Origin of the sequence: Enterococcus sp. AZ080, assembly GCF_051714945.1 — a bacterium.
GTDB lineage: Bacteria > Bacillota > Bacilli > Lactobacillales > Enterococcaceae > Enterococcus_B > Enterococcus_B pernyi.
In genome coordinates, this window is record NZ_JBIOSV010000001.1 from 2587371 (window position 1) to 2642500 (window position 55130).

A 55130-nucleotide genomic window follows, 5' to 3' on the forward strand; every position below is an offset into this window, starting at 1 on the left:
TTACTTGTTCTAACTTACCTGATCCACCTTGGTAGTCTTCTACAAACAAGCGAGGATCACAACAAATTTGACGTAAACGTGTCAGTCCTGCCAAGATGCCGATCCGATTCTTTTTGAACGACTCTGAATCCATAGCTGATACTTCTTCACGCATTTGTCTTAAATAAGCAAGGTACACTGTTTTTTGTTCTTCCGTCAACGCAGAATAAAGATTCATTTCAGTTTTTTCTGGTAAATCTTTGAGAACTGTTTGCTTATCTCGTCTTAAAACAAAAGGTCGGATCATTTGCGCGATTTCATCTGTCGTCAATTCTCTAAAACGTGTCCGATTCGGAAAGAATCCCGGCATGATCGTAGCAAATAGTGACCATAGTTCTTCAAGGCTATTTTCGATTGGTGTCCCACTTAAAGCAAAGCGCTGTGGAATATGCAACTCTCGTAAAGCTTGAGCAGTCTTTGTGCTGCTATTTTTCACCATTTGCGCTTCATCTAAGACTAAATAATTAATCGTCGATGATTGATATTCAGAAAGATCCTGACGTAAGCTCGCATAAGAAGTAACACGAATATCTACTTTTTCAGCTAACAAAGTTTCTCGCTCTTTCTTATTGCCATTGATCACTTGGACACTCAATGAGGGTGCAAACTTTTTCACTTCGGCTTGCCAGTTATAGATCAAACTCGCCGGTGCTACGATCAAGGCGTCCAACGCACCTTTTTCTTCTTTCTCCGAAAGCAGAAAAGCAATAGTCTGCAACGTTTTCCCTAGACCCATTTCATCAGCTAAAATGCCACCAAATTGATAATGACCTAACATTTTCAACCATTGGAAGCCTTGCTTCTGATAGTCTCTAAGCTCTGCTTGCAAATTCTTTGGTAAAGTGGCTTTGTAATTCGTAGGATCGATCAAGTCTTGAGTCATTTGTTGGAAAGAATCGCCAAAACTAGCATTACTTCCTGTAAATTGTTCTTTGATCATCAATCCTTGATTTTTTGGCACTTGGATAACGCCATCGTCTGAACGGATCGTATCTCTGAATTGTTGTAGGATTTTGCTTGTTTGTTGGAATTCTTCTGAATCAAACGATAATACCTGTCCACTTTCTAAGGTATAAAATGAATCATTTCTTAACAAACTCTGCAAAACATTGTCGATTTCATGCTCGTCGATTCCTGTCACATCAAAGCGGATATCTAGCCATGATCCTGTTTCTTCTACTTCGATCTGTGGTTGGTGTTTTTGTGCATCTAGATATAATTCCCGTAATTTTTTTCCTATACGGACTTCTCCAAATTGACGAAAAACAGCTAATTCTGTCCGGAAAAACTGATACAAAGCTTCACCTTCAGGTAATGGACGTTCGTAGCCCGTTTTATTTTTCCGGTAACGGTACATACGAAACAAATCAAGGACCCGCTGTTCTTGCGCCGTATCTCTCAATATTTCGGTAGTTTGCTCAGCAAGCGTTTCATGTCGTTCATCTGTGGAGAACACAACATCTCCATATACAAAATCGATCCTTGCTTGAATTTGCCCTTTCATTTTTTTAAAAACAAAGACAAACTCTACTGGAATATCTGCGACTTCTGCTGTCACTTCATCATCAATAGCAACGGTTCCTATCTGATCTAAAAGCGGTAAAATTTCTTTAAATAAAGAAGACAATTCTTTCTTATGAAAGGCAACTTCTGGCTCTTCAAAACGTTTCATCAGTTGTTTCCAAGTCAAATAGATCGTCTGTTGCTGTTTAGTCAAATGATAGATAGTACCTTGTCTGATCCCCCACTGATAGTGAGACAAGAACAAATCAAAGTCACTTACGGCAGTCAATTGATACTGTGTTTCTCTCTTCTTGACTTGAAAACTTAGCGGTTTCGTATCATCTGAAAACTGGATGCCATGATAAGTTTGATCATTGATCTGTAGTTTCAAACGTGTCGATTGATTCATACGCTCTAACAAAGATTTCGATTGATCGATTGGCAAAAGTAAGTAACGCTTGTCTAATTTCCCTTTTACCAAGACACCGTTTGCGCCTAATAATGTTTGTGTCTGTGCAATACCTGCGAATAGCTCCATTAGTTGTTGATCTTCTTGTTGGAAAACTCGGTGCTCTAAACGGAATTGATACTGTTTATTGACCGTATAGTTTTCTTCTTCTGTATACGCCTGTAGAAATTCATAAATATTTTTTACGATGTATGTCTTCTTAGGTGTTTCTAGAAAGCCCACACGTAGATAAACCGCCAAAATAGAAAGTTCTGGATGGTATTGATTGGTTTCGATCTGTTCGACATGATAATCGATCACTAAGGGTTGCAAGGATTTAGTAGAAGTCTTCCCTTTTAATCGGGCAAATCCTTTTGTCAATAGTTCTCCTTCACTGGTCTTTTTCGTTGGTTCGATCATTTTTTGATCTTTCTGCATGATACGAGAAAGTTGTTTCGATCGTAAATAAAGTTCTACTGCAACAGTGTGCTTGCAATAATGATGTTCTTCCCAGTATGGGCATTGACAGTAGTCGATTTCTTTTGCTGTACCATCTAAATCAACTAAATACAGCTCGCTACCTAAAACCTCTGCATGCCACACATTATCTTCTTGATCTGGGACAACCGATAACACACGGTCTTCTTGCAAATATTGACGCCCTCTTGCAATGACTTTTTCCGGAATACTCCATTTCATTGTTATCAATCTCCCTTCTTAACCAAAATGGTAGTGTATTTCACTCTGTCCACTACCTTTTGTATCAATTCGTATTTGTTGCAAGACACGTTCTTTCAACTCACGTACATGGCTGATGATCCCGATCATCCTGCCTTCGCTTTCAACTGTTTCTAATGCTTCCATCGCCATTTCCAAGGCTTCTTCATCCAGTGAACCAAACCCTTCGTCAATAAACAATGCTTCGATCGTGATTCCACCAGCTTGCGCTTGAATCACTTCTGCCAAGGCTAAAGCTAATGATAATGCAGCAATAAAGCTTTCGCCTCCGGATAAAGTATGCGATCCTCTGGTCGTTCCTGCTTCATCATCGTACACGTTGATCTCCAGGCCAGTCTTTCCGCGGTAGCTACCAACTTCTTCATCTAATTCAAACTGATAGCGGCTTTTTGTCAATCGTATCAGATGTTCATTAGCGACTTGCAAGACTTCTTGTAAATAAACTTGCAAGACATAACGTTCAATACTTGTTTTTTTAGGATTTTCGCCATTCATTGTCTGTGATAATTGTTGCAACTGGATCAATTCATCTAGTTGTTCCTGACTATTTTGATAACTTGTAGTAAATTCCATGATCACTTTCTGATTGGTTTTATACTCTTGTTGTAAGTGATAGATCAATTGTTGTTGCTCTTCAATGTGTTGTTTGATTTTTTCGATTCGTTCACTCAACACTGTCAAATCTTGGGATTTTTCATCATAAGTGACATGTGCCAATTGTTCTAAGCGAGTGGAAAGAACCAACTGTTTCGTTTGATAATCCTTGATCGTTGTTTTTCTATTTTCGTATGTGACTGTTTCTTTTAACAACGCTGCTATTGCTTCTTGCGAAGAAAAATCAGTGTGTTGCTCTAAGAAACTAGAGATTTTCCGTTGTTCTTTTTCATATTGAGCAATTGTCTTTTCGATTTGTTCAGTCAACGCTTCGATTTTAGTCGTCAAAACAGCTGATTCTTGCTGGAGTTTCTCACCTTGGGCCATTTGCTCTTCCAATTCTTGCTTGCTCTTGCTCGACTGTTCGGCTAATTGATCAGCTTCTTTTACTAAAGTATCAAGGTCTTCTGCTCCTAATTGTTGACTCAATCCTGCCATCTCACCTTGGAGTCGTTGGATTTTTTCATTATGGAGCATTTGTTGAGCTTTGATCTGTTCACTTTGTTCTTTGTTGCTGGCTAGTTCTTCCATGACCCTTACTTGTGCTTCTTCTGCTTTTTTGATTTCCTTTAAACGAGCATTGAGGGTTTTCTCTATTTCCGCCAACCCTTGAACAATATCTTCTTGGACATCTATTTGGAAGGTGGCTTTTAACTCTGTGTTCAAATAAATTGCTTGTTGATCCAACTGTTGACTCATTTCCACTTGTTGCTGGCTTAAACGAGCAAGCTGTTGGTTGATTTCTTCGATTTCTGCTTCTTTTCGACCAATTTCTTGATGCGTTTTTTCGATCGATTGTTCTGCTTGGACCATTTTTTCTTCAAGCACAGCTAAGTTTTCCTGCACTGATTCACGATTATCCGGTGTCAATGGATGCTCCGTTGCACCACATACTGGGCAAGGTTCACCAGGTATCAATAGGGTTTGTAAATAAGTAATTTGTTGCTTTGCCCAGTCGCTTTTACATTGATTGAACTCGTGTGTTTGTTGTTCAAGTAATCGTTGTTTTTCTACCAATTGCTCTGTTGTTTGTTCAAAGTACTGATGATTTTTTACTAGTTCTTTGTCAAGGTGATCAAGGTGTTGCTGTTGTTCACAGTAACGTTCCCCTTCTAAACGTAAACGTTCATAAACCAACTGTTTTTCTTGTAGTTCCCCTTGGGTTGCTAAAACGGTTTGACTCGTTTGTTGTCTTTCTTGAAGGATCAATTGCTGATCTGCCAGTTGTTGGATTTCTTGCTGTAACTCACTGACTTTTTTTTCCATTACGGAAAGTTCCGATTGTTTTTCTCTGAAAGTATCGGCCACTGGGATCAATCGTTGCTTTTCTTGGAGCGTTTGACTCATTTTTGCTATTTTTTGTTCGAGATTTTCTCGTACGTCCGCCTGTTCTTGCCATTTCTGTAAATCACTTGTCACCTTATTGCACGCAATAATTAGTTGCTGTTTCTCACTTTCCTGTGTGGTAAGTGATTCTTGATATTCTTGGCTACGTTCAAGCGGTGTGCGCAATTGCTGAGCAACTTCATAATGGGAAATCCATCTTTGGTGCTCCTCGATCACTTGTTGTTGCTCATTGAGCACTTGTTGTTCTGCTAATAATTGTTGCTTTTCTTCATAAGCAGATTTTTGATTTTTCCCGTGGTAGTAATCCGTCTCGCTGATTTTTTGTTCTTCTTTCAGTTGCTCTAATACTTCTTGCTCTGAGGCGAGCCTTGTTGAAACTTGATCTTGATACTCTTTCCACTCATTGATCACTGTCTCAAAAGATTGTAGACCAGCCGGTTGCTTCTCCTCATAGGAACTAAATTGCCTTTGCAATAAGACTAATTCTTGCTCTAAATGATCCAGTTCTTTTTGCTTGTTCTTGGCTTTTTCTTTCAATTGTTCGGTGAATCGTTGAAAGAATTGTGTGCCGAATAAGTTACGTAAAACTGTTTCTTTTTCACTACTAGAGGAAATCAAGAAATTCCGAAATTCTCCTTGCGGCAGTAAGACGATCTGTGAAAATTGTTTCGCATCTAAATTCAATAGTTCTTTGATTTCTTGATCGACTTCACTACGTTTTGTTAATTGTCGAATTTCTTTTCCTTTTTCATCAAAGATCGTTAAACTGACTTTTGCCGCCTGTTTTCTCATGCCCTCACCCTTGCGTTTAGCTAACAATTGTTCAGGCTTACGTTCGACTTCATAACGCAACTGTTGATGTTCAAACGAAAAAAAGACACTCGTTTCGTCTTCTGGTGTCGCAAATAATGACCGCATCTCTTTGCCAGACCGCAACCTTCCAGATGTTTCTCCAAAAAGCGCATAAGTCATGCCATCAAAAATCGTTGTTTTGCCAGCCCCTGTTTTTCCTGTAATCAAAAACAAGGCCGCTTGGGTCAATTTTGAGAAATCAATCGTTTCATCAATAAATGGGCCAAAATTTTTCAATCGTAACGTCTGTGGTTTCATACTTGATCATTCCGTTTCTGTGAGTTCTTGCAACGTTTCTTCTAACCAGCTCATTTGTTGTTCTGTCATCGGTTCATCCACCATTTCGGTAAAGAATGTTTCCGCGAGTTTCTTTGGTTGCTTGATTTCAAGTGTCTGTCGTTTGCTTGTGGAACGATGCCGTCCATTGACACGTTCGACACCAAGTATTCGAGGATAGATTGCTCGTAGTTGGTTCATCATGTTAGGAATAACTGCGCGATCTTTTAAATAAATCTGCAAATAATTTTCTCGGTTGATCGTATGGTAAAAACTTGGGTCTAATAATTCTTTAAAACTAGCAGTTACTTCAGCGATATCATACAAAGGTGTGATTTCTTGAAAATCCAACACCAAGGTGTCAGTTAGATCAACGATCCAAACACCTGTTTTCTGATTGATCTCTGAAAGTGAGAATTTAAGTGGCGAACCACTGTATCTAGCATTTTCTTGTTGCAAGGCTGCTTGATTATGAAGATGTCCTAAAGCGACATAATCAAATGGCTCCAATAAACTACCTGGAATCGCATCTAGTCCGCCCACTTCGATTTTTGTTTCTGAATCTGATTTCTTACTACCCGTCACAAAAAAGTGGCTGACCAGCACCTGTTTTTTTTCAGGATCAAAAGCGAGTTGCATCTGGTCAACTACTTTTTCCATTGCTTGTTGGACCGTGCGGATCGTATCATCTTCAAAATAACTTCTAGCAGAGATTGGTTCAAAATAAGGCAATAAGAAAAATTGAGTATTTTGATAGTCGATAGGTTGGAAAGCTTCAGCAAATCGGGTGTGTAAAAAGAATTTTGTTTGGCTGAACCATTCAGTTCCAGCAGATAATCGAACACTGCTATCATGGTTTCCTGAGATAGCGAAAATCGGGAATTTTTCGTTCAGGTTCCAGTCGATCATCAATCGATTGAATATCTCTACGGCTTCTACGGCCGGAATACTTCGATCATAGAGATCACCTGCAATAACGATCGCATCCACTTTTTCCTTTTTCGCAATCGTTAAAATCTCAGATAGTACATGTTCTTGCTCTTTAAGTAAATCGTAGCCCTGCAATTTTTTCCCTATATGCCAATCAGCTGTATGTAAAAAACGCATCTCATCACCTCAAAAAAATATCCTTCTTACTATTATAACACTTCCATCAAGGACATGACAGCTAGAATCAATTACAAAAAGGGGATTTTATAACAAAAAAAGCGATAAAGAAGCGGTGTCTTAGACAATCCGTTTCTTTTATCGCTCATCGAATAAAGAACAATTATTCTGTTTCATTCTTTTTTATGATCTCATATTTAAAATCAGGATTTACTTCCTTGTCTAGTTTATCAAATGCGGCTTGTGTGCGTCGCTCGATTTCTGCCATTCCTTCCTTGTCAGTTTTTTTGATATCTGACAAGTCGATCGGTTCACCAAAGCGAACAATCACTCGTTTGCGTTTGAATAGATCACCTAACGTGAGAGGTCCTTGATACACAGCTGGAACGATTTTTACTTTGGCCATTTTGGCAATTAACGCCATTCCACCTTTCAACTCAGTCGCATGTCTTGTCCCACTTGGAAACATGATCAATCCTAGATCGGTTGATTTTAGAATCTTGACAGGTGTCTTGATCACACTTGGTCCCGGATTGTCTCTTTTGACTGGAAAAGCATTCGAGCGTGTTAAGATAAATCGTAAAACAGGGTTTTTGAACAATTCTTCTTTCGCCATAAAACTAAACGATTTAGGTGATGCAGCAACAGCGAGATACAACGGGTCCCACCAAGTGCGGTGTGGTGCAACAAGTATGTAATTCTCGTCTTTTGGTAAGACTTCTTTATTTTCATAACGGGCATTGCCATTGATGACAGCTAAAATCACTTTAACGAGCCCGCGCATAAATCGATAGAACATATCCTCTTCCTTTCTTTACTTCTCGTTCCTATAGTATGCCTAAAAAAGACCGATTTGACAAGTTCTCTTGGTTCTTTTGAACAAAAATAGTATACTACATACGATTAGTTTTTTCATTTGGAGGGAATTAGATGCTTCACGAACATGAACGTATTGACCAATTATATGCAAAAGATATTAAGATTATCCAAAGTTCCCAAGTTTTTTCCTTTTCTTTAGATGCTGTATTGCTTGCTCATTTTGCTCGTGCGCCAAAAACCGGTCAAATCGTTGACCTTTGTTCAGGGAATGGTGCTGTCGGACTATTTTTAAGCAAACAAACACAGGCAAAGATCGATGCAATCGAACTACAGCCACGCTTAGCTGACATGGCTCGACGGAGCATTTCCTTGAATCATTTAGAACAACAAATGACCGTGCATACGATTGACTTAAAAGAAAGTTTATCGGTTGTCAGACACAACTCTTGTGACTTAGTCGTCTGTAACCCCCCTTACTTTAAAGGCTTACCTACAAACAAAAAAAATCCAAATGAGCATCTAGCAATTGCCCGACATGAGATCCATACAACGTTGGAAGAAGTGATCCAAATCTCCGGCAAGTTATTAAAAACAAATGGTCGCTTAGCTCTTGTACATCGCCCAGAACGTTTCTTAGAGATTTTGACCCTTATGCAAACCTATCAGATTGCACCGAAACGTGTTCAGTTTGTTTATCCTAAAGTAGGCAAAGAAGCAAATATTTTATTGATTGAAGGAATCAAGCAAGGAAAAGCCGATGGTTTCAAAGTGTCTCCACCTTTGTTCACCTACGATACGCAAGGTGAGTATACCCCTGAACTCCGTGAGATGCTTTATGGAGAATAACCATTACTTTTATGTGTTGCACTGCCAAGATAATACGTTCTATGGAGGATATACCACCGATTTGGCTCGTCGTTTACAAGAACATAATAATGGCACAGGTGCGAAATACACACGTTTGCAAAAAAGACGTCCTGTAAAAATGATCCATGCAGAAGGATACGCTACAAGAAGTGAAGCCACAAAAGCCGAAGCCGCGTTCAAAAAACAAACACGTCGGCAAAAAGAAACCTATTTGAAGACACACCCTTCTCTTTCTTTACCTGATCAAACGGAGTAAAAAAATTTTAGAGAAAAAGAATGCCTCAACGAAAGATCGGAGAACGATTTTCGTTGAGGCACTTTTTTATAAGAGTTATCCTACTGCTCAGGTCAAAACATTGCTGTCACAACCCCAGTTTTTATTCACTTACTTGAGTACTATCAGATAGAGTGTCGCTCGTACTAGTCGAAGCAGTCTCACTCGTTTTACTTGTCTCTGATTCTTTTGTTCCACCTAATAGTGCTTCACTGACTAGATGGATATAATTCAACATACCATCTGGATTTGGATGGACTTGATCGTCATAGAACCATTCACTGTGACCGTTACTATAACCGTACCAATCAATCACTGTCATGTTATCATATTTCTTTTCCATTTCTGTGAGCATGGCGTTGACTTCATTTTGCCAGCGCTTCGTTGGTACGCGAACATTGACCCAGTAAACTTTGCGATCCCCGATCGCGTTCATCAAGCTATCAAATTGCGCCTCAGAAAAAGAGCCATTTGTTCCTAACCCAATTAATACCGTATCTTTCAATAGATCCCTATTTTTCAATTCTTCGATATAAGGAAGGCTTGTGTAGAGTTGACGACCGACATCGCCATCTACGACTACTTGCGGATATAGTTCTTTTAAATCTGCCGCAGCATCTAACATGACTGAATCACCAAATGCAGTCAGCTCTAGTTGTTGGGCTTTTTCCCCTTGCGCTTTGGTCAAATCATATTTATCCAAAATCGCTTGGTCAATAGGTGCTACATTATTGCCTTGATTATTCTGACTTTTTTCAGCTAGTTTTTTACTTTCAGCAATATTCTTTTGTAATTGCTCTTGGTCCGCTGTCACAGCATTTTTAGGTGCAGTGACGAACCCGACTAAGGCAATCGCTACGACTAAGGTTCCAGGGACCACCCATGGCTTTTTCCAACTGAAAATAGGTTTGGTGAACCAGCCTTTGACGACGCGAAACGTTTGGCTATAATCAAAGCGTGCCAATGGACGTTCGATAAAGCGGTACGACAGTTCACTGATCAATAAAATCAATGTGATTTCAATGACCGTGTGTAACAACACATGATCAGCGATACCTGATACTTTCGCTTCGTAAAAAATCATTACCGGAAATTGGTACAAGTAGATCCCATAACTTCGTTTACCGATCCAACTAAAGACCGGATTCGTCAACCAGCGATTCAAGCTCGCACCGGGATGAGCTGTGACTGCCACAAGAACCATACATAAAAGACTGACTAAAAAGAACCCGCCATAATAGATAAAGCTCAAATGGTCATCTAAGAAAAAGAAAAAGAGGATCAAAATGATCAACGAACTAAAACCCGCTAAATTCAATACTTTCTTTGCTTGTTTAGGGATATTTTTCTTCAATCGCGTACTTGGCCAAACAAAAGCCAATGCACTCCCCATCCAAATCGAGAACAAGCGAGTATCTGTCCCATAATACACACGGGTAGGATCGCCATTTGGCGAGTACAACACCATCATCAAAATCGCTGAAGCAATGGCTGTGCCCATAATGACATAAAAAATATTTTTTTTCTTACGGACAAATACCATGAGTAATACAAAAATGATCGGCCAGATCAGATAGTTCTGCGCCTCTACTGCTAAGGACCAAATATGGGTAAATGGCGACTCATTTGCAAAACGATCAAAATAGGATAATCCATTATTGATCTGCCACCAGTTATTGACATAGAATAAACTGCTGAGTACAACGCCCCGAAGATTATTCAACAATCCTCGCTGGAATAGCGTAATATATGCTGATGCAGTAATAAGCAAGAAAACGAGCCCAGGATACAGTCGTTTCATTCGCCGAACGTAAAATTGCCAAATATTGATTTTTCCATTTTGTTCCCACTCTTGTCGTAAGAGATCGGTAATAAGATAACCTGAAACGACAAAAAATATCGGAACTCCGAGGTAACCACCCTTCATACTTGTTGGCAACAAGTGGTATAAAATAACCCCGATGACCGCTAATGAACGAATCCCATCGAAGCCCGTGATATACCGGCTATTTTTTAATCTTTTTTGTTTTTCCATTCAATATTCCAACTTTTCATAAACTTTTTTCATTCGTAATATACGTGCATTACCAAAAAATAGCAAGCAAAAACTTCATAAAAGTTGCCACTTTATACTATAATCCCATAGTTCATCAAAAAAGAACACATTTTTAAGTAACTTTAACAAAATTTCAAATATAACAAGTTGGCTAATTGTTGCTTGGATAGGGTTTCATTATTTTCTATTATTTTTCGTTGATGGGCGAGAAATAATTGAATGATATCTACTCTTAACAAGGATAAACATCTATACTCCTTGGTTGCAAGCACTCTGTCACTCCTTTTCTATGATCACTTTAATAACTCATTCCTAATTATTACAAAAAAACATCACCTGTCCTTTAGCAGACAGATGATCGTTCTCTTTCGTATCATATATTTAATTTTTGAACCAAAGCTTCAGACATTGTTTTTGAAAAATTTATCCCTTCATTTGTTGCGCGCACATTTAACCAATGAGGAATTTTTATTGTCTTTTTATCTAGTTGGACATCTTTTAAGTAATCATTTAGATCCACAGAAATCAAAGTAGCAAATTCACGCTCAGAATCAATCGAAAGATCATTGATATTAGTTGGCTTTGGCAAAGGTTTATTATTCTCAACTAAATCACCGAGCATGATCCCTAAAGCATCCGATGCAACTTCTAACCCCTCGATAATATCTTTTGATTGTGTCACTGCTCCTTCGATATCAGGAAAATAAATTCCATATCCAACAGGATCCTTTTCAAAAATAGCTGGATAAACTTTTTTCATTCATCTCCCCTTCTTTCGTAACAGCACAGCGGGCTTAAATGCCCACTGCTTTTCGAACAGAATCTTCTACTCTTCTAGATAACTCTTTTGAATGGCTAGTAAGGATAACAGGTCTAGGATGATCCTTTTTAGTGAATTTCCTATGTGAGCCCTTCCCACCTTTCACTTCAACAAAGCCAGCATCTTTCAGTAGCTTTTCTGCTTCTCTGATTGTCATGGGCATTGCACATACCTCTTGACTATTATATAATAATACGTGCTGGGCGTACTGTAAAGTTGCAAACTATAGCTTCAACGAAAATAAAAATTCTCTTAAATTATTTTTAAAGTGAGCACATCCTATTATGTAATACTAGTCAATATCTATAATTTCAACTTGTTATTTCCCATGTCGTCTTCTTCAAAGTTACGAAAAACGCCAGAAATTTTTTTAATAATAATTCTTATGACATTCTGCATTCCTAATCGCAGCACACGAATAAAAATACTTTGTGTTTAATTGTATATTTAAAATAAGTGGGGAGGGAGAATCAGCAACGTTAAAATGAAAAATAAACTAGATTGCATAGTAGTTTGTTTATGCACTATTCATATCAGCAGATCGAATCACATTTTTTTGGTTTCCAATTAATATGAAAGGCTAGTTATTCATTGAAATTAATGTTATTTATGATATAATTTAGCTACAAAGAAGAATTCTCATAGCTATAATCAAAAACCACTAGCGTGCAGGCTAGTGGTTTTCTTTTACGTTTCTATACGAATTAACGGGTAGGCTTACTGCCTTTTTTGGCAATTTTACAATCAAGCCATTGACAGAAGTAGTGTGCAGCTACCTCTGCTATGATTGCAAAAGTAAAATCAAGAAGAAACTTCATAGCTATAACCTCCTCCCCTTGCCAGAATAGGCCGGGGTAGCAGACAGCACAATTATTATACCATAACTGAAAATACAAATTTTAGTGTTGCCACTGATAGTTTTAGTGTCATTATTCTACAAGTGGCTACCGAAGTAAGAGAAAAAAACTACACTTTTTAACTTTTTTCAAAATAAGTGTTGCCATTTCAATTTTATGAACTCCAGGTTGTAGCATTTCCTCTGAAAATCCATCCCTTTCAAATGTAGTACCGTCTTTTGATTAAAAGGCTAGAGAAATTAATTCGAAGATATCCTCTTTAATGATTTGATCAATTTCCAAGTATTTAATAAGTATCTCTCCTTGTTTTGGAGGTTCGTTCGCCGGCTTCAAAACAATTCAATTGCACAGACAGATTGCTAACGGAACTGTCGTTAGATGCGCCGATTCTATTATTATGTGTTGAGACAAAAACAGGAATACGTTTAGAAATATCTTGTAGGACAGTATTTATTCTGTTGTTTAAAAACATATTATCAAAAGAAGACTCAGGCTCATCAATAAGAAGTAGATCCTATTTGAGTGAATCTTCTATTTTTCTGTGAAAATTATATTCTGCTCGTTGCTCCCCAGAAACGGGATTCAGCTCTTTGTTTAATATGTCAATTTGCATTTTAACAAAGTATTTTACAAAGTCAGCATGCTCTAAAATATCTTTATTTTTTAAGCTTGTAGGTAGTCAAATAGTTGATCATAAAATTTAAAGACTTCAATAAAGGAAGTTCGCTTTTTGATTTTTTAATTGTAAAATCGTAAACTTCGGTTTCGTTCAATATCTTATCTTTTTGTAGTTCTTTGGTTATGTTATTGCACTCATTTATCATTTTTGTATCAATCAATTATTGTCACTTGTTTTAAGATATCTTCTTGCATATGTTTAGCAACCAAGCTAGGAGGAATTTTTTCTAACCCGTCTTGAACAGGTACATAGTCAAGGAAATTACCAATCGTCGTTAGGCCTACATCATCACTAGCCAATTCTACTAATCCAATTTGAATTGCATTGTGGCTATCTAAGATCAGGTAAGTGCTTCATATGATCATACTTCATAAATCTTATGAAAGAAGACGCCTTTTGTCTGTTGAAATATCGATAGCATAAATGATTATTTTCAATTCCTTAATCGCAACAATCATTTCTGGTATTCTAGCGACAAGAAGATCAAAAAAACACAGCGATAACCATTCAGTTATCCACTGTGTTTTATCTAACTAGTTTACTAAAATCTAAATCCCATCTTCATAAAAACGTCCGAGAATTTGAACATTTTCCGCAATACTGACAAATGCTTGCGGGTCAGAAGATTTCATTGCTTCACGTAACAAAGGAAGCTCATAGCGAGTAACGATCGTCATTAAGACTGTTTGTTTATCGTGCTTGTACGCACCTTCTGCTTCATTGATGATCGTGATCCCACGACGCATACATTTTTGGATGGCTTCGATCACTGCTTCAGGATGTTTAGTCACGATCATGACTTGCATCTTTTTTTGTTTCGTATAGACGACATCCGTCACTTTACCACTCACAAAAATCGACAAAGCACTATAAAACATATACTGCCAGCCGAAGAGCAAGCCCGCTACGAAAACAATCAGTGCATTGAAATAAATGGAAATCGAACCGATGGATCGACCTGTTTTTTTACGGATCGTAATACTCACGATATCTAATCCGCCAGAAGACAAACCATTTTTTAATGCTAAACCAATACCAACCCCATTGACGGCACCACCGAATATCGCACAAATGATCGGATCAGTCGAAAGAATCGTTTGTGGCAAAAGATGGATACTAAGCGAGGTTAATGTCACAGTGATAAATGTAAAAATCGTAAATTTCTTTCCAAGTTTAAACCAAGCTAAAAAAAATAACGGGATATTCAATAAATATAATGTGGTTGAAACAGGGATTTCAAAACCAATCACTGATTTAGAAAGGGTCGTTAAGATTTGTGCAAGACCGGTTATCCCACTTGAATAGATGTTTCCTGGTTGATAAAAAAAGTTCAATGCAACTGAAGCAATCAGAGCATAGACGATCGACACCGAAAGTTTGGTCGTATAATCATGATACGCCCAATTTTCGAAAGTTTTTTTCATGAAAAAAGCCTCGCTTTATCTGGTATGCCCTTATTATATGATCTTTTAGAATATAATCAAGAGACTTCTTTGAAAAAAAGATTGGAAATTCCAATATAAGAGAAAAAAAGGTTGCTCCAGTGTCACTAGCACGAATCAATCGCGACTTATCAGTGACTCCTTCACAACCTTGGTATTCCTATGAAAATAACTTCTCTTTCTTATTTGTTATTCAACATCTGTAACATTGATGTTCAATTCAAATAATTGAAGATCAGAAACAGTACTTGGCGCATCACTCATGACATCAGCTGCTTTACCATTTTTAGGGAAAGCAATCACTTCACGAATGTTTTCTTCACCTGCAAGCAACATCACAAAGCGATCAAGTCCCAAGGCAATTCCTCCATGTGGTGGGAAGCCATAGTCTAATGCACTTAATAAGAAACCAAATTGCTCTTCCATTTCTTCTTCAGAAAAGCCTAGTGTTTTTAATACTTTTTCTTGTAATTCTCTTGTATGGATACGTAACGATCCCCCACCTAATTCATAGCCGTTCAAGACGATGTCATACGCTTCTGCGTAGACTTTTGCCGGATCAGTTTCCAATAACTCGACATCGGATGCTTTAGGCATCGTAAACGGATGATGCGCGGAAACATAGCGGCCTTCTTCTGCTGAATATTCAAATTGTGGCCATTCTGTCACCCATAAGAAATTGAATTTTGATTCGTCGATCAAGTCTAATTCTTTTCCTAAGCGAGAACGAATCGCTCCAAGAGTGGCTGCAACGATTTCTTCTTTGTCTGCACCAAACAATAAAATATCTCCAACTTCAGCGTTTGTTGCTTGGATCAATGCTTCAGATGCCTCGCCCATAAATTTCGCAATAGGCCCTTTCAAGCCATCTTCTTCTACTTTTAACCAAGCTAGTCCTTTTGCGCCAAACTGAGTGGCATATTGTCCAAGATTATCTAAATCTTTACGTGAATACTTGCTTGCTGCATTTTTCGCATTCAGCGCTTTGACCACTCCGCCATTTTCAAGTGCCATTTGGAAGACTTTAAATTCAACGTCTTTCACAACCGTGCTCAAGTCGATCAATTCCATGTCAAAACGTGTATCAGGTTTGTCACTTCCATAACGGCTCATTGCTTCATCATATGTCATACGAGGGAATGGTAAAGTGACTTCGATACCACGTACCTCTTTCATCACTTTAGCAATCAATCCTTCTGTATAGGTTTGGATTTCTTCAGCGGTCAAGAAAGTCGTTTCAATATCGACTTGTGTAAATTCTGGTTGACGGTCGCCACGTAAATCTTCATCACGGAAACAACGAACGATTTGATAGTAACGATCAAATCCAGCATTCATCAATAATTGTTTGAACAACTGTGGTGACTGTGGTAAAGCATAGAAATGCCCTGCATGGATACGAGAAGGTACTAAGTAATCTCTCGCGCCTTCTGGTGTTGATTTGCCCAAATAAGGTGTTTCAATATCCAAGAAATCATGGTCATCCAAGTAATGACGGATTGCTTTCGTTGTGTCGTTGCGCAATTTGATATTGTTCGTCATTTTTGGACGACGTAAATCAAGATAACGATACTTCAAACGAATCTCATCACTGATCGTTTGTTCATCCTCAATCAAGAAAGGTGGTGTTTTGGCTTGATTCAAGATAATGATTTCATCCGCGATGATCTCAAATTCACCCGTTGCCATTTTAGGATTGATTGCCAATTCATCCCGATTTTTTACTGTACCTGTCACTTCAATGACATATTCACTACGGCATTTATCTGCGATTTCCCATGCTTCTTTATTGATTTCTGGATTAAAGACAAGTTGAACGATCCCTTCACGATCACGTAAATCGATAAAGATCACGCCACCTAAGTCACGTCTTTTTTGTACCCAACCTTTTAATGTAACTGTTTGTCCTAACTGCTTTTCTGAAACCAGTCCACAGTAAACTGTTCGTTGTGCCATCATTTTTCCTCCTGTTCAGTAGATAATGTCATTTCATCATAGACTTTATCAAAGTGTTCATAAATATCTTCTAGTGCAAAGCTTTTCTCTGTACGATTAGCCATTGATTTGACGTTGATCGTTTGATTTGCTAGTTCATCCGCACCAATCACCAAGACCAACTTCGCATCGGCTTTGTCTGCTGTCTTAAATTGTGCTTTGGCTTTACGTCCCATAAAATCACGATCTGCGGAAAAACCAAAATCACGGATTGCTTGAACGATTTTCAACGCTTCGATATTTGTTTCTTCGCCTAGTGCCACCACATAGGCATCTAATGTATTCATTACAGGGACAGCTACTTCTTCTGCCTCCATCGTTAATAAAATACGTTCGATCCCCATCGCAAAACCAAATCCTGGTGTCGCTGGTCCGCCTAGTTCTTTGACCAAGTTGTCATAACGGCCACCCGCACAAATCGTTGCTTGTGCGCCCATTTTAGGTGCGTCACTCATCACTTCAAAAATCGTATGCGTATAATAATCTAACCCACGAACCATATTGCTGTCGATTTCATAAGGTACATCTAACGCATCCAACATGGCAATCACTGTATCAAAATGTGCTTTTGCTGTTTCACTTAAATAATCTAAGATTGAAGGCGCTTCTGCTACGAATTTTTGATCACGTTTGTCTTTACTATCCAATACACGCAATGGATTTTCATGTAAACGACGTTGTGAATCTTCGCTTAATTCTGCTTCAAACGGTACAAGGTAATCGATCAACGCTTGACGATACGCTTGTCGCGTTTCTTGATCGCCTAAAGAGTTGATCACTAAACGGATTTGACTGATTCCTAATTGTTCGAAGAAGTCTAATGCCATCACCATGCTTTCAACATCCGTCGCAGGATTGTCTGAGCCAAATGCTTCGACACCGATTTGATGGAATTGACGTAAACGACCTTTTTGCGGGCGCTCATAACGAAACATTGGTCCCATATAAAATGTTTTGTAAGGTTTTGTATATTCTGGTCCAAATAATTTATTCTCAACAAATGAACGAACGATTGGTGCAGTTCCTTCTGGACGAAGCGTAACATGACGCTCGCCTTTGTCATAAAAATCATACATTTCTTTTGAAACGATATCAGTCGTATCCCCTACACTACGAGCAATCACTTCATAATGCTCAAAAATCGGCGTGCGGATCTCATTATATTGATAATCTTTAAATAATAAACGGGCAGTTTCTTCAACAAATTGCCATTTTTCAGATTCTCCAGGTAAAATATCATTTGTTCCTTTTGGTCTTTGGAAGCTCATCTTTTTCTCTCCTTTTCTTCACGCTATGTAATCAATGCAAACAAAAAACACCCTTGTTCGCCATGAACAAGGGTGAATGATTATTTCATACACGGTACCACCTATATTTGAAAGATTGCTCTTTCCTCTCACGATTAACGCTCGTTTACGGGACGGCTTTGCACGCGTCCATCTCCAGAGTGTCTTTCAGAAACTACTTGTTTTAGATCGCTCTCAGCCACGACGATCCTCTCTTATAAAGCATTTAGTTACTTACTCGCTCTTTCATCGATATTTAGATATTAATTATAACCTACTAAAAACACAGCGCAAAGTCAAGTAGATTCTTATTGATTTCTTTTTTAAAGTCATTTTGATTTAGCTTTTTTTCTTTTTGATTTAGACTAAATAAAAAAGGAGGTAAAAAAATGTCAGAAGTAAAAATTGGTCATTCTCAAGTATATGCCGAAGCAATCGGCTTAGGTGCAAATGCCGTCGGAGGGCACAATCTTTTTTCAGGATTAGCGGATGAAACTGGAAAAGAAGTCGTCAGAGCTGCCTTAGATAATGGCTTGAACCTTATTGATACTGCTTATATTTATGGCGAAGGTCGTTCGGAACAATTGATTGGAGAAGTCTTGCAAGAACCGGCTTATGATCGTTCCCGTATTATTATTGCCACCAAAGCAGCACATCTTCCAGATCAACCGAAAAAATTTGATAACTCTCCTGAATTTTTGAAGAAATCAGTCGATGAAGCGTTAGAACGTCTGCAAACAGATTATATCGATATTTTTTATATCCATTTTCCAGATGAAGCAACACCTAAAAATGAAGCAGTTGCCGCTTTACACGAACTAAAAGAAGCAGGGAAGATCCGTGCTATCGGTGTGTCTAATTTCACTTTAGAGCAATTGAAAGAAGCCAACCAAGACGGCTATGTCGATATCGTACAAGATCAATTCAGTTTGATCCATCGCACAGCGGAAAAAGAATTATTCCCTTACCTCGAAGCTAACGAGATTGGTTTTGTGCCTTATTTCCCACTTGCTTCAGGTTTATTGACTGGCAAGTATGATCTAGAAAGTCCAAAACATTTTTCTGAAGATGATCCTAGAAAGAACAAACCAAACTTTCAAGGTGAACGATATGAACAAATCATCACAGCGGTCGATCAACTCAAACCGCTTGCTGAAAAGTACCAAGCAACTACTGCTCAATTAGTCTTAGCTTGGTATATCGCGCACCCGCGGATTTCATTTGTCATTCCTGGCGCAAAGAAACCCGAACAAGTCGCAGACAATGCCAAAGCTTTGGATATTCATTTATCTTTAGAAGATGCCCAAACAATCGATCAGTTATTCCGAGAGTTTAAATAATACTCAAAAACAGCCACATCAAGAAAATGATGTAGCTGTTTTTTTATAAATGATACAGTAAGCCTCGACTATTTGAATAGGGCTAAAATTGGTTGAAAGAAGTTAATTTTTGGTTGAATAACTTCCATTCAAATTAATCAAATCTATACATAAAACACTATTTATAGATGTCATTTCGATGACCAATTTGTACGATCAAAATCGTTATCACTTCATCATCTATATCTGCAATGATCCGATAATTCCCCACTCTATAACGCCATTCGCCACTCCTATTCGCTACTAACCCTTTACCATATTGTCTGGGGTTATCTGTATTGATAAGATTTTTTTCTATCCATGATAGTATCAAAGAAGCTTGAAATTTATCCATTTTTTTCAATGCTTTTTGTGCACCTTTTTCATAACGGACAAGATATTGCTTCCTCATAATCCTAGTTCTCTTTTCATTTCTTCATGCGAGATACTTTCATCAAGACTCTTATGATCTTTCATCGCTTTATTATAGATATCCATATCAATCTGATCTTCTAGCGTTTCTAATAAAGTTGTCCTTGCCAATTCTGAAACGGTCATTCCATTCAAATCAGCCATTGCTAACATAAATGCTTTTTCTTCGTCTGATACACGAAACGTAATATTACTCATACCTTGACACCTCCTGTATACATTTGTATTACATATCTATATCGTAATACAAATGTATACAACTGTCAATAAAATACTGTATTGCCCCCACGTTACTCTTTATATAACAATCCTCGACTATTTGGATAAGTCGGAAATTGATTGAATGGAATCGTCCAGTCTTGTTCTGGCACAGAAAAGGCAAAACGATTCACTAATTGATCGGAAAAAACGCGTAAACTATGCAACGTGATCCATTCACCTGCGCATCGGTGCATTTTTCGGAAGTCACCGCCACCTTGTGCAATCATCTCATACTCTTCTTCATAAGAGATTTTTTTCGCTTTACCAATATACCGTTTGATCAAAAATGCCTCTGGTGAATCCACTGTCCGTTCATCATGATTTGTTCCATACAAATCTAAGATCACCCAACTGTCTTTAGGGATGCGATAGCCGTCTACTTCTACATCTTGCAAAGCAAAGGCGGGTAACATTGGGAAAAATGGGTAATACCGACGCATCTCCTGAATAAAAGGATCTTGCAGTTCCTTAAAATCGTTTTTTAGTTGTTGATAGAGATCTGGTCGGCTGAAAAGAGCATGCCCCATCAACGCCGCCCATACGGTCAATGCCACGGTCGGCCGAATGATATTCAATAATTCTACCGACGCAATATCCAAAGGCAAAAGATTACCTTTAAGGTCAGTCGCATTCGCAAAAGCATAAAGCGCTACATTTTCTTTTCCGGCTACTGGATTTTCTCGTGCTTCTTCCAACAACTCTTGTGCCCATTTTTCTGATTTTTTCCGATTTTCTACACCTTTAAAATGATCGAGTGGCGAAGTGACTGTCCCACTGATCATAGAGATCTGATAATCTGCCAGTTGGTTGATCTCTTCTTCTGAATAATCCGCTAAGTTGATTCCTGACCATTCACAGATGGCGGTAAAAAGTACTTTTTTACTCAGGTCAAATAACTCAAAAGTACCATGTTGTTGTTCCAATTCATGTGCCAATACTCGATCCAATATTTGATGATAGTCTTCCATTCGCTCTGGTGTCATCAAATCCATAAAAATTGCTTTACGGTGATGATGCTCCGCGCCATCTAAAGACTGCACACCGTCCTTTCCAAATAATGTTTTTTGGACCATTTTAGGCATTGCGCCTTCTCGTTTGAAATTTCTTGGATCATAAAAATGTTTCGCTGCCTCTTCTCCATAGATGATCACAGCTTCCTTATTGAATATCTTTGCTTTCACAACAGGTGATTGGGCTTCTTCTCTTAGCTTTCCAAGCATTTTGTAGCCCTCGTTATAGTATTTTTTGATTTCGGTCATTTTGATATCGACCACGGGAATTTCTTGCATATTTTTTGCTCCTCCTAATAAATAACTTTAGATATTATTAGGATACTCCTTGTACAATAAAACTGACAAAAGAAGTGTTTGAGACAAAGCCATACCATTTATTTCTCTTGAGCTGCCTAACCTCGAATAAAAGGCTTCCTCATCACTAATAAGATTTCATTATAACGTTCTGTGACTCTGTCATTCACCTCATTCCTTCGTCTAGCTTTGTAGTCAACTCGTGAAATGCCTCTTTGAACCGCACGTCTTTTCTAGCATGTTTGTAAAAAGACAAAACATAGACATCATAAAATAAATTATAGCTTCTAAAGGAATATTTTACTTGCAACTAAAAGATATAATGGCATTCTAAAGTAGTGAAAGGGACTTCTTTGATCAATTTTTTGTCTGGTATTGCCCAGTAATCAAAGCCATTATCATAGCGGTGGGAAAGTATCTCGTCTATCGTTGTCTGATTTCTCTCATCTCAGTAATACTAACGAACAAAAAATAAAAATGGCTGCCAAAATGAGGGAGAATAAAAAAAGTCTGATTTTGAGAAACTTCATCAAAATCAGACTGATCTTTTTTATTCATTTATCATTTATTTTGAGAATCAATAATGATCGTCACTGGGCCATCATTCACAAGAGAAACCGCCATATCTGCACCAAATTCTCCTGTTTCAACTGTGATTCCTCGTTGTCTTAGCCCTTCGTTAAATGCTTCATATAAAGGAATCGCTGTTTCCGGACGTGCTGCTGCGATAAAACTTGGTCGATTGCCTTTTTTTGTGTCTGCAAAAAGAGTGAATTGAGAAATACTCAACAGCGCTCCTTTGACATCTTCAATACTTAAATTCATTTTTCCTTGTTCATCTTCAAAGATACGCATCTGGGCAATTTTTTTGATCAAATAATCGACGTCTTTTTGCGTATCTGTATCATGAACACCTAGCAAAATCAACAAGCCATGATCGATACGCCCCACTTCTCGTTCGTTGATCGACACAGCTGCTTGACTCACTCGTTGGATCACTGCGCGCAAAGTACTACCTCCTAGCCATTCATCCGGCGTACGCTATATACATCCGGTACAGTCTTGATTTTATCGACAATACTTTTCAAGTGTGACAAGTTACGTATCCCTACTGTCAAATGGATCGTCGCCATTTTGTCTTTATTCGTTCGTGCTTCGACACTGTTTAGATTTTTAGTCATCGCATTCACTGTCTGCAAGACGTCATTTAACATGCCCGAACGATTATAGCCATAGATCTCTAAATCAGCATCATACTCTTTGTTCGTATTTGAAGTGTCTTCCCATTCAACGTCAATCAACCGTTCTTCCACGTTTGGTTTATCCGGTTGGACATTCGGACAGTCTTTGCGATGGATCGAGATACCACGTCCTTTGGTGATATAGCCCACGATGTCATCCCCTGGTACAGGATTGCAACAACGGCTGATCCGGATCAACAAGTTTTCAACACCTTGGATGACGACGCCACCTTCATGACGAACCTTCATTTTTTCAGGCTCTTTTTTAGGTTGATTCATCAACTCTTCTGCTTCTTGTTTTTGTTGCTCGATTTTTTGTTCTTTCCGCTCTTTTTCAGTCAAGCGATTAGCCATCGTCAATGGACTTACTTCGCCATAACCAATCGCAGCATACATATCTTCTTCTGTTTGAAAATTCAAGCGTTCTAATGCGTCGTGTAATTTATTTTTTGAAAGAATCTCCTTTGGTACAAAACCAAGATCCATAATACACTTCACTAAAGCTTCATGGCCCTTCGTCACATTTTCGTCTCGATCTTGCCCTTTGAAGAAACGCTTGATTTTATTTCTCGCTTTACTTGTGGCTACTAATTTCAGCCAATCACGACTTGGTCCAAATGAATTTGGTGAAGTCAGAATCTCGATGATATCACCATTCTTCAATTTGTAATCTAATTGGACCATTTTCCCATTGATTTTGGCACCAGTCGTTTTGTTCCCGATATCTGTATGGATGCTATAAGCAAAGTCTAACGGTCCTGATCCTTTAGGAAGTTCAGTCACATCGCCTTTAGGAGTGAACACATAGACTTTATCACTAAAGATATCGCCTTTCACACCCTCCATGAATTCAGAAGCATCGTAACTTTCATCTTGCAATTCGATGATCTCATGGAACCAACTTAACTGTTTTGTCATCCCATCGGGTTCAACTTTGTCGCCTTTTCCTTCTTTATATGCCCAGTGAGCAGCTACCCCAAACTCAGCGATTTCGTGCATTTCTTGGGTACGGATCTGAATCTCGACAGGGTTGCCAGCTGGTCCGATAACAGTTGTATGCAACGATTGATACATATTCGCTTTAGGCATCGCGATATAATCTTTGAATCTACCTGGCATAGGTTTCCATTTCGTATGGATCGCTCCTAGTACTGCATAACAATCTTTGATCGAATCCACGATCACTCGGATTGCCAGTAGATCATAGATTTCATTGAATTGCTTCTTTTGGTCTTTCATCTTACGGTAAATCGAATAGATGTGTTTCGGGCGACCATAGATCTCTGCAAAAATCCCCAATTCTTCCGTTGCTAAACGGATATCCTCCACTGTACCACTGACATAATTTTCACGTTCTTCTCGTTTTGTTTGCATCAAGTGAACGATTCGATAATATTGCTTTGGATTGAGATAACGCAGCGCCGTATCCTCTAATTCCCATTTGATTCGACTGATCCCTAAACGATGAGCAAGCGGTGCGTATATTTCCAATGTTTCTTGCGCAATGCGTCGTTGTTTATCTTCCCGCAAATGCTTTAACGTACGCATGTTATGTAAACGATCGGCTAACTTCACCATGATTACACGTAAATCTTGAGCCATAGCTAATAACATTTTGCGGTGATTTTCCGCTAGTTGTTCTTCGTGGGATTTGTATTTGATTTTCCCTAACTTCGTCACTCCGTCCACCAACATTGCCACGTCGTTCCCGAAGGCTTCTCTTAAATCTTCTAAGGTTACTTCTGTATCTTCTACCACATCATGTAAAAAACCAGTGGCAACCGTATGGGGGTCCATTCGTAGATCTGCAAGAATCCCTGCAACTTGGATCGGATGGATGATATAAGGTTCTCCTGATTTACGAAATTGTCCCTCATGTGCAGTGGTCGCGTAGTCACATGCTTTTTGCACAAAAGCGACATGTTCAGGTCCCATGTATTGGCTAACCATCTTAATGACATCAGGCCCTGTTAATATTTCTTCTTTTGGCATGGGAAACATCCCCCTTTCTATTCATAATCAAAACAGATATTTTTTGTCGTGAGAAAGCATTTTTTTATAGCTTAGGATTAAATAATTGTTCTTATTATACCGATTGTGTCAATGATTTTCAATTCCGTACAAAAGGCAAAATCCCACTTTCACTTTGAGGGATCAAGAAAATAGGAAAATTCATACATTTGTTTTGTAGAAGATCGTTATCCCTAACGATTAACTCGCCTATTACTTGCTAAGTGCTTGTAATTCAAGTTGGAAACTTGCGGCACTTAACAAATACAATGGCGCAGTTTCTGTTCGTAGGATTCTTGGACCAAGACCACAAAGAATGCCACCTTGTGATTCGAAATGAGCGATTTCTTGAGGTGATAATCCGCCTTCTGGGCCAAACACTGCAAGGATCCGAGTACCTGGTAAAACAGATTGCAGTATTTTGGCTAAATTAGCGGCTTCCCCTTGTTTTGCTGATTCTTCATATGCAACCAGAAGGACATCATACGAACTGAGCGTCTCATAAAATTGCTTTTCTGTCTCCATTAAAGATACTTGCGGTACGACTTGGCGATGCGACTGTTCCGCCGCTTCCTGTGCAATCTTGACCAACCGCTCTTGTCGCTTTTTGCGTTTTTTGGTATCCCATTTAACGACAGAAGCAGCAGCAGGAAATCCCACAAACCCGTGAGCGCCTAGCTCTGTCCCTTTTTGTACGATCCAATCCAACTTATCCCCTTTAGGATATCCGCTAGCAATCGTGATCTTGCAGGGTAATTCTTTTTGAACACTTTCTTTCGCCACTTCGACTAAGAAGACTTCATTCTCCTTCATTTCACTGATTTCTGCAATGATCGCGATCTGGTCGTTAAATGCTAAATAGACCTGATCTTTCACTGCCATTCGCATAACTCTTACCATATGGTGATAGGCTTCACCCTCTATTACAAAACGCTCTTGTGGTCGATAAGGCTCATCTAGAAAATATCGTTGCATTTAATCCACCTCAGGCTTTTTTAGCATAATGGCATACCAATCTTTTTGTTGGAACACTTGATCGACAACAAAACCTTGTTCTTCCATCGCCGTAAGAACCATTTCTTTCTTCTCTTCAATGATTCCAGAAACGATCAACGTCCCAGTTTGTTTTAGTAAACGCCACGCATCAGGAATCATCAACAAAATGATATCTGCCAAAATATTAGCTACGATCACATCGCTCTCGCTCTCGATGCCTTTTAATAGGTCATTGGCTGACACATGCACATCTTTTGCTACTTCATTTAGGTCCATATTTTCTTTTGCTGAACGTACTGCCACTTCATCGAGATCATACGCATAGACTTCTTTTGCCCCTAAATGCTTCGCCGCAATACTCAACACTCCGGAACCAGTACCGACATCTAAAAGCGTTTCTCCACCTCGCAAGGTCGACTCCAGTGCTTGTAATGTCAAAGAAGTCGTTGGATGCGTACCTGTTCCAAACGCCATCCCTGGGTCTAATGTAATGATTTTTTCTAATGGATCAGTCGTTTGATAACTTTCCCAACTTGGTACGACAGTTAGTAGACGTGTGATCCGAACCGGATGATAATATTTTTTCCAAGCCGTTGCCCAATTGCTTTCTTCGACTTCACTCACCGTCACAATGTTCTTACCGATCGCTAATCCAAATTCGGGTAATTTTGTCACACGTTCTTTGATAAAGGGTAAAATTTCCGGTAAAAAGATCGTTTCAGGGAAATAAGCCATCACGATGGCACCCTCTTCAATCGTTGTAAAATCTTCTTTTGTCAGGATTTCTCCATAAGGATCAGATTTAAAATTTTCGACGTCCAATGAATCTTCGATCGCGACACCACTCGCTCCTGCTTCCATTAAAATATTTGCGACTGCTTCAACCGCTTCACTCGCCGTTTCGATTTTGACTTCATTCCATTTCATATACGTTGCTCCTTAATAGCTGGGATAGGGTAGATATACATCTTTTTCATTTTGTTGTTTTTCTTCGACTAAACGTGTGAACACATGGTTGTCCCATTTCAATTCAAAGACAGCCGTTTCGTCTTCTGCATCTAAAAAATCTAAAAGATCACTTTGACCTTGTGCTAATACATCATTCAAGTAGTCAATCAGTGCATCGGCTACAGAACTCGCTAACCCTTTCTTTCCTTCATAAGGGATCACTGCCAGATAATCTTGCTCATCAAATATAGATTTTTCTGGGTTGAATAATAAGACACCATCTTCAAATTCAATGATTTCTTCTTCCGAGACAACACCTTGGGCATCATCTAATTCAAAATGTGCCTGATTTTCTGCAAATAAACGTACCACGATCTCAATCGTATGGTTTTTTGTGTCCCAATCTAACGCCACATCATAGTCTGTGATCTTCTTTTCAATGGCTGTATCAAGGTAATCCAATATTGTTGTTTTCTTCATTTTGTTTCCTCCAACCCCAGTCTTCATCGACTTGGTTCTTTTTTTGTAATGAAAGATACGGATTTCCAGCAACGACAAAACGCAATGGTTTTTCCGTCCATTCTCCTTTATTCGGTATACCGATTCTAGGCAACGCCAATATTTTTTTTGGTAGCCGTTTTTTCTCAAAAACCAAACGCAACGAGCTATCACGAATCGACTGTCCATATAAATCTGGTGATAGACCTAAGGCTGCCACTAATTTCCCTGGACCATTACTAATATCAGGACCCGCCTTCCCTTTGCGATTCAGGCTCATTTGCTCAATCCCCTCCACAGGCTCAATGGCACGGATCATCACTCCTTGTGGTACTCCTTCAGGTTGTGTGATGATATTTAAAATCAAGTGGGTGTGCATCGTGTAGAGATAGATCGTTCCTGGTTCTTCATACATTGCACGCACTCGAGGCGTACGCCGCATACCATAACTGTGAGCAGCCAGATCTTCCGGACCTAAGTAAGCTTCTGCATCTACGATATAGCCCCCTAAGCGCTCATTTGGTGTTTCATATTCCAGATACATTCCTAGTAAATCTTTTGCCACTTCTGCCGTTGTTTTATTTAATAAAAGTTCATCTAATTGTTTTTGATTTGTCATTTGCTTCACCACCTTTATCATACACAATATTAGGCAAAGAAGCTATGAAAAAAGCGGGTCAACGAGTTGGCGATTACCATTGCTGAACTAGAGAAACCTATTTCTAGCTTCTCGCCCTATTCTGACTATTCCTCCGCCTTTTGCGCCCCTTTATCCTATGAGATATGTTATAATAAACGAACGAATAATCTAAAGGAGGCAGACTGATGCAACAACCATTAGCCTATCGGATGCGTCCGAAAAATATCGATGAAGTCGTTGGCCAACGCCATTTAGTTGGTGAAGGTAAAATCATTCGCCGAATGGTTGATGCAGAAATGTTATCTTCCATGATTTTATATGGACCACCCGGCACAGGAAAGACAAGTATCGCTAGTGCCATTGCTGGCTCAACTAATTTTGCCTTTCGGATGTTGAATGCCGCGACCGATTCTAAAAAAGATCTACAAGTTGTCGCCGAAGAAGCTAGAATGAGCGGTACTGTGATTCTTTTACTTGATGAAGTCCATCGATTAGATAAAACAAAGCAAGATTTTTTACTTCCGCATTTAGAAAACGGTCGTATCATCTTGATTGGGGCAACCACTGAAAATCCTTATATCACGATTAATCCAGCAATCCGTAGTCGGACACAGATCTTTGAGGTAAAACCGTTAGACGAAGAAGATATCCAATTAGCAATTCGTCGTGCATTGTCCGATAAAGAAAATGGCTTAGGAGAATCATCGATTAAAATAGATGAAAATGCCTTGCTTCATCTATCTCGTGCCACTAACGGTGATTTGAGAAGCGCACTTAATGGCTTGGAACTTGCTGTACGTTCCACTAAAAAACAAGAAGACGGTACAATTCATCTCACCCTCGCGATTATCGAAGAGTGTATCCAGCGAAAAGCATTGACGCATGATAAAAATGGGGATGCTCACTATGATGTGATCTCCGCATTTCAAAAATCCATTCGTGGGAGCGACGTGGATGCTGCATTACATTACTTGGCGCGTTTAGTCGAAGCTGGGGATTTAGCAAGTATTTGTCGTCGCCTGATGGTGATTGGCTACGAAGATATTGGCTTAGGCAACCCTGCTGCTGCGGCTCGAACAGTCAACGCTGTGCTAGCTGCCGAACGTTTAGGTCTACCAGAAGGTCGTATCCCTTTAGCTGATGCAGTCGTCGATCTTTGCCTTTCACCAAAATCCAATTCTGCCTATACCGCATTAGATACAGCCATTGCAGACATAAGAGCAGGAAAGGCAGGCGAAGTTCCTGATCACTTAAAAGATAGCCATTATCAAGGGGCCAAGTCATTGAATCGAGGTGTAGACTATCAATATCCTCATAGCTACGAAAATGCTTGGGTCGATCAACAATATCTACCTGATAAACTGAAACATACACAGTATTATCAACCTAAAAATACTGGGAAGTACGAACAAGCCTTAGGACAGCAATATCAGCGCATTAAAGAATGGCAGAAAAAAACACAATAACCACCGTCATTGAAAGCGTTCAAAATTATTGAGCGCCCACATTGCTCTTTTTAAATCCATGTGCTACTATAGAAGTGGGAAATCTGTGATGTTCGAATTGTCCTCTTTGTGTGTTGACCGAACATTTTTATTGATATCTTGGGACCTGTCTTGTGTCACAGCTGGTAACATGCCTTATCATTTGGTAGTTCGATGCGACGACCATGGGACCCACCTGCTTGAATTCGCGGGATCAATACTACAGGACAAACAACGGCATTAACGGAGATTACCATTTTTTTACCTATTAAGAGGCAGTACCGATTTATCGGTGCTGCCTCTTTTATGGTATGATTGGTTTTAGAAAAAGTAGGAGTGGATACAATGATTCGTTTATTGATGGCGATTGCCGCCTTATTGCTATTATTTGTCAGTTATTACTTATTTAAAAAACAAACGATTTTTTTCGTTCTTATCGAACAGAATAAAAAGAATCAAGATTTTCTAAGTATTTTCGGTTCGATCTACGCATTTTTAGGACTTCTAGGACTCGTTGTCGTAGCAATCAATCATCGTTTTTTTGCATTACTTTATTTAGTCATCGTAATTGCTGTTGCCTCTGTCTTCAGCATCGGTTTTGCCAAAAAAATGACGAAACCTGACAGTAAATAATTCTCATTTCTTTGAATTTGCTTTACAATAGAATTGTAAACCAAGTATCTTTTTTGAAGGAGTGAATGCTGATGTTACAACAATATAGAAAAATCATGGTTGCGGTCGACGGTTCTGAAGAAGCCGAATTAGCGTTTAAAAAAGCAGTAAACGTTGCTTTAAGAAATAACAGCGAGCTTTTATTAGCTCATGTCATTGACACACGATCTTTCCAAACTGTTTCATCCTTTGATGGCATGTTGGCAGAACAAGCAACAGAAATGGCCAAGCAAACACTAGCCGATTATGAGATGAAAGCTAAAAAAGCTGGATTACATCAAGTGACAACTGTGGTAGAATACGGTTCTCCAAAGCATATCATTGCTAAAGAAATCCCTGAAGACCATGAAGTGGACTTGATCCTTTTAGGTGCAACTGGACTCAACGCAGTCGAACGTCTATTTATCGGTTCTGTTTCAGAATACGTTATTCGCAATGCAGCATGTGATGTTCTAGTCGTACGTACAAACTTAGAAAATCAATTACCAAAAAAAGAAGATAAGTAATTATTTCATAAAAAGCATTGAGAAATAAAAATTTCTCAATGCTTTTTATTAGTTAGATTCTGTCTTTGAACGTAGCATGAGCAATCTTTCTTTGCTGTCTACTGTGCCTTCTGTAACAAGAGTAATTGATTCATACGATAAAGAATTGGTAATAATCACCATTACCGTATCATCATAGCCGGCTTGCTTGAGCTTTTGCTGATCAAATCTTCCCAACAACTGGCCTTTCTTTACCTTATCTCCTACCTGAAATTCTGTCGAAAACCCTTGACCATTTAATTCAACTGTATCAATACCGATATGGATCAAAATTTCTCCACCAGCATCTGTTTTCAACCCATAGGCATGTTTCGATTCATAAACAACAGTCAGTTCACCATCGGCTGGAGCAAATAAAAGTCCTTCCGTTGGTCTGATTGCTATTCCTTTCCCCATCATTTCTTGAGAAAACACAGGGTCATTTACTGCTTGCAGTGATATCAGTTCACCAGAAACAGGAGCGACGATTACTTCTTCTATCACACGTTCCTCCTCTTCTTTTGCATCACTCGGTACATCTGCTGTTTCCGGTTCTTCACTAGCAAGTAGGTATGCATGTTTTTTCCCATAAAGATATGTTGTAGTGAAACCAACGAGTAAACTGATCAGGATACCTATCATGAAAAAAGGAATCTGATTAGGCGTAATTGAAATAAAGCCGATGACGCTGGCGGGACCTAAAGCAATAGCAAGTACATGGAAAAAACCGATGAACATGGAGGAAATCCCGGCAGCAATCATTCCACAAATAAATGGAAACTTTAATTTTAGATTGACACCAAAAATTGCTGGCTCTGTAATTCCTAGTAAAGCAGAGATGCTAGCAGAAGTTGCTAAACTTTTTTGCTTTGTATTTTTAGTCAATAACATGATGGCAAGTGTTGCTGCCCCCTGTCCAACGTTTGCCATTGAAGCAACTGGGAAAATAAATGTTCCTCCCGTTCGAGCCACATCAGCCAATAAAGATGTTTCAATTGCTGGAAAACTTTGATGAAGACCAGTGATCACGATTGGTGAATAGAACAAACCAAAAATCCCTAAACCGATTGCTCCGGTTGTTTGATACAACCAACTCAATCCTGCTGTTAAGCTGTCTCCGACTGTTTGCATCACTGGACCAACCACAACGAATGTCAAAAAACCTGTAATGATAATTGCTAACATCGGTGTAAATGTATAATCAAATGCATTAAGTAAACGTTTATGGAAAAATTTCTCTAAATTCGCCAAAATCCATGAAACAGCTAAAACTGGTAAGACCGATCCTTGGTAACCTGCTTGAGCAATGTTTAACCCAAAAATATTCCAATAAGGCATTGTTCCTTCTGCCACAGCATTTGCTACGCTGTACCCATTGACCAGCTCCGGCATCACCATCGCCATTGCCATTGCTGCTCCTAGATAAGGATTGCCACCAAATCTTCGCGTTGCTGAAAAACCTACTAGGATCGGGAGAAATGCAAATGGAGCAGAAGCCAGTAAATTAATAATGCTAGTCACATCTTTTAAATTAGGATACATCTCAATCACTGATTGTGGTCCGAATAGATCTTGTGCGGTCAAAACATTATTGATTGCCATCAATAACCCACCTGCGACTAAAGCAGGAACAATTGGTACGAATATATCAGACAGTACTTTGATCAAGGACATAAAAGGATTCTGTTTCTTCCCTGATTGTGCTACCGCTTTCAAATCGTCAGTCGATGCTTCTTTTGTACCGGTCAGCTGGATAAGTTCGTCGTAAACATTATTCACATCACCTGCGCCTATAATGATTTGGAATTGATGGTTTGCTTCAAAGGTTCCTTTTACTTCATCAATGGCATCTAGTGCCTTTTGATTCACTTTCGCTTGATCTTTTAATACTAAACGCAAACGAGTTGCACAATGTGCGGCAGCTTGGATATTATTTTCCCCTAGTGCGTCATTGATTTCTTTTGCCACTTTTTTATAATCCACTTTTTGTCCCCCCTATATAATCTAAACATCAATTTTTTGTAACCGTTATCCTAGCTTGAGTATGCCACGACACTTCATAATTGTCAAACGTTTATCAAAAATAAAGCTTATATTTTATAATAAATAACTAGAGAGAATGATAAAACAAACAACAATAATGATATGCGTTTGACATTAATGCTGGTTCGAGCTATTCTATAATAGAATACGTTTACAAGGAGTCGTACTTATGAATAATAATTTTAAATGGACACGTCAACTACGTTATCAAGCTTATCAGGCGTGGCCTCAAGAGTATCAAACACTGTTAAAGGAACAAGTAGCTCATTCTCCTTGGCGTTTGGATTACCACATTCAGCCACCTTCTGGTTTGTTGAACGACCCAAATGGTTTTTCTTTTTTCAACGGCAAATGGCACTTATTTTACCAAGCTTATCCGATGGGCGCTGTTCATGGGTTAAAATCTTGGTACCACTTGACTTCTAAGAATTTAGTCGATTGGCAAGAGGAAGGATTGAAACTTCTACCCAGCACATCATATGATAGTCATGGCGTCTATTCCGGTTCAGCACTTCCGGTTAATGACAAATTATTTTTGGCCTATACAGGCAATGTCCGTGATGAAAATTGGGCACGCACTTCGTATCAGTTGGGTGCATGGATGCAACCTAATGGCGAACTATCCAAATTAACCACCCCACTGATTTCTAAGCCACCTTACGGCTATACACAAGAATTTCGAGATCCTCAAGTGATTTTTTATAAAGACGAATATTTGTTATTGTTGGGTGCACAAAATCAAAATAAACAAGGGGAAATTTTAGTTTACCGTAGTCCCGATCTAGACACTTGGTCTTACGCAGGTCCTTTACAATTTACGCAACAATCGATGGGATTTATGATCGAGTGTCCTAACTTAGTATTCATTGACGGAAAAGCGCTATTGCTCTTTTGTCCACAAGGCTTAGAACAGTCAATTTTGGAGTATCAAAATATATACCCGAATGCTTACATCATCGGAGAAGCCTATGACATCGAAACGAATCAACTTACCCAACCTTCAACCCTTAAAAACCTTGACGAAGGCTTTGATCTTTATGCTACTCAAGCATTCAACGCTCCTGATGGTCGTGCCTTAGCAGTTAGTTGGATCGGGTTGCCTGAAATCAGTTATCCGACTGATCCATTTGGCTGGGCTCATTGTTTAAGTATCGTCAAAGAGTTGACGATTGAAAATGGGACACTCCATCAACGTCCTGTAAAAGAAATGAGTCAATTACGGATTGATCCGCCATGTTCTTTGAATCATTCAGTCTCACAGATAAATACCGAGCAAAATCGCTACGAAATCAACTTAGAGTTTAAAGAAAATCAAAGTGGAAAAATTCATTTATGTAGTGATCCCATGGGAAATAACGGATTGATCCTCTCTTTCGATCGCAGGCATGGTAAAATGAAAATAGATCGTAGCTTATCAGGAGAAGTATTTGCAGAAGATTATGGTGTCACAAGAGAATTTACAATTTCACAAGAACCTTTGTCTTTACAAATCTTTGTTGATATTTCTGTAGTCGAAATCTTTATCAATGACGGTAAACAAACGGCTACTGCCCGAATTTTCCCTTCAAGCGAACAGACCACACTCTTGATCGAATGTGACCATGCCTTCTCAGGAACGCTTTGGAAGTTACGTAAAATGAATGAATAGAGGGTAAGTTAAATGGTTGTTAAATTAACCGATGTAGCCAAAAAGGCTGGAGTCTCACCAACCACTGTATCACGTGTCATCAATAACTACGGCTCATTGAGCCAAAAAACAATCGATAAAGTAAATCAAGCAATGAAAGAATTAAATTATCAACCCAATTCATTGGCTCGTTCTCTTCAAGGAAAAAACACCCAATTGATTGGCTTGATTTTTCCTACAGTTGCCAACCCTTTCTTTGGTGAATTAGTCGAACAATTAGAAAGTAAGCTATTTGATTTAGGATACCGTTCAATATTATGCGATAGTGCAAACAATAAAGAAAAAGAACGAAACTACCTCAACATGTTAGCTGCAAACAAAGTAGATGGTATCCTTGCTGGAGCGCATAATCTGGGTATCCAAGAATACGAAAATATTGAACTACCCATTGTCTCCTTCGACCGCTATTTAGCAGAAGGAATTCCAATTATCAGTAGTGACAATTTACGTGGTGGATACTTAGCTACCGAAAACCTTTATTTAAAAGGTGCCAGAAACATTGCCATCTTAACTGGCTCCCAAGAATCAAATTCACCGACCAATCAACGATTGAATGGATATTTGGCATTTATGGAAGAATTCCAGTTAGAGCCGCACGTGTTTCATTTTCATTCTACTGCCCGCTCAACTGCTTTAAAAAATTTAGAGATCAAACGGATTTTAGAAATGGAAACAATTGATGGTTTATTTTGTACAGACGATTTAACTGCTATTTTAGCCTATAATCTCTGTCAAGAGTTGCATATTAAAATTCCTGAAGAAATAAAAATCATCGGGTATGATGGAACAAAAATGATTCAAAATTATTTCCCACAGCTCTCGACCATCGCACAACCAATTACAGATATTGCTGACATCTTAGTCGACCTAATGCTCCAACGGATCCAAGATCCAGAGAAACCACTTGAATCCAACTATGTGTTGCCAGTGAAATTGATTCAAGGAAGCACGACATGAAACAATCAGCGATTTGAATGAAAGTATATCTTCTATTTTCCTATTACTAGAAGATATACTTTTCTTAGGCGTTGCTTCTAGCTTCGTTCAGCTGATTTAAATTAGGCAAAAAACCAAAAAGAGCTGGACAATGTCCAACTCTTTTTTTAGAACCCTTATGTTAATCTGACTAATTTCTTAGCGTCATCCAAATTAACGCAAGCGTTCTACATCACGTGCAATCATTAATTCTTCATCTGTTGGGATGACTAATACTTTGACTTTTGAGTCTTTTGTTGAGATGTCTAACTCTTCACCACGTAATTTGTTCAATTCTGGATCGATTTCACAACCAAACCATGTCATACCTTTGATCACTTCATTACGCACATGACCATCATTTTCTCCGATACCCGCAGTAAATACGATTGCGTCAACGCCGTTCATTGTTGTTACATAGCCACCAATATATTTACGGATACGGTCAACAAACACATCATAAGCCAAACGGATTTCTTCTTTATCGTAATTGTTTTCAAGGTCACGCATATCACTAGATAGATTTGTTAACCCTAAAAGACCAGATTTTTTGTTTAAGATATCAACCATTTCATTGATATCGATCGATAATTTTTCCATTAGATAAGGTAAGATCGCTGGATCGATATCACCAGAACGAGTACCCATCGTTACACCTGCTAATGGCGTGAAGCCCATTGATGTATCAACAGATTTACCACCGTCAACAGCAGTAATTGAAGCACCATTTCCTAAATGACAAGTAATGATTTTTAAGTCTTCGATTGGTTTACCTAACATGTCTGCCGCACGTTCAGAAACATAACGGTGACTTGTTCCGTGGAACCCATATTTTCTCACTTTAAAATCTTCATAGTAAGCGATTGGTAAGCTGTACAAGTAATTGTGTTTTGGCATAGTCGCATGGAAAGACGTGTCAAAGACAGCTACACTTTGGATATCTGGCAAAATTTTCTTAAATGCTTTGATTCCCATTAAGTTGGCAGGATTATGCAATGGCGCAAATTCTGCTAATTCTTGGATGCGTGCCATTACTTCTTCATCGATGACTACAGAGTCACCATAAGTTTCTCCACCGTGAACGACACGATGTCCGACACCTGTGATTTCATCATATGCGCCTAAAATATTTAATTCGATCAATTGGTCTAATAACATTTTTACAGCAACTTCATGATCATCAATATCTAAGATTTGTTCAAATTTTTGGCCTTCACCATATTTGATTGTAAAAATTGAATCATTTAATCCAATTCTTTCAACGATTCCTTTAGCGACTACAGTTTCTTCTGGCATTTGGTATAACTGCCATTTTAAACTTGAACTTCCAGCATTGATTGCAATTGTTTTTGACATGTTACTCTCCTTTTTGGTAAATAGTTATAAGGAAGCTGATTTCCAGTTTTTAAATTCGTTAAAAAACTTCGTCACCTTCTCTGGCTCTTTTAGTGAATCAAGTTTAACAAGCAGTACTTCCTTGGTTTGTTTTGCTTGTTTGCCTTTTTTCTGTAAAATCAAAATACTTTTTTGTGATTGCTTATTTCGGAACAACTCATCCGGCAATTGGATCATACCTTGAAGATAGCCTTCTTCTTTAAACCATTTTTTAATGTCCTCGCTTTGCTCTGTCTCCAAGAAATTGCTTGGCATCAAGAATAAACCGAAACCATCTGGCTTGACGTATTTCATTGCCTGTTCCAATAAAAGATGATGAGCATAACTGTGACCTTCTGTCGCGCTTGTCAAAAAGTCTTGCGCTTTTTGATCATTCGGATAAAAGCCGATTGGCAAGTCACTGATAGCGACATCAACTGGTTCGATCAATAATTCTTGTAATCCATCTTGGTGAAAGTATTGAACACTCGCTTGCGCCAACTCACTTGTAGAAGCCGCGACAGAGAGTAGTGTATCATCGATATCCACACCAAAACCTTCTGTATGGTATCCAGCAATGTTTAGGTTTAAAAGAACTGTTAATAACAAATTGCCCATTCCTGCTGAAATATCCAAGACACCGATTTTTCCTTTATGATCAGGGAATAGTTGTTCGATCAAGAAAACAAACAAGAAACCAATACTATCTGGTGTCAATTGATGGTTTGCTTGTAAGTGCTCGGTTTGACTTCCCTTTAACAAAAGCAACTGCGATAAACGACGCCACTCTTCCGGTTCAAATGATAATTCACTCAGTTTTTGATAAAGTTCTGAGATCTGTTGGGTTGTCTTTTCATTTGGTACACCATCTACTACACGTACTTGATAGTTGTCTCTTAAATTTTCGGCATTTTCAACATAAGCTTCTAAAAAAGAAGTTCCCAATGCGTTTTGTAAAAGCTGAATAGCTTCCAGGTTTTGCTCAAACCCTTGTTCCATTTTTTCTGGTAACATCGTGCGCCTCATTTCTAGATATATTATAACAATTATTTTACCTGTTTAATTCTAACGAACAATCACTAAAATTTCAATCGTTTTCATCCTTTTTCTTTGTGAAATAGCGAACATTCAACACCTTCAAAACAGCTGTATTATAGAAAAGAACGGTTATTGCTTTGGAACCTCTTAATCTGTAGTATTTTCTGTATCAATGATTCGCTCTGTAAATTCAAATTGGAAAGGTGAAACAGTTATTACTAGCTCCACTAGGTCCTGTTTGACTGTATACTGGACCGTACCTACATTGTAATCATACTCCCCTTTGCCTTGCTCTTCCAACTGATTGGATTCCATCAGAAACATTTGCTTGATGATCTTTGCTTGGTAATATTTTTTTATGCGTAAATAACTGTCTATTTTTAGACGATAACTTTCAAGTAATCCTTGCATGAAGAATATACATAATAGAAAAAGAGCCAAGCTCGAAAACAACACATTTCCTTTTAACCGCTTATGTTTTTTGCTTTGTCCAAATACCATACTTGTTATCTCCATTCATAAATTCAACATGCAGTAAAATCACTCGATCTTCTTCTTTGAATTGGACATGCTTAACACCTGTCAGCATAGGCTGATGGCCACCAGCAGTTCCACGTTTTCTGATCATTTGCTGATAGCCTTCTATGACGAACGTTTTCTCGTTTTCATAATATAAGCGATTCTCAATGATCGAAATACTTTGACTTGAAGCAAGTTCGTTTTCGAATTGAGCTAAGAAAATTAACCATTCTGTTTGTTCGTCTTTTTGAAAAAATGTATTCAACTTTTCGCTTTGTCGAATAAAGAGACCAAATGATAAAAGAATCGTATTTAGAATAAGTAATGCAATCAGACATTCAATCATTGTAAAAGCAGATACTTTATTTCTTCCGTTCAATGGCGATCACTTCATTTCCATCATTGATTGAAACTTTTCTTATTCTCTGGCTTTGCGTATCGATTACTGTAGTTCCCCGCTCCCACTCTGCTGGTCTTGTCGGCAACTCTCCATATCTACGATAGTTTCTCACGTCTTCATACAATGTCCTCAATAGAAGAATTTCTCGGTCTTTGGTTTGTTCTTGTTGGATCAAGAACAAATTACCAGAACTCATAATATAAATACTCATGGCTGTGATCATTAGCGCGGTTAATGATTCAAGCAGTACAAAGCTAGCTAGATTGGATTCTTTTGATATAACGACCACCTCCTAGTTGGAATTGGTAAATGATTCTTTGTTTCTTTTCTGGCCAATAAAATTCATACGCCTTCAACGAGCTTTCGTTCCCTGTCTTCGCAGCATAAGTAATCGGTGCATGACGTTGGATGGTCAAAGCTTCAGGGATCGGCAACACTTGCCACTCCATTGATGAGTAAGGAGGCACCTCAAATAAAAGACTATGACGCTTTGGATCATAATAAAAAAGAGTAACTTGTTGATGGATAATAGCACTTTGTTGTACGAGATCGATCCTTTTTTCTAGCTGATCAAAAAAACGATGGATCGATTGTTCTTTTTCTAAAGAATGGAATGAGAGGACAGGAAAGATAAAGAAAGCAAGGGAGACAATCAAGACAATAATCGTTTCTGCTAAAGTGTAAGCTTCGGTGAGGTATTTATTAGTTCTTGCGATACGCATCGGCATGTTCCTGTTTGATGTATCCTTCTCGTAATAGTTCATCAATACTTGGGATCTTTCCATCATTTTGTAATGCGTAAAGTTCACTTTGAGCATCAATCAGTTGCATAACTGCTTCACGACCTTCCTTATTGACATGATCACGATAACGAGAAATATTGGGGATAAATAGTAAAACTAACGCACTAATGACGAGTAAGACGATCAACATTTCAATCAGTGTAAAACCTTTTAGACGAGCCATTCTTTTTCTATTCTTCATTTTAGAACCTCCTCGATATTTCCATATACTGGCAACAAGATAGCCACATAAATCAGCAAAATCAATACAGCAATCCCTAAAAAAAGGACTGGTTGGACCCAGTGCAACCAACGATGGATTTTTTGAAAAAATTCTTTACGTGTCAAATCACTGTAAAACAATAATTCTTTACCTAAATTTCCTTTGGCTTCTCCTTGTAGTACGATTCGACTAAACTCGGTCGTCAAAAAACCGTATTGCTCAAATTGTTGCGCCAAAGGAATACCTAGTTCGAGCCCTTCCATTAATTGATACGCTAAAGACTGAACCAAACTTCCTTCTTTAGTTTCTTTCAAACAGCGAATAATTTGTTTCAAGTCGAGGCCTTCATAAAATAGTTTGCCTATTTCTAGTGCTAGATAAGCTGATTGATAGGAACGATAGATCTTTCCTATCATCCATTGCTTACTTATCCACTCACTTCTCTTGACAACTTCCAACTTTTTCAAGCGAAAAAAAATCATTGAACCACAAAAAATACTACTACCAACGGCACCTAAGAATAGCCAAGGACTTGTTTGAAGCAATCGAATCCCCCAATGTGTCGTGGTGACCATGTCGGTCTGAAGCAATTGTGGCAAGACGAACTCACTTAGACTGACTAAAATGCCGACTAAAAAGACCAACAATACCAGTGGATAGCTGATGACCTTTTTTAAGTCTCTTCGAAATTGTTCAATCAATCGAAATTGTTCAGCGATGCCCTTTAAAGTTTCGACTAAATTTCCATGGACTTCTGCCAGTTCCACCTGTACGAGTTGCTCTTGCTTAAATCCCAATTGCTGAAGGACAAAATGAAAAGATTCGCCAGCTTGAAGATTTCTTTTAGCGAAATGGACATAAACTTGTGGTATCAGTTGCAGTAATTCCAATAAATCAATTGCTTGCTGTAAACTAAAGCCATTCAAGAGTAACTCACCGATCGTTTGGATAAAACGAGTTTGTTGTTTGTGATCCATCTTTTTAAAATGGATAGGATTGCCAAACATTTTTTTGTGCCTCTTCATAGCTAGCTCTCCATTCTTTTCTTTCGATTTCATTGTCAGAAAAACAATAAGACCACAATGCTGTCAGTTGTTCATTAAAATCAGGCAGCAACTCTTGATAGATAACGCCGGACAAACATTCGTCAAATCCATCGTTTCTCGTTAGTTCTTTCATCCTTGCCACAGTCCCCTTGAGATCTCGTGCATGGACGGTAGCAAATACACGATGGCCCGTCAACGCTGCCCGAATCGCTGCATCTGCTGTCTTCTTATCTCTGATTTCACCGACAATCAATAAATCAGGACGATGACGTAAGGCTAGTTTTAATAGCTGATCATAAGTCTGATCGATTTTTTCATTGACTTGTAACTGTAAAAACAATGGCTCTTCAATTTCTACTGGGTCCTCGATCGTGATCACTTGTTCCTCATTCCTACGAGCAAGGTGATACATCAATGACGTTTTACCAGAACCGACCGGTCCACTAAACAAAAACAATCCACGGTTGTTCGTACTCCGCTCAATAACTTGCAAGTCTTTGGGGACAAAACAGCGAAAACTTTTTTCATTCAATGCATAGAGTATCCGGATGACTAAGCTCTCTCTTTGTAAATAATCACCTACGGACGAGAGTCTTAATCTTATCATTCGTTGATCCACTAAATAAGTCAGTGAGCCTAGTTGTGCTTTTCTTCTTTCACCGATATCCATTTGTCCCAGGTACTTAAAACTAGCGATCAATTGTTGTCCAATCTCAAGGGAGATCGATTTTTGGAATGTTCGTCTTTTACCTGTACGAAAATAAACCTTAAAATCTTCTACATATGGCAAAATATAGATATCTTGCACTTTATTTTTAGCTCCTCCATAAATGATCTCATTTGCTAAATCTTTTATCTTCATTTCTTTGCCCTCCAAGAAAATATACGTCTTTTTAAGATGAATCGTTTATTTTTACAAAATTTAATGAAAATCATAGGTTAAATCCGAATTTATGTTATACTAGTAAAAATTTATTTGGGGAGGTTTCAGAGTGGATTCGCACTTAAACAAACACATTGCAGTTGCAGGAAAAAAACAACCCGCTGATTTAGTTATCAAACATGCAAAAATCGTCAACGTCTTTACGAAAACAATCATGGAGGGTGATGTCGCTGTCTGCGACGGAAGAATCGTAGGTATTGGGGAATACGAAGGTACGACTATCTATGATGCAAAAGGACAGTATTTAGTTCCTGGTCTGATCGATGGTCATGTGCATATCGAAAGTTCTCTATTAGCACCTAAAGAGTTTGCGAAAATCTCTCTATTACATGGTGTGACAACAGTAGTAACTGATCCTCACGAAATCGGTAATGTCGCCGGAAATGTGGGCCTTGAATTTATGCTGGCAGATGCAAGAGAGACACCAATGAATATATTCATCATGCTACCTTCATGTGTGCCTGTCACACCATTTGAAACAAGTGGCGCTGTCTTAGATGCAAAAGCACTTGCTCCTTTTCTTGAGTATCCTGAAGTACTTGGTCTAGCTGAAGTAATGAACTATCAGTCAGTCGCTTCAAATGAGCAAACGATTATCGATAAATTACAGCTGATGCATCAAAAGAACAAAAAAATCGATGGCCACGCCGCAGGAATAAACGGAGACGACTTAAACGTTTATTTAACTGCGGGCATTCGAACAGACCACGAAGCAACGACCGCCCAAGAAGCGGAGGAGCGTTTAGCGCTAGGAATGTATTTGATGGTTCGAGAAGGAACCGTAGCAAAAGATCTCCAGGCACTCTTACCTGCTATCACACCAGACAATTCACGTCGCTGTTTATTCGTGACTGATGACAAATTGATCAATGATCTTGTAACAGAAGGTTCCATCGATCATATCGTCCGTGAAGCCATCTTGGCGGGCATGGACCCACTACAAGCCATCCAAATGGCTTCATTGAATGCGGCAGAATGTTTTGGCTTACAACATTTAGGGGCAGTTGCGCCAGGCTATCAGGCAGACTTTTTCTTAACAGATGACTTGAAAAAGTTGCCGATCAATACCGTGTTCTATCAAGGAGAAACGGTTGTGATAGATGGACAGTTGGTCCCTGAAGTTACAAAATTAAAAATTCAGCCAGCGATTGATGCATTACCAAAAATGACAGTTGCACCATTTGGTCCACACTCTTTAGAACTAGCTTTATCTTCATCAACCGCTCATGTCATAGAAATCATTCCAAATAGTTTGTTGACCAACGATTTATTGGAGCAAGTTCAAGTCGATAATGGTTCTTTCACTCCTTCAGTGGCAGATGATCAACTAAAGATTGCTGTCATCGAACGACATCATGCTACAGGAAATATTGGTCTAGGAATTGTAAAAGGATTCCAACTAAAAAGGGGGGCCTTAGCTACTACGGTGGCTCACGATTCACATAATATCGTCGTTGTAGGAACAAATGATGAAGATATGTGCTACGCTGCTGAACAATTAATCCAAAAAGGCGGCGGGATGATTGTTGTAGATCAACAAACTGAATTAGCTTGTTTACCATTACCTATTGGCGGTTTGATGTCACTCGAATCTTATGAAACAGTTAATCAGCAATTACTGAACTTGACTGACCAAGCACATCATTTAGGCGCAAGTGAAGCATTCGATCCATTCTTGACACTTTCATTTTTAACGTTATCAGTTATTCCTGAATTGAAAATCACTGATATGGGGCTCTTCTCTTTTTCAAAATTTGACTTGATTCCCGTCTGTGATCAACAAGACTAAAAAAATAAAAAAGAAGAGACAAGAACTTACAGTTCCTACTCTCTTCTTTTTTCTATTTGGTTTTGTCCACAAACTGTGCTTCCACACGATAGATCCGTTGTCCTCGAGAAGAAAACTTCTCTTCATATTCTGTCATGATATTGTCTTCAAAATCACTTTGATGTAAATCAAGCCAGACTTTTTTTAGACGCATCCCGTATTGTGAAAAACTAGCCAACGAATATTCAAACAATCCTTGATTATCTGTTTTGAAATGAATTTCGCCATTTGGTTTTAGGATCTCTTCGTCAACAGCTAAAAATGTACGATACGTCAAGCGCCGTTTTTCATGTCTCTTTTTAGGCCATGGATCTGAAAAATTCAAATAAATCTGATCGATCTCATTCTCTGAAAAGTACTCAGTCAAAGCAGAACCGTCCACGTGCAATAATCTTAAATTAGGTAATGGTTCCTCCAATACTTTTTCTAAAGCAATAGACACGACACTTACTTGCATTTCGATCCCAATATAATTGATTTCTGGATGAGCTTTGGCCATCCCAGTAATAAACTGTCCTTTTCCCATGCCGATCTCAATATGGATTGGTTGATCATTGCCAAATAATTCTTTCCATTTTCCACGCCATTTTGTTGGCTCACTGATGACGATCTCTGGATGAGCGGCTAGCATTTCTGCTGCATTTGGTCGGTTGCGAACACGCATCTTTTTCTTCCTCTCTATTCCTATAAAAGATTGTTCCTTGTATTTCACTGAATTTATTGTAAACCGCTATTGGTATTACCCCTAAAAATAAAAAAATCAACTGAATATCCGAGCTTAACCACTAAAAATTCGTTTGAGTTGTAAAATCTCTTCATTCATTCGTCGATAATCTTCACGTTTGCAGTAGCGTGTGATTTCTTGTAATAGGTTCATCACCGCATACCAATGTAGTTTTTCTAAAATTTCATCTGTTGGTCGGATACCGTAGCTGATCAACCACTGATTCCAACTAGACAATGGCACGTAATTTCCTAAAATAGTCGCGATATCTACCGCTGGATCAGCGAACATGATTGAATCCCAATCAACTAAATATAAATAATTTTTACAGACTAACCAATTCCGATGATTGACATCTCCATGCACGACCGCTAATTTTTCCTTGTCTACCGAAGGAACTTGTTGGCACAAATAGCGATAAACGAGTTGTAAAAATTGATTGTTTTTTAAGCTATCCGGCAAATCTTGTTCATAATATTGCAGCATTTTCTGGGGTGTCAATACTCTACCACCAATTCGAGAAAGCATGGTTTTTAAAGACGTTGAATGATGTAGATGATAAAGTACATCAATGACATCATTTCTTTGGCCAATCTCACTAGGCGTCAACAAGCGGCCTTCCAGCCATTCTTGTGCGGTCAAGGTATCGCCATCTCCTGTTCGCTTAGTCCACACTAATTTAGGCGTAATGCCTTCACGAGAGAGTGCAGCGAGCATTGGCGTTGTGTTCCTCTTGATAAAAACTTTGTCTTTATCACGCATGCCTATGTATGTTTTTCCTGTGTCACCTTTGATGGGGCGTAACCGCCACTCTTGGTCTAACTGAAACTCCATCGCGCATTCTCCCGTCCTCTACTATATGTTTGCAGTATCTATTATTCTAGTCGCCCAAGTCTTGAACGTCAAGCACATATACGTTCTTTTTCTATGTTTTGCCTTCTAAAAAACCAACTTTTATCAAAATAAAAAAAGTCCCTAGTGATTTCTTCCTATTAATAAGGTTTAATACATCCTTTTTTGACCATGGAAAAAAATAGGAAAGTTCGAAAAAACATAAAGTAATTTCGGACTTCCCCACAATTCTTGTGATCTATTCTCGTAAAATAATAAAATTTTTCTGCTTGATTTCTCAAGGCTACTCCGCAACCTTCTTGAGCCGCGATGGCACGTACCATTTGATCAAGAGTCCGTTGACAACAAGATAGACTAAGATAGGTAGCCATCTCTCATTTCCATCAAGAACAACAGCAGCGATCACTCCAAATAAAACAGCAACAAAAGTCAATAACCACGTCAAAAGACGTTGGAGTGCTCCACTTTTTTGACTCTGTGGGATAGGATACAATTGGACCAAGATCATATAGCGAAACTGACTGTATAACGGTAATAACTGAAAGCCAATCAAATATAGAAATAATGAGCCAATACCTAAAGTAAAGTATAGATCGTTGATTCCGGCGATAATGATCGAGCCAATCACTGTCAAACGTACGTACAAACCAATAAAGTCTGACCCTCTAGCAAAACGTCGAACAAATAAATAAAAATACGTGTTTTTCGTTTCTTTCTTGATTCCTCGTAACACCGGATCAAGATAACGGCGCCTTTTGACTTTCGCGGTGATCTCCGGCACATCTGTAAACAAATTGATGAACTGATAGATTTGGTGCAAACGTTGTTTTTCTAATTGGATCATTTTTTCCCAGTCCAAATGAGCGGACAGTTTTTTCCATAAGAACCCATAATAGATCCCAGCTTGAACAGATGAAAGAATCAAGCCCAACCAAATATTCCCATAAAAAGAAAGAAGTAAGATCCCAAATGACGAGACCCACCAACCATATTTAAACAGGTTTTTACGTGTTTCTTCCATACGATAAAAATCTACTCGCTTCACTTGTAAATGACTAGACTTCAAACTCCATAGTATAAGTAGATAAACAAAAAATAGCGAAAATGGTTGTTGCGTTGAAACCACAACTAACGGCATCGCAAATCCACACACTAATCCTAGAAAAACCATAGGAAAAATACAAGAATAACGAAAAGCTCGTTGCAAATAGCCTTTCATTTCTTTTTCTTTCGGTAAAAGAAAAACTAAATCTGCCGGCTCCGCAAAAGTCGCGATTTTCCCAACGATCAAGCAAATCATCCAAATCAATGAGACGATGATACCTCCCATCGAAAAAGGAGCTTCAAGTGTTTTTAGCCAGTTAGAATAATAAAGGCCTAGACCCCCAATCAAAAATAAACAGACTAATACAAAATGGTCGTTGAATACATAGCGTAAATATTTCATCATTTTTTTATGATGTTTTGCTAGTCTTTTTTGAAAAAAATCATTCATAACCTTGCTCCTTCGTCAATGCGATGTAGATTTCATCTAGGGATGCTTCCGGCATTCGAAAAGCAGTTTGCAACTCTGCTAACGTGCCATCTGCTCTGATTTCTCCTTCATGAAGAACAACAAAACGGTCACAATATTTTTCAGCAGTGGCTAAAATATGCGTAGACATCAAAATACCCGATCCTTCATTTTTCATCTCGACCATTAATTCCAACAAAGCATTGATTGCCAACGGATCTAGCCCTAGAAAAGGTTCGTCAATGATATACAAAGATGGTTCAATCAAAAAAGCACACAAAATCATTACTTTTTGTTTCATCCCTTTTGAAAAATTCGCTGGAAACCACTCTAACCGATTGGACAAACGAAACGTGTGTAACAACTTTTCTGCCCGTTTCATCGCGATATCCATTGGAATGTTATAAGCCATCGCCGTTACTTCAATGTGTTCTTTTAACGTAAGTTCTTCATATAATGAAGGTGTTTCTGGAATATAACCAATTTGTTTACGATAATTTTCTACATCCTTTTTAAGGGATAATTGATTGATCTCGATTTTGCCTTTCGTTGGTTCAAGCAAACCGATAATATGTTTGATCGTTGTACTTTTTCCTGCTCCATTCAAACCAATCAACCCAACCATTTCTCCAGGTTGAACGTTAAAACTGATATCTTTCAAAACAGGTAAATGACCATAGCCACCTGTAACATGTTCGATTTTTAAACTCATATTTCTTCCTCCGTTATTATATTATCTTCATTATACCACGAAGCAAATCACGTCCAATTATTTTTTACGTGCATTCTCACGAACTTATGTTAAAGTTGAGGTAACGAAATTTGAATAGAAGAAAGGTGTTTTTATATGGACAATTGTATTTTTTGTAAAATCATCAATCAAGAGATCCCTAGCTATAAAATCTATGAAGACGAGAAAATCTATGCGTTCTTAGATATCTCTCAATCAACTAAAGGACACACATTGATCATTCCTAAAGAACACGTAACTGATATCTTTGATTACAACGAGGAATTAGCCAGTGATGTCTTTGCCCGTATCCCAAAAATCGCTCGTTCCATCGAAAAAGCATTTCCGGAAATGGAAGGTTTAAATATTATCAATAATAATCGAGAACTAGCCTATCAAACTGTATTTCATTCCCATATCCATTTAATTCCGCGTTATAGTAAACAAGATGACTTCTCCATTCACTTTGGAAACCATCAAGCAGATTATACAACGGAAGAAATGACTGCTATCCAAGAAAAAATCAAAGAGCAGGTGACGATTCATGGTTAAAAATTTTCTAAAAGGATTAGTATTCGGTGCTGTTACCGGTGCAGCAGCAGGATTATTATTTGCACCACGTAGTGGAAATGAGACCAGAGAGAAATTGATTGCAGAATTAGATGAAGCAACTGAATTAACCAACGAATTAAATAACAGTTTGAATCATTTTAAACACGCGCTATCTGAAACAAAAAAAACAGCTGAAACTGTTATTCCACCTTTTCAAGAATCAATCGAAAAAGACCTTGAAAATTTCAAATTCCAAGCAGAACCACGAGTGACACAAATCCAAGAACAAGTAGAAAAACTTTCGGCACATTTACCTGAAAGCTTGACAGACGTGCAATAATGATCAAAAATCAAGCGCTTTTGATAACTATATGTCTTTTTCATGTGCCTAGATGTATGGAATGTGACAAAAATTTGAATTTTGTTTGAAACTATCAGTCAGAACGTTTTTATTCGCTCATAGATATGGTATAGTAATATTTGTGAAAACCAATAATAAATTACAGGAGTGCAAAACTTAAATGAAAAAGAAAAAAATAATTTTAGCTGCGACAAGTGCGTTAGCTATTCTAACACTAGCAGCTTGTTCTGGTGGCGGGGATACAAACAAGGATATCGTAACCATGAAAGGCGGCACAATCACCGTTGCTGATTTTTATGAAAAAGCAAAATCTGAATCCGCTAACCAACAATTACTTCAACAAATGGTGATCTATGATGTATTCAATAGCAAATACAATGATAAAGTTTCAGATAAAGAAGTAGATGCTGAATATAATAAAACAAAAGAAACTTATGGTGACAGCTTCGAGACACAATTAGAATCTGCAGGATTTACAGAAGAAAGCTACAAAGAATTCCTTCGTAATAATCTTGTCTTTAAAGCTGGGATCGAATCTCATGTGAAATTGACAGATGAAGACTTGAAGAAAACGTGGGAAACATTCCATCCAGAAGTAGAAGCACAAATCATTAAAGTTGCTAGTGAAGACGAAGCAAAAGAAGTTAAGAAATCAGCTGATGACGGCAAAGATTTCGAAGAACTAGCGAAAGAAAAATCAACAGATACAACTAAAGACGATGGTGGTAATATCAAGTTTGATTCAGAAACACAAACTGTTCCATCTGAAGTAAAAGAAGCTGCTTTCAAACTTAAAGACGGTGAGATCTCAGATGTGATCACTGCAACAAATCCTTCTACTTATGCAACAGAATACTATGTCGTTAAAATGGTGAAAAACCAAGATAAAGGAAATGACATGGATAAATTCAAAGATCAATTAGAAGAAATTGCGACTCAAGCAAAAGTGAATGACAGCGAATTTACAACAAAAGTAATCGGTGAAGAACTAAAAGAAGCGAATGTAAAAATCAAAGATGACGCATTCCAGAACATCTTGACACCATTTACTTCAGCTACAACAAGTACATCTTCAACTGAAGACTCAGCAACAGAAAGCTCAGAAACAAAGAGTTCTGAAACAAAATCAACTGATTCTACTGAAACATCAGAAACAGAGCAAAGCACGACTGAATCAACAAACGAATAAATACTATACGCTTCTACACATTAAAAATAAATGCTAGAAAGTATTTAAAAAATGGTTTAGGAAGAGAAAATTCTTCCTAAACCACTTTTTTGAATACGATAAGTTCTCATTATTCATCTCTGCTAACGGAAAGTAAAACATTCTTTGGGTTCATAAAAAAATGTTTAGGGACATAGTTCTCTTTGAACCAACTAAAAGCGAATAAATGTTGGGAACAAAAGTTCCCTCTTCGGAAATAAAGCGACATCCACAAAAGTTTGAAAAACAATTTTCGTGGATGTCGTCTTATTTATCGAGGCTAAATACTTCCGTCTTGCCCTCTTTAAAACTAGTGAGATGCTATCAATAAATTGTTACGTATCTTTCATTGTCTATCGAACAATTACCATCATTTCTGTTTAGGTACATAAAAACTACGATTATCTAACCCAAATATTCGATCTGTATATTTCCCTGGCTCTGTTTGACGAATCGCAGTAGTCATCATTTGCATTGAAGCATCGATCGTGTCGATTTGGTGTAAGACTTCAGCTTCCATGATTCGAGGTCGAACAGGCGAACCATATTCTAATAATCCATGATGTGATAGAACCATATGACGTAAGATCAGCACATCTTCTTCTTCCTCACTGATTTTCAACGCTAAACAAGCTTTTGTTATTTCTTCATCAATTAAAACTAAATGCCCTACTAAATTACCTGCTAATGTGTATTCTGTTGCCATTGAGCCAGACAACTCGATTACTTTCCCTAAATCATGTAAGATAATTCCCGCATAAAGTAGCGGGCGATTCAATTCAGGGTATTCATCAGCAATCGCTTTACCTAAGTGTAACATCGATACTGTGTGATAAGCCAATCCACTAGCAAATGCGTGATGATTTCGTTTTGCTGCTGGATATTCAAAAAATTGTTTTTGGTATTTATTGAGTAAATAACGTACGATTCGATTCCAATGTGCATTGGTGATCTCAAATAGCAATTGGTTGATTTCTTCTTCCATTTCTTCTTTTCTCAATGGTGCTCTTTCCATGTACAAACTGGGATCACTCGGTTCATCAACTTTTGTTAAACGCATATGCAAGATTTTAACTTGAGGGTTTCCTTGATAGACCTCGCGTTTACCATTTAAAAAGACAACTGTTCCCGGTGTAAATTTTTTGATCTCGTCCTCTGATGCATCCCAATATTTGCCATCAATTGTTCCTGATGTATCTTGAAATGTAAAAGCGATAAATTTCTTACCGTTCTTAGCGATTCTTACATCTGCATTTTTGATCAAAACGAATTGTTCGAATTGTTCATCAACGACTAATTCACGTATTTTTTTCACTATTTGCACCTTCTAACTTTCTCACAGATTGTTCTAGCTCATGATAATAGCTTACCATTTCTTGATCAGAAGACAAGCAGATTACTTGATAGGTTTTGCTAAATTCAGCTAGTAGTTTAGCTAAACGGTATTTTCTCTTATGGTCGTAGTGTAGCCAGCCATCATCAATGATCACTGGACAGATCGAACGTTTCGCTTCCAAAACAAGATATGCAAAACGCATCGCCATAATCATCTGATCCTTTGTCCCTGTCGATAGTTCATAAATTGGAAACTCATCTGTACCATTTGTTAATGTCAATGTATCGTTTTTCAATTGTATTTCTTGGTACTGTCGATCAGTTAGGATACTTAGATAGTCTCCAGCTAATTTGAGTAACTGTGGTAATTGCCGTTCACTTAATTCTGTCGAAAGATCACCTAAAAATGTCCCAGCAATCACTAAGCCTCCCCACTCTTCAAATAAAGTTTGTAGTTGTGCTTTTTGTAGACTTTCCTGTTGATATAATTCATCTAATGTCCCGTCTTGTTGTAATCCCTCAATTTGCAACTGCAAACGTTGACGTTGCTCACTCTTCCTACTTTCTTCCCTCTTTAGTTCTTGCAATCGTTCGGATTCATGAGCAATCTGAGTCTGCAACTGGCTATAAGTAATGACAGTTTTAAAAATTGGGGAAAGAATATGCGTCAATTCTTCAAAACGCGCTTGTTGTTGCTTCGTTTGCTCCACCTTTTGTAAAAAAATCGGTACTTCTGATGGGTAAGAAAGTTCTGCTCTAGTAAATTGTTCTTTGTATTCCTCCAACCACATTTTTTGTTTCTTTTTCAATGCGTTGATTTCTTGTTTCAATAAAGTATTCTGTTGATAACTTCTAGCATATTTCATTTGTTCCATCTCTTGGATGAACGTGGTTAATAGCGCCATTTTTTCCGAGAGAGATTTATGTTGGAGAGGTAGCCATTCTTTTGCTAGGTCAAGTTCCCCATCTATCTGTAAGAGTTGTTCCTGTATCTCACGTTCTCGTTGTTGCTTTTTTTGGAAAACAGCATAAAGCTTTTGATAATCTGTTACTTCTTGGCCCTCATTTTTCATCGTTTCAAGCGTGTTCATTATTCCTAATGAGTGATGATAGGCAAAATCAGCCACTGATTGTTCCATTTTTTGTTGCTTTCGTTTATTCTCATTGATTGTTTGAGTAATCTCTTCTAATTGTGCCAATACAATATCCAGTTGTCCTAGTTTCTCTTGCCATTTCCCTTTGATTTCTGGCAAATTTTGGTTTGTAGTGTTCTTAGGTTTTCTACGAGTCAACGTATAGCCAACCACTCCCAAAGCAAGCAATGGCCCCAATATTTTTCCAGGCATAGGTAAGATTAAACCAATCACAGCTAACACTAACGCACTAACGTAAAATTTGAAAAAGGATTGTTTTTCTGGAACATCCTGGGTCGGTCTTGTTTGGATCAGCGTTGGATGGGCTAGTTCTAATTCATTGATCTCTGCTTCTAGTGTTTGTTGCTGTTCCTTCACAATATCAAAACGAATCGCTAACTGACTGTGTTCATCATTTAATTGTTGCGCCATCGTATACAAAGAACGCCACTCTGGATCATCAATAAATTCCTGTGGTCGTTGCAATCGATCCCAGCGCCAACGTTGTTCTAAGATTTTCAATTCTGACGCTGTTTCCCTTGTCTCTACTTGCAGTCTTTGCCACTCATCCATTAATTGCTCAGTTGAAAATTGCTTTTGCTGTAGTGCTTTCAACTCTTGTTCTTGTTCTAAATAAAAATAATAACGTGCAGACTGTTGATCCATCCCACTATGTCGCTCTAACGAAGCCTCAAGTTCTTCCAGACGTTCGTTCATTTGTTGATAACGTTTGGTAAATACTTCTAAATCTTGTATTAGTGATTCATCCGGTACTTCAGCTAGCATATTTTTTTTCAGTGATTGCCACTCTTCATATAAAGAGAAATTCAATTCTTGTTGATGATACAGCGTAAGTTTTTGATTGATTTGTTCGATATCATGCAATAAGAGCTGTTGTTGTTCTGCTAGTCGTTGTTCCTCCATGATCCATTCACTATAGATCGCCTCTTGTTCTTGCTTTTGATGAATCTTTTCTTGTAGTTGTTTCCATTCATTTAGTCGCTGATTAATCACTAATTTTTGACCTTTTCTTTTAAACAACTTATCAGCTGATTGATAATATTCTTGTCTTTTTTGAAAGACATGAGAACTCCCAGTGATTCCTAATGAAATCAGCGCATCATGTAATTCTTTTTCTGTTAAATGAGCAAGTTCACTCAGTTGTTCTTGTTGAAATGTAAAAACCTGCTGGAATAACTCTTTCGTCAAAGGTGAAAGTAGTTTTTCTAAGAGTTCATCACTTCCACTTTGGCCATTACATGTGACCTTCGATTTACCTCTATTTTGTTGTTTATATCTCTCAACATAAATTTCTCCATGTACAGGATGATTCAGCCATAATTTCCCACCATATGCAGAACCGTCTCTCGGTGTGTAATCTTTCTTTTTCTTCCCTTTTGATGGAAAACCAAAAAGGATTGCTTGAATAAATTGATAAATTGTTGACTTTCCCGCTTCATTTTCACCGTAAATCAACTGATTGCCAGAGGTAAAATCAAAGGTTTGCTGACGCCACTTTCCAAAAGCTGCTATTTCGATTTTTAAAATATTCATTCAGTACCCCCCTCAAACAAAAAGTCTTGCCGAATGATTTCTTGGGCCTTTTGTATCGTAGATTCTTGAAAGTCCGGTAGCAGATCCAACACTTTGATTGCCTCTTGATTTGTGTAGGCTTCATGTAATATATGCTGAAAATCTTCTTTTGTTTGGTAATTTTCGAATAGTTGTTCAAACATCAATGTGGAAGCAGACAAAGAAATTTTTACCTTGTTATCTCTTTCTAAAGTAGAGATGCGCCAAATAACTAAATTCGAAAATTTCCTGTTTGTTTCTTCCTTCAAATAATCTAATAATTCTCCAGAATAAATACGATCCAACACTTCCTGATCTAAGTGTTCATAATCAATGATCTCAAATTCAATGAGAGTCATCTTATTGGGTTCAACTAATTCTTGCTGGATTTTCTTCAATACATCCGTCGTTTGTTTCACTTCTCTGAGAGAAATTTGCTGACGTTTCCAATAAACTTCTGCAACTTTTATAGGTGTTGTTCGACAAGATGCTCCTTGAAGTTCAACTAAAACTATTGAAGTCGCAGGCTCTTCTTTTTTTGTATGACCTTGTGGTGCACCAGGATAAAGAATGGTCCCTTTTTCATTTAATTTAGTTGGAACATGGATATGGCCTAATGCCCAGAAGTCATAGCCTTTTGCTTCCATTTGATTTGCTTGAAATGGTGCATAATTCCCATGAGTTGACCCAGTTTCACCATGATAGAGTCCAATATGGTAGTCGACAGCAAAACGTTGGGGAAATTCAGGTACTTTTTCCTCAGTGATCCATTGTTTTGTGTAACTAAAACCACTGAGTGCAATCGTTTCGCCAGCATCCGTCGTCATTTGCAGTGTCTCTACAGTTTCCGAAGTAAACAAAGAAAGATTCTCGGGAAATTCAAACCAATATCTCTCTTTTTGATAAAAATCATGATTACCAAATGTTAAAAAAACTGAGATATTGTGTTCTCCTAAGCGCTTGATTTGTTCCGAAAAATGCTTTTGGATCTTTAGCGAAGGACGATTCTGGTGGAAGCTATCCCCTACCAGTAAAACAAAATCAACCTGATGTTTGATTGCCTGTTCCACAATATTTTCAAGTACGGTCAAATTAGCCCGTAATAATTTCTTTTGAACTTTTCCATCGATTCCCACTAATCCTTCAAATGAACGATCCATATGCAAATCTGCCGCATGAATAAATTTGACCATTAAGCTACTACCTCCCTATATATAAGATAATAAAATATAAGTTTGTCTGTAACGCTTTACTAAAACAGATCGATATCTGTTGACATTTTTTGTTTATACATGATTTATCATAACATTTCCATTGCTTTTTTTCAGCAAAAAACCGAAAATTTGTTCGCATCCAGACAAAAAAAAACAGCTGAACTTTCGTTCAACTGTTTTCGTTTGCGTGGCGGCGTCCTACTCTCACAAGGGGCAACCCCTCACTACAATCGGCGCTAAGAAGCTTAACTTCTGTGTTCGGCATGGTTACAGGTGTATCCTTCTCGCCATCGCCACCACACTTGGTGTTATCTATATTGAGTAAATCTTGTTCACTCAAAACTGGATTTGAAGTATCAGTAAGAAACTCTCCGAGTTTTTCATTTTATTTTGGTTAAGTCCTCGATCGATTAGTATCAGTCCGCTCCATACATCACTGTACTTCCACTCCTGACCTATCTACCTGATCATCTCTCAGGGATCTTACTTTCTTAAAGAAATGGGAAATCTCATCTTGAGGTGGGCTTCACACTTAGATGCTTTCAGCGTTTATCCCTTCCCTACATAGCTACCCAGCAATGCCCTTGGCAGAACAACTGGTACACCAGCGGTAAGTCCATCCCGGTCCTCTCGTACTAAGGACAGCTCC

49 protein-coding genes, 2 rRNA genes, 1 other RNA gene and 1 other annotated feature (2 of these 53 cut by a window edge) are annotated in these 55130 nt (G+C 38.3%); of the genes, 13 read left to right on the forward strand and 39 right to left on the reverse strand.

Going from position 1 to position 55130, the window contains the following annotated elements; translation table 11 throughout:
• The 4 genes from IGK01_RS12290 to IGK01_RS12305 all read right to left on the reverse strand — a co-directional run.
• Positions 1-2689: the 5' portion of a DEAD/DEAH box helicase gene (locus IGK01_RS12290; protein WP_438840794.1), read on the reverse strand. Its footprint begins 506 nt before the window's first position; the window shows 2689 of its 3195 coding nt (coding positions 1-2689); it begins with the start codon at positions 2687-2689; its stop codon lies beyond the left edge, outside the window.
• Positions 2690-2707: 18 nt separating this feature from the next.
• Positions 2708-5839, reverse strand: coding sequence for an AAA family ATPase (locus tag IGK01_RS12295; RefSeq protein WP_178946525.1), 3132 nt, complete (start codon positions 5837-5839; stop codon positions 2708-2710).
• A gap of 6 nt (positions 5840-5845) precedes the next feature.
• Positions 5846-6964: an exonuclease SbcCD subunit D gene (locus IGK01_RS12300; protein ID WP_438840795.1), complete on the reverse strand. Its 1119-nt coding sequence runs from the start codon at positions 6962-6964 to the stop codon at positions 5846-5848.
• Positions 6965-7127: 163 nt separating this feature from the next.
• Positions 7128-7763 carry a lysophospholipid acyltransferase family protein gene (locus IGK01_RS12305; protein ID WP_010734236.1) on the reverse strand — a complete coding sequence of 212 codons (636 nt, stop codon included), beginning with the start codon at positions 7761-7763 and terminating at the stop codon, positions 7128-7130.
• A 131-nt stretch (positions 7764-7894) separates the two neighbouring features.
• Between IGK01_RS12305 and IGK01_RS12310 the strand changes: the two genes are divergently transcribed.
• Both IGK01_RS12310 and IGK01_RS12315 read left to right on the forward strand, forming a co-directional pair.
• Positions 7895-8629: a tRNA1(Val) (adenine(37)-N6)-methyltransferase gene (locus tag IGK01_RS12310; RefSeq protein WP_010734235.1), complete on the forward strand. Its 735-nt coding sequence runs from the start codon at positions 7895-7897 to the stop codon at positions 8627-8629.
• Entirely contained in the window at positions 8619-8906 is a 288-nt protein-coding gene (locus IGK01_RS12315; protein WP_010734234.1) for a GIY-YIG nuclease family protein, read from the forward strand. Before IGK01_RS12310 ends, IGK01_RS12315 begins: the two co-directional genes overlap by 11 nt.
• A 121-nt stretch (positions 8907-9027) precedes the next feature.
• Here IGK01_RS12315 and IGK01_RS12320 read toward each other — a convergent pair whose 3' ends face one another.
• The 7 genes from IGK01_RS12320 to hisS form a co-directional block, all read right to left on the reverse strand.
• Positions 9028-10959, reverse strand: a complete 1932-nt coding sequence (locus IGK01_RS12320) for an acyltransferase family protein (protein WP_010734233.1) — start codon at positions 10957-10959, stop codon at positions 9028-9030.
• A gap of 394 nt (positions 10960-11353) precedes the next feature.
• Positions 11354-11740, reverse strand: a complete 387-nt coding sequence (locus IGK01_RS12325; RefSeq protein WP_010734232.1) for a type II toxin-antitoxin system HicB family antitoxin — start codon at positions 11738-11740, stop codon at positions 11354-11356.
• A gap of 34 nt (positions 11741-11774) precedes the next feature.
• On the reverse strand, positions 11775-11963 hold the full coding sequence (locus tag IGK01_RS12330) for a type II toxin-antitoxin system HicA family toxin (protein ID WP_010734231.1): 189 nt from the start codon (positions 11961-11963) through the stop codon (positions 11775-11777).
• 1525 nt (positions 11964-13488) lie between these two features.
• Positions 13489-13635 (reverse strand): hypothetical protein, encoded by a 147-nt coding sequence (locus IGK01_RS12335; protein ID WP_155237725.1) that lies wholly within the window; start codon positions 13633-13635, stop codon positions 13489-13491.
• 249 nt (positions 13636-13884) lie between these two features.
• The gene (locus IGK01_RS12340; protein ID WP_010734230.1) at positions 13885-14760 is read right to left on the reverse strand and encodes a YitT family protein; all 876 of its coding nucleotides are present in this window, start codon (positions 14758-14760) and stop codon (positions 13885-13887) included.
• Between the two features lie 207 nt (positions 14761-14967).
• Positions 14968-16734, reverse strand: coding sequence for an aspartate--tRNA ligase (gene aspS, locus IGK01_RS12345; RefSeq protein ID WP_438840796.1), 1767 nt, complete (start codon positions 16732-16734; stop codon positions 14968-14970).
• Positions 16734-18041, reverse strand: a complete 1308-nt coding sequence (hisS, locus tag IGK01_RS12350) for a histidine--tRNA ligase (protein ID WP_438770868.1) — start codon at positions 18039-18041, stop codon at positions 16734-16736. The genes aspS and hisS overlap by 1 nt, the downstream gene beginning before the upstream one ends.
• 65 nt (positions 18042-18106) lie before the next feature.
• Positions 18107-18318: a binding site (T-box leader), on the reverse strand.
• A gap of 130 nt (positions 18319-18448) precedes the next feature.
• On the opposite strand from hisS, the gene IGK01_RS12355 reads away from it, so the two are divergent.
• A complete protein-coding gene (locus IGK01_RS12355) occupies positions 18449-19399 on the forward strand; it encodes an aldo/keto reductase (protein WP_023520427.1) in 951 nt (316 codons plus the stop codon).
• Between the two features lie 157 nt (positions 19400-19556).
• Here the strand turns inward: IGK01_RS12355 and IGK01_RS12360 are convergent, their stop codons facing one another.
• From IGK01_RS12360 to IGK01_RS12400, 9 genes are all read right to left on the reverse strand, one after another.
• The gene (locus IGK01_RS12360) at positions 19557-19829 is read right to left on the reverse strand and encodes a type II toxin-antitoxin system RelE family toxin (RefSeq protein WP_010734226.1); all 273 of its coding nucleotides are present in this window, start codon (positions 19827-19829) and stop codon (positions 19557-19559) included.
• Positions 19826-20047, reverse strand: a complete 222-nt coding sequence (relB, locus tag IGK01_RS12365; protein ID WP_010734225.1) for a type II toxin-antitoxin system RelB family antitoxin — start codon at positions 20045-20047, stop codon at positions 19826-19828. Before relB ends, IGK01_RS12360 begins: the two co-directional genes overlap by 4 nt.
• 92 nt (positions 20048-20139) lie before the next feature.
• Positions 20140-21399: a cytochrome P450 gene (locus IGK01_RS12370; protein WP_010734224.1), complete on the reverse strand. Its 1260-nt coding sequence runs from the start codon at positions 21397-21399 to the stop codon at positions 20140-20142.
• A 579-nt stretch (positions 21400-21978) separates the two neighbouring features.
• Positions 21979-22425 carry a D-aminoacyl-tRNA deacylase gene (dtd, locus tag IGK01_RS12375; RefSeq protein ID WP_010734223.1) on the reverse strand — a complete coding sequence of 149 codons (447 nt, stop codon included), beginning with the start codon at positions 22423-22425 and terminating at the stop codon, positions 21979-21981.
• A gap of 11 nt (positions 22426-22436) precedes the next feature.
• A complete protein-coding gene (locus IGK01_RS12380; RefSeq protein WP_010734222.1) occupies positions 22437-24650 on the reverse strand; it encodes a RelA/SpoT family protein in 2214 nt (737 codons plus the stop codon).
• A gap of 231 nt (positions 24651-24881) precedes the next feature.
• Positions 24882-25643 carry a 16S rRNA (uracil(1498)-N(3))-methyltransferase gene (locus IGK01_RS12385; protein ID WP_375152521.1) on the reverse strand — a complete coding sequence of 254 codons (762 nt, stop codon included), beginning with the start codon at positions 25641-25643 and terminating at the stop codon, positions 24882-24884.
• Positions 25644-26591, reverse strand: coding sequence for a 50S ribosomal protein L11 methyltransferase (prmA, locus tag IGK01_RS12390; protein WP_010734220.1), 948 nt, complete (start codon positions 26589-26591; stop codon positions 25644-25646).
• A 12-nt stretch (positions 26592-26603) separates the two neighbouring features.
• On the reverse strand, positions 26604-27092 hold the full coding sequence (locus tag IGK01_RS12395; RefSeq protein ID WP_010734219.1) for a DUF3013 family protein: 489 nt from the start codon (positions 27090-27092) through the stop codon (positions 26604-26606).
• On the reverse strand, positions 27061-27729 hold the full coding sequence (locus tag IGK01_RS12400; RefSeq protein WP_438840797.1) for a DNA-3-methyladenine glycosylase: 669 nt from the start codon (positions 27727-27729) through the stop codon (positions 27061-27063). Before IGK01_RS12400 ends, IGK01_RS12395 begins: the two co-directional genes overlap by 32 nt.
• 206 nt (positions 27730-27935) lie before the next feature.
• On the opposite strand from IGK01_RS12400, the gene IGK01_RS12405 reads away from it, so the two are divergent.
• The 4 genes from IGK01_RS12405 to IGK01_RS12420 all read left to right on the forward strand — a co-directional run bounded on the left by IGK01_RS12405 (position 27936) and on the right by IGK01_RS12420 (position 30412).
• Entirely contained in the window at positions 27936-29216 is a 1281-nt protein-coding gene (locus IGK01_RS12405) for a replication-associated recombination protein A (protein WP_438840798.1), read from the forward strand.
• A gap of 77 nt (positions 29217-29293) precedes the next feature.
• Positions 29294-29488: non-coding RNA, 6S RNA (gene ssrS / locus IGK01_RS12410), on the forward strand.
• A 91-nt stretch (positions 29489-29579) separates the two neighbouring features.
• Positions 29580-29867, forward strand: coding sequence for a hypothetical protein (locus IGK01_RS12415; RefSeq protein ID WP_010734216.1), 288 nt, complete (start codon positions 29580-29582; stop codon positions 29865-29867).
• 71 nt (positions 29868-29938) lie between these two features.
• Positions 29939-30412, forward strand: a complete 474-nt coding sequence (locus IGK01_RS12420; RefSeq protein ID WP_010734215.1) for a universal stress protein — start codon at positions 29939-29941, stop codon at positions 30410-30412.
• A gap of 48 nt (positions 30413-30460) precedes the next feature.
• On the opposite strand, the gene IGK01_RS12425 is transcribed toward IGK01_RS12420, so the two are convergent.
• On the reverse strand, positions 30461-32413 hold the full coding sequence (locus IGK01_RS12425) for a sucrose-specific PTS transporter subunit IIBC (protein ID WP_023520431.1): 1953 nt from the start codon (positions 32411-32413) through the stop codon (positions 30461-30463).
• Between the two features lie 229 nt (positions 32414-32642).
• Between IGK01_RS12425 and IGK01_RS12430 the strand changes: the two genes are divergently transcribed.
• The gene (locus IGK01_RS12430; protein ID WP_137072871.1) at positions 32643-34121 is read left to right on the forward strand and encodes a sucrose-6-phosphate hydrolase; all 1479 of its coding nucleotides are present in this window, start codon (positions 32643-32645) and stop codon (positions 34119-34121) included.
• A 12-nt stretch (positions 34122-34133) separates the two neighbouring features.
• Complete coding sequence (locus IGK01_RS12435) at positions 34134-35117, forward strand: LacI family DNA-binding transcriptional regulator (RefSeq protein ID WP_010734212.1); 984 nt, start codon at positions 34134-34136, stop codon at positions 35115-35117.
• A gap of 192 nt (positions 35118-35309) precedes the next feature.
• On the opposite strand, the gene IGK01_RS12440 is transcribed toward IGK01_RS12435, so the two are convergent.
• The 9 genes from IGK01_RS12440 to comGA form a co-directional block, all read right to left on the reverse strand.
• A complete protein-coding gene (locus tag IGK01_RS12440; RefSeq protein ID WP_062806107.1) occupies positions 35310-36491 on the reverse strand; it encodes an acetate/propionate family kinase in 1182 nt (393 codons plus the stop codon).
• A 24-nt stretch (positions 36492-36515) separates the two neighbouring features.
• Positions 36516-37523: a class I SAM-dependent methyltransferase gene (locus IGK01_RS12445; protein ID WP_224434269.1), complete on the reverse strand. Its 1008-nt coding sequence runs from the start codon at positions 37521-37523 to the stop codon at positions 36516-36518.
• A 171-nt stretch (positions 37524-37694) separates the two neighbouring features.
• On the reverse strand, positions 37695-38048 hold the full coding sequence (gene comGG, locus IGK01_RS12450; protein WP_010734202.1) for a competence type IV pilus minor pilin ComGG: 354 nt from the start codon (positions 38046-38048) through the stop codon (positions 37695-37697).
• Positions 38020-38445: a competence type IV pilus minor pilin ComGF gene (gene comGF / locus IGK01_RS12455; protein ID WP_409173623.1), complete on the reverse strand. Its 426-nt coding sequence runs from the start codon at positions 38443-38445 to the stop codon at positions 38020-38022. The genes comGG and comGF overlap by 29 nt, the downstream gene beginning before the upstream one ends.
• Positions 38429-38662: a hypothetical protein gene (locus IGK01_RS12460; protein ID WP_016250009.1), complete on the reverse strand. Its 234-nt coding sequence runs from the start codon at positions 38660-38662 to the stop codon at positions 38429-38431. Before IGK01_RS12460 ends, comGF begins: the two co-directional genes overlap by 17 nt.
• Before the next feature lie 58 nt (positions 38663-38720).
• The gene (gene comGD / locus IGK01_RS12465; protein ID WP_409173625.1) at positions 38721-39188 is read right to left on the reverse strand and encodes a competence type IV pilus minor pilin ComGD; all 468 of its coding nucleotides are present in this window, start codon (positions 39186-39188) and stop codon (positions 38721-38723) included.
• Positions 39169-39450 carry a competence type IV pilus major pilin ComGC gene (gene comGC / locus IGK01_RS12470; protein WP_010734198.1) on the reverse strand — a complete coding sequence of 94 codons (282 nt, stop codon included), beginning with the start codon at positions 39448-39450 and terminating at the stop codon, positions 39169-39171. The genes comGD and comGC overlap by 20 nt, the downstream gene beginning before the upstream one ends.
• Positions 39447-40496 carry a competence type IV pilus assembly protein ComGB gene (gene comGB, locus IGK01_RS12475; protein WP_051377627.1) on the reverse strand — a complete coding sequence of 350 codons (1050 nt, stop codon included), beginning with the start codon at positions 40494-40496 and terminating at the stop codon, positions 39447-39449. The genes comGC and comGB overlap by 4 nt, the downstream gene beginning before the upstream one ends.
• On the reverse strand, positions 40453-41379 hold the full coding sequence (comGA, locus tag IGK01_RS12480; RefSeq protein ID WP_062806102.1) for a competence type IV pilus ATPase ComGA: 927 nt from the start codon (positions 41377-41379) through the stop codon (positions 40453-40455). The genes comGB and comGA overlap by 44 nt, the downstream gene beginning before the upstream one ends.
• A 130-nt stretch (positions 41380-41509) precedes the next feature.
• Between comGA and ade the strand changes: the two genes are divergently transcribed.
• Complete coding sequence (ade, locus tag IGK01_RS12485; protein ID WP_224434270.1) at positions 41510-43249, forward strand: adenine deaminase; 1740 nt, start codon at positions 41510-41512, stop codon at positions 43247-43249.
• Between the two features lie 52 nt (positions 43250-43301).
• On the opposite strand, the gene trmB is transcribed toward ade, so the two are convergent.
• From trmB to IGK01_RS12505, 4 genes are all read right to left on the reverse strand, one after another.
• Positions 43302-43952: a tRNA (guanosine(46)-N7)-methyltransferase TrmB gene (trmB, locus tag IGK01_RS12490; protein ID WP_438840799.1), complete on the reverse strand. Its 651-nt coding sequence runs from the start codon at positions 43950-43952 to the stop codon at positions 43302-43304.
• Positions 43953-44066: 114 nt separating this feature from the next.
• Positions 44067-44846: a phosphotransferase family protein gene (locus tag IGK01_RS12495; RefSeq protein ID WP_010734193.1), complete on the reverse strand. Its 780-nt coding sequence runs from the start codon at positions 44844-44846 to the stop codon at positions 44067-44069.
• Positions 44847-45147: 301 nt separating this feature from the next.
• Entirely contained in the window at positions 45148-46359 is a 1212-nt protein-coding gene (locus tag IGK01_RS12500) for an ABC transporter permease (RefSeq protein WP_023520447.1), read from the reverse strand.
• Positions 46352-47089: an ABC transporter ATP-binding protein gene (locus IGK01_RS12505; RefSeq protein ID WP_010734191.1), complete on the reverse strand. Its 738-nt coding sequence runs from the start codon at positions 47087-47089 to the stop codon at positions 46352-46354. Before IGK01_RS12505 ends, IGK01_RS12500 begins: the two co-directional genes overlap by 8 nt.
• Before the next feature lie 135 nt (positions 47090-47224).
• Between IGK01_RS12505 and IGK01_RS12510 the strand changes: the two genes are divergently transcribed.
• The 3 genes from IGK01_RS12510 to IGK01_RS12520 all read left to right on the forward strand — a co-directional run bounded on the left by IGK01_RS12510 (position 47225) and on the right by IGK01_RS12520 (position 49209).
• Entirely contained in the window at positions 47225-47659 is a 435-nt protein-coding gene (locus tag IGK01_RS12510) for an HIT family protein (RefSeq protein ID WP_010734190.1), read from the forward strand.
• Positions 47652-47999: a YtxH domain-containing protein gene (locus tag IGK01_RS12515; RefSeq protein ID WP_010734189.1), complete on the forward strand. Its 348-nt coding sequence runs from the start codon at positions 47652-47654 to the stop codon at positions 47997-47999. The genes IGK01_RS12510 and IGK01_RS12515 overlap by 8 nt, the downstream gene beginning before the upstream one ends.
• A gap of 181 nt (positions 48000-48180) precedes the next feature.
• Positions 48181-49209, forward strand: coding sequence for a peptidylprolyl isomerase (locus IGK01_RS12520; protein WP_153830548.1), 1029 nt, complete (start codon positions 48181-48183; stop codon positions 49207-49209).
• A gap of 388 nt (positions 49210-49597) precedes the next feature.
• On the opposite strand, the gene IGK01_RS12525 is transcribed toward IGK01_RS12520, so the two are convergent.
• From IGK01_RS12525 to IGK01_RS12545, 5 genes are all read right to left on the reverse strand, one after another.
• Positions 49598-50542, reverse strand: coding sequence for a 3'-5' exoribonuclease YhaM family protein (locus tag IGK01_RS12525; protein WP_010734187.1), 945 nt, complete (start codon positions 50540-50542; stop codon positions 49598-49600).
• Positions 50526-53249: an AAA family ATPase gene (locus IGK01_RS12530; RefSeq protein WP_438840800.1), complete on the reverse strand. Its 2724-nt coding sequence runs from the start codon at positions 53247-53249 to the stop codon at positions 50526-50528. Before IGK01_RS12530 ends, IGK01_RS12525 begins: the two co-directional genes overlap by 17 nt.
• Positions 53246-54460 (reverse strand): metallophosphoesterase family protein, encoded by a 1215-nt coding sequence (locus IGK01_RS12535; RefSeq protein ID WP_438840801.1) that lies wholly within the window; start codon positions 54458-54460, stop codon positions 53246-53248. Before IGK01_RS12535 ends, IGK01_RS12530 begins: the two co-directional genes overlap by 4 nt.
• 206 nt (positions 54461-54666) lie before the next feature.
• A 5S ribosomal RNA gene (gene rrf, locus IGK01_RS12540) occupies positions 54667-54782 on the reverse strand.
• A gap of 89 nt (positions 54783-54871) precedes the next feature.
• Positions 54872-55130: ribosomal RNA gene (locus IGK01_RS12545) — 23S ribosomal RNA — on the reverse strand (it continues 2656 nt past the right edge of the window).

Coding starts and splice junctions, on each gene's coding strand:
- trmB (WP_438840799.1), bottom strand. CDS start 43,952: ATGCGTGTTCGCAACCGACCAAATGCAGCAGAAATGCTAGCCGCTCAT.
- IGK01_RS12510 (WP_010734190.1), top strand. CDS start 47,225: ATGGACAATTGTATTTTTTGTAAAATCATCAATCAAGAGATCCCTAGC.
- IGK01_RS12370 (WP_010734224.1), bottom strand. CDS start 21,399: ATGCAAGAAATTCCCGTGGTCGATATCAAAATGACCGAAATCAAAAAA.
- IGK01_RS12415 (WP_010734216.1), top strand. CDS start 29,580: ATGATTCGTTTATTGATGGCGATTGCCGCCTTATTGCTATTATTTGTC.
- comGD (WP_409173625.1), bottom strand. CDS start 39,188: ATGCGTATCGCAAGAACTAATAAATACCTCACCGAAGCTTACACTTTA.
- IGK01_RS12430 (WP_137072871.1), top strand. CDS start 32,643: ATGAATAATAATTTTAAATGGACACGTCAACTACGTTATCAAGCTTAT.
- IGK01_RS12385 (WP_375152521.1), bottom strand. CDS start 25,643: ATGCAACGATATTTTCTAGATGAGCCTTATCGACCACAAGAGCGTTTT.
- IGK01_RS12440 (WP_062806107.1), bottom strand. CDS start 36,491: ATGTCAAAAACAATTGCAATCAATGCTGGAAGTTCAAGTTTAAAATGG.
- comGB (WP_051377627.1), bottom strand. CDS start 40,496: ATGAAGAGGCACAAAAAAATGTTTGGCAATCCTATCCATTTTAAAAAG.
- IGK01_RS12435 (WP_010734212.1), top strand. CDS start 34,134: ATGGTTGTTAAATTAACCGATGTAGCCAAAAAGGCTGGAGTCTCACCA.
- aspS (WP_438840796.1), bottom strand. CDS start 16,734: ATGGCACAACGAACAGTTTACTGTGGACTGGTTTCAGAAAAGCAGTTA.
- IGK01_RS12355 (WP_023520427.1), top strand. CDS start 18,449: ATGTCAGAAGTAAAAATTGGTCATTCTCAAGTATATGCCGAAGCAATC.
- IGK01_RS12520 (WP_153830548.1), top strand. CDS start 48,181: ATGAAAAAGAAAAAAATAATTTTAGCTGCGACAAGTGCGTTAGCTATT.
- relB (WP_010734225.1), bottom strand. CDS start 20,047: ATGAGTAATATTACGTTTCGTGTATCAGACGAAGAAAAAGCATTTATG.
- IGK01_RS12535 (WP_438840801.1), bottom strand. CDS start 54,460: ATGGTCAAATTTATTCATGCGGCAGATTTGCATATGGATCGTTCATTT.
- IGK01_RS12400 (WP_438840797.1), bottom strand. CDS start 27,729: ATGACAAATCAAAAACAATTAGATGAACTTTTATTAAATAAAACAACG.
- IGK01_RS12405 (WP_438840798.1), top strand. CDS start 27,936: ATGCAACAACCATTAGCCTATCGGATGCGTCCGAAAAATATCGATGAA.
- IGK01_RS12300 (WP_438840795.1), bottom strand. CDS start 6,964: ATGCGTTTTTTACATACAGCTGATTGGCATATAGGGAAAAAATTGCAG.
- IGK01_RS12515 (WP_010734189.1), top strand. CDS start 47,652: ATGGTTAAAAATTTTCTAAAAGGATTAGTATTCGGTGCTGTTACCGGT.
- IGK01_RS12505 (WP_010734191.1), bottom strand. CDS start 47,089: ATGAGTTTAAAAATCGAACATGTTACAGGTGGCTATGGTCATTTACCT.
- IGK01_RS12295 (WP_178946525.1), bottom strand. CDS start 5,839: ATGAAACCACAGACGTTACGATTGAAAAATTTTGGCCCATTTATTGAT.
- IGK01_RS12380 (WP_010734222.1), bottom strand. CDS start 24,650: ATGCCAAAAGAAGAAATATTAACAGGGCCTGATGTCATTAAGATGGTT.
- IGK01_RS12320 (WP_010734233.1), bottom strand. CDS start 10,959: ATGGAAAAACAAAAAAGATTAAAAAATAGCCGGTATATCACGGGCTTC.
- IGK01_RS12495 (WP_010734193.1), bottom strand. CDS start 44,846: ATGGAGTTTCAGTTAGACCAAGAGTGGCGGTTACGCCCCATCAAAGGT.
- IGK01_RS12420 (WP_010734215.1), top strand. CDS start 29,939: ATGTTACAACAATATAGAAAAATCATGGTTGCGGTCGACGGTTCTGAA.
- hisS (WP_438770868.1), bottom strand. CDS start 18,041: ATGAGCTTCCAAAGACCAAAAGGAACAAATGATATTTTACCTGGAGAA.
- IGK01_RS12330 (WP_010734231.1), bottom strand. CDS start 11,963: ATGCCCATGACAATCAGAGAAGCAGAAAAGCTACTGAAAGATGCTGGC.
- IGK01_RS12460 (WP_016250009.1), bottom strand. CDS start 38,662: ATGAGTTCTGGTAATTTGTTCTTGATCCAACAAGAACAAACCAAAGAC.
- IGK01_RS12395 (WP_010734219.1), bottom strand. CDS start 27,092: ATGAAGAAAACAACAATATTGGATTACCTTGATACAGCCATTGAAAAG.
- IGK01_RS12445 (WP_224434269.1), bottom strand. CDS start 37,523: ATGTTACCAGAAAAAATGGAACAAGGGTTTGAGCAAAACCTGGAAGCT.
- comGG (WP_010734202.1), bottom strand. CDS start 38,048: ATGGTATTTGGACAAAGCAAAAAACATAAGCGGTTAAAAGGAAATGTG.
- IGK01_RS12530 (WP_438840800.1), bottom strand. CDS start 53,249: ATGAATATTTTAAAAATCGAAATAGCAGCTTTTGGAAAGTGGCGTCAG.
- comGA (WP_062806102.1), bottom strand. CDS start 41,379: ATGAAGATAAAAGATTTAGCAAATGAGATCATTTATGGAGGAGCTAAA.
- IGK01_RS12315 (WP_010734234.1), top strand. CDS start 8,619: ATGGAGAATAACCATTACTTTTATGTGTTGCACTGCCAAGATAATACG.
- comGC (WP_010734198.1), bottom strand. CDS start 39,450: ATGAAGAATAGAAAAAGAATGGCTCGTCTAAAAGGTTTTACACTGATT.
- IGK01_RS12325 (WP_010734232.1), bottom strand. CDS start 11,740: ATGAAAAAAGTTTATCCAGCTATTTTTGAAAAGGATCCTGTTGGATAT.
- prmA (WP_010734220.1), bottom strand. CDS start 26,591: ATGAAATGGAATGAAGTCAAAATCGAAACGGCGAGTGAAGCGGTTGAA.
- IGK01_RS12500 (WP_023520447.1), bottom strand. CDS start 46,359: ATGAATGATTTTTTTCAAAAAAGACTAGCAAAACATCATAAAAAAATG.
- IGK01_RS12305 (WP_010734236.1), bottom strand. CDS start 7,763: ATGTTCTATCGATTTATGCGCGGGCTCGTTAAAGTGATTTTAGCTGTC.
- IGK01_RS12310 (WP_010734235.1), top strand. CDS start 7,895: ATGCTTCACGAACATGAACGTATTGACCAATTATATGCAAAAGATATT.
- IGK01_RS12340 (WP_010734230.1), bottom strand. CDS start 14,760: ATGAAAAAAACTTTCGAAAATTGGGCGTATCATGATTATACGACCAAA.
- IGK01_RS12360 (WP_010734226.1), bottom strand. CDS start 19,829: ATGAGGAAGCAATATCTTGTCCGTTATGAAAAAGGTGCACAAAAAGCA.